45 protein-coding genes, 1 tRNA gene and 1 pseudogene (2 of these 47 running past the window's edge) are annotated in these 57671 nt (G+C 61.2%); 14 read left to right on the forward strand and 33 right to left on the reverse strand.

Annotated features, from left to right (window positions below; translation table 11 throughout):
- From KUIN1_RS00270 to KUIN1_RS00290, 5 genes are all read right to left on the reverse strand, one after another.
- Positions 1–17, reverse strand: partial view of a hypothetical protein gene (locus tag KUIN1_RS00270; protein WP_003401541.1) — the start only. 211 nt of this gene lie to the left of the window's left edge; only the first 17 of its 228 coding nucleotides appear in the window; the start codon lies at positions 15–17; the stop codon falls past the left edge of the window.
- A 214-nt stretch (positions 18–231) separates the two neighbouring features.
- Positions 232–2130: a cytochrome c/FTR1 family iron permease gene (locus KUIN1_RS00275; protein ID WP_103713863.1), complete on the reverse strand. Its 1899-nt coding sequence runs from the start codon at positions 2128–2130 to the stop codon at positions 232–234.
- Between the two features lie 156 nt (positions 2131–2286).
- Positions 2287–2919 carry a LysE family transporter gene (locus KUIN1_RS00280; RefSeq protein ID WP_011266152.1) on the reverse strand — a complete coding sequence of 211 codons (633 nt, stop codon included), beginning with the start codon at positions 2917–2919 and terminating at the stop codon, positions 2287–2289.
- Positions 2920–2986: 67 nt separating this feature from the next.
- A complete protein-coding gene (locus tag KUIN1_RS00285; RefSeq protein WP_002551363.1) occupies positions 2987–3580 on the reverse strand; it encodes a mechanosensitive ion channel family protein in 594 nt (197 codons plus the stop codon).
- Between the two features lie 16 nt (positions 3581–3596).
- Positions 3597–5507: an ATP-binding cassette domain-containing protein gene (locus KUIN1_RS00290; RefSeq protein WP_024640024.1), complete on the reverse strand. Its 1911-nt coding sequence runs from the start codon at positions 5505–5507 to the stop codon at positions 3597–3599.
- A 46-nt stretch (positions 5508–5553) separates the two neighbouring features.
- Here KUIN1_RS00290 and KUIN1_RS00295 point away from each other — a divergent pair, with 46 nt between their 5' ends.
- Positions 5554–6030, forward strand: coding sequence for a TIGR02444 family protein (locus tag KUIN1_RS00295; protein WP_152091761.1), 477 nt, complete (start codon positions 5554–5556; stop codon positions 6028–6030).
- On the opposite strand, the gene KUIN1_RS00300 is transcribed toward KUIN1_RS00295, so the two are convergent.
- Positions 6027–7055 (reverse strand): AlgP family protein, encoded by a 1029-nt coding sequence (locus KUIN1_RS00300; protein WP_024651185.1) that lies wholly within the window; start codon positions 7053–7055, stop codon positions 6027–6029. The two genes, KUIN1_RS00295 and KUIN1_RS00300, sit on opposite strands and share 4 nt — an antisense overlap.
- 216 nt (positions 7056–7271) lie before the next feature.
- On the opposite strand from KUIN1_RS00300, the gene KUIN1_RS00310 reads away from it, so the two are divergent.
- Positions 7272–7949 carry an FKBP-type peptidyl-prolyl cis-trans isomerase gene (locus KUIN1_RS00310; RefSeq protein WP_003401556.1) on the forward strand — a complete coding sequence of 226 codons (678 nt, stop codon included), beginning with the start codon at positions 7272–7274 and terminating at the stop codon, positions 7947–7949.
- Between the two features lie 77 nt (positions 7950–8026).
- On the opposite strand, the gene KUIN1_RS00315 is transcribed toward KUIN1_RS00310, so the two are convergent.
- The 8 genes from KUIN1_RS00315 to KUIN1_RS00355 all read right to left on the reverse strand — a co-directional run bounded on the left by KUIN1_RS00315 (position 8027) and on the right by KUIN1_RS00355 (position 15604).
- On the reverse strand, positions 8027–8500 hold the full coding sequence (locus KUIN1_RS00315; protein WP_003401557.1) for an Rsd/AlgQ family anti-sigma factor: 474 nt from the start codon (positions 8498–8500) through the stop codon (positions 8027–8029).
- A 174-nt stretch (positions 8501–8674) separates the two neighbouring features.
- Positions 8675–9202 carry a disulfide bond formation protein B gene (locus tag KUIN1_RS00325; protein WP_024651184.1) on the reverse strand — a complete coding sequence of 176 codons (528 nt, stop codon included), beginning with the start codon at positions 9200–9202 and terminating at the stop codon, positions 8675–8677.
- Between the two features lie 216 nt (positions 9203–9418).
- Positions 9419–10663: a heme biosynthesis protein HemY gene (locus tag KUIN1_RS00330; protein ID WP_003401559.1), complete on the reverse strand. Its 1245-nt coding sequence runs from the start codon at positions 10661–10663 to the stop codon at positions 9419–9421.
- Positions 10660–11781: a uroporphyrinogen-III C-methyltransferase gene (locus KUIN1_RS00335; RefSeq protein ID WP_024641405.1), complete on the reverse strand. Its 1122-nt coding sequence runs from the start codon at positions 11779–11781 to the stop codon at positions 10660–10662. The genes KUIN1_RS00330 and KUIN1_RS00335 overlap by 4 nt, the downstream gene beginning before the upstream one ends.
- A gap of 53 nt (positions 11782–11834) precedes the next feature.
- On the reverse strand, positions 11835–12608 hold the full coding sequence (locus tag KUIN1_RS00340; protein WP_024651183.1) for a uroporphyrinogen-III synthase: 774 nt from the start codon (positions 12606–12608) through the stop codon (positions 11835–11837).
- Positions 12605–13546: a hydroxymethylbilane synthase gene (hemC, locus tag KUIN1_RS00345; protein WP_003318426.1), complete on the reverse strand. Its 942-nt coding sequence runs from the start codon at positions 13544–13546 to the stop codon at positions 12605–12607. The genes KUIN1_RS00340 and hemC overlap by 4 nt, the downstream gene beginning before the upstream one ends.
- A gap of 232 nt (positions 13547–13778) precedes the next feature.
- Complete coding sequence (locus KUIN1_RS00350) at positions 13779–14525, reverse strand: LytR/AlgR family response regulator transcription factor (RefSeq protein WP_003401565.1); 747 nt, start codon at positions 14523–14525, stop codon at positions 13779–13781.
- Complete coding sequence (locus tag KUIN1_RS00355) at positions 14522–15604, reverse strand: sensor histidine kinase (protein ID WP_003318424.1); 1083 nt, start codon at positions 15602–15604, stop codon at positions 14522–14524. Before KUIN1_RS00355 ends, KUIN1_RS00350 begins: the two co-directional genes overlap by 4 nt.
- Positions 15605–15738: 134 nt before the next feature.
- On the opposite strand from KUIN1_RS00355, the gene argH reads away from it, so the two are divergent.
- Positions 15739–17133 (forward strand): argininosuccinate lyase, encoded by a 1395-nt coding sequence (argH, locus tag KUIN1_RS00360; protein ID WP_024651182.1) that lies wholly within the window; start codon positions 15739–15741, stop codon positions 17131–17133.
- Positions 17134–18116: 983 nt separating this feature from the next.
- A complete protein-coding gene (locus KUIN1_RS00395) occupies positions 18117–19358 on the forward strand; it encodes a nucleoside recognition domain-containing protein (protein WP_011266161.1) in 1242 nt (413 codons plus the stop codon).
- 4 nt (positions 19359–19362) lie between these two features.
- Here the strand turns inward: KUIN1_RS00395 and KUIN1_RS00400 are convergent, their stop codons facing one another.
- The 5 genes from KUIN1_RS00400 to KUIN1_RS00425 all read right to left on the reverse strand — a co-directional run bounded on the left by KUIN1_RS00400 (position 19363) and on the right by KUIN1_RS00425 (position 27340).
- Positions 19363–20556 carry a DUF5924 family protein gene (locus tag KUIN1_RS00400; RefSeq protein WP_152091762.1) on the reverse strand — a complete coding sequence of 398 codons (1194 nt, stop codon included), beginning with the start codon at positions 20554–20556 and terminating at the stop codon, positions 19363–19365.
- Between the two features lie 95 nt (positions 20557–20651).
- Positions 20652–22028 (reverse strand): M16 family metallopeptidase, encoded by a 1377-nt coding sequence (locus tag KUIN1_RS00405; protein ID WP_024650570.1) that lies wholly within the window; start codon positions 22026–22028, stop codon positions 20652–20654.
- Between the two features lie 57 nt (positions 22029–22085).
- Positions 22086–23738 (reverse strand): Na/Pi cotransporter family protein, encoded by a 1653-nt coding sequence (locus tag KUIN1_RS00410; protein WP_024650569.1) that lies wholly within the window; start codon positions 23736–23738, stop codon positions 22086–22088.
- A 518-nt stretch (positions 23739–24256) separates the two neighbouring features.
- Entirely contained in the window at positions 24257–26233 is a 1977-nt protein-coding gene (locus KUIN1_RS00420) for a methyl-accepting chemotaxis protein (RefSeq protein ID WP_024640681.1), read from the reverse strand.
- A 186-nt stretch (positions 26234–26419) separates the two neighbouring features.
- Positions 26420–27340, reverse strand: a complete 921-nt coding sequence (locus KUIN1_RS00425) for a LysR substrate-binding domain-containing protein (protein WP_024641759.1) — start codon at positions 27338–27340, stop codon at positions 26420–26422.
- 158 nt (positions 27341–27498) lie between these two features.
- On the opposite strand from KUIN1_RS00425, the gene KUIN1_RS00430 reads away from it, so the two are divergent.
- Positions 27499–28881, forward strand: a complete 1383-nt coding sequence (locus tag KUIN1_RS00430; protein ID WP_024650567.1) for a NorM family multidrug efflux MATE transporter — start codon at positions 27499–27501, stop codon at positions 28879–28881.
- Between the two features lie 12 nt (positions 28882–28893).
- Here KUIN1_RS00430 and KUIN1_RS00435 read toward each other — a convergent pair whose 3' ends face one another.
- Positions 28894–30558, reverse strand: coding sequence for a putative bifunctional diguanylate cyclase/phosphodiesterase (locus KUIN1_RS00435; protein ID WP_103713866.1), 1665 nt, complete (start codon positions 30556–30558; stop codon positions 28894–28896).
- Positions 30559–30762: 204 nt separating this feature from the next.
- Between KUIN1_RS00435 and rep the strand changes: the two genes are divergently transcribed.
- Together rep and KUIN1_RS00445 are read left to right on the forward strand one after the other, a co-directional pair.
- A complete protein-coding gene (gene rep, locus KUIN1_RS00440; RefSeq protein ID WP_152091763.1) occupies positions 30763–32772 on the forward strand; it encodes a DNA helicase Rep in 2010 nt (669 codons plus the stop codon).
- Between the two features lie 51 nt (positions 32773–32823).
- Positions 32824–33393, forward strand: coding sequence for a xanthine phosphoribosyltransferase (locus KUIN1_RS00445; RefSeq protein ID WP_003401587.1), 570 nt, complete (start codon positions 32824–32826; stop codon positions 33391–33393).
- A gap of 676 nt (positions 33394–34069) precedes the next feature.
- Here KUIN1_RS00445 and KUIN1_RS00460 read toward each other — a convergent pair.
- Positions 34070–35389 carry a sigma-54 interaction domain-containing protein gene (locus KUIN1_RS00460; RefSeq protein WP_032657209.1) on the reverse strand — a complete coding sequence of 440 codons (1320 nt, stop codon included), beginning with the start codon at positions 35387–35389 and terminating at the stop codon, positions 34070–34072.
- Between the two features lie 266 nt (positions 35390–35655).
- On the opposite strand from KUIN1_RS00460, the gene KUIN1_RS00465 reads away from it, so the two are divergent.
- The 4 genes from KUIN1_RS00465 to KUIN1_RS00480 all read left to right on the forward strand — a co-directional run bounded on the left by KUIN1_RS00465 (position 35656) and on the right by KUIN1_RS00480 (position 40073).
- The gene (locus KUIN1_RS00465) at positions 35656–36540 is read left to right on the forward strand and encodes an MBL fold metallo-hydrolase (protein ID WP_011266170.1); all 885 of its coding nucleotides are present in this window, start codon (positions 35656–35658) and stop codon (positions 36538–36540) included.
- Positions 36541–36567: 27 nt separating this feature from the next.
- Positions 36568–37821, forward strand: a complete 1254-nt coding sequence (locus KUIN1_RS00470) for an NAD(P)/FAD-dependent oxidoreductase (RefSeq protein WP_152091764.1) — start codon at positions 36568–36570, stop codon at positions 37819–37821.
- A complete protein-coding gene (locus KUIN1_RS00475; protein ID WP_024650592.1) occupies positions 37814–38626 on the forward strand; it encodes a sulfite exporter TauE/SafE family protein in 813 nt (270 codons plus the stop codon). Before KUIN1_RS00470 ends, KUIN1_RS00475 begins: the two co-directional genes overlap by 8 nt.
- Before the next feature lie 95 nt (positions 38627–38721).
- Positions 38722–40073, forward strand: a protein-coding gene (locus KUIN1_RS00480; RefSeq protein ID WP_152091765.1) for an IS3 family transposase whose coding sequence is annotated in 2 segments (ribosomal slippage) — positions 38722–39181 and positions 39181–40073 — 1353 coding nt in all. Because the reading frame shifts where the segments join, the coding sequence is not laid out codon by codon here.
- 263 nt (positions 40074–40336) lie between these two features.
- Here the strand turns inward: KUIN1_RS00480 and KUIN1_RS00490 are convergent.
- The 6 genes from KUIN1_RS00490 to dibA form a co-directional block, all read right to left on the reverse strand.
- A complete protein-coding gene (locus tag KUIN1_RS00490; protein ID WP_011266173.1) occupies positions 40337–41317 on the reverse strand; it encodes a sulfate/molybdate ABC transporter ATP-binding protein in 981 nt (326 codons plus the stop codon).
- Positions 41318–41319: 2 nt separating this feature from the next.
- Positions 41320–42192 (reverse strand): sulfate ABC transporter permease subunit CysW, encoded by an 873-nt coding sequence (gene cysW / locus KUIN1_RS00495; RefSeq protein WP_002551394.1) that lies wholly within the window; start codon positions 42190–42192, stop codon positions 41320–41322.
- Between the two features lie 13 nt (positions 42193–42205).
- Positions 42206–43027: a sulfate ABC transporter permease subunit CysT gene (cysT, locus tag KUIN1_RS00500; RefSeq protein ID WP_003401602.1), complete on the reverse strand. Its 822-nt coding sequence runs from the start codon at positions 43025–43027 to the stop codon at positions 42206–42208.
- Positions 43028–43121: 94 nt separating this feature from the next.
- Entirely contained in the window at positions 43122–44132 is a 1011-nt protein-coding gene (locus KUIN1_RS00505; RefSeq protein ID WP_011266175.1) for a sulfate ABC transporter substrate-binding protein, read from the reverse strand.
- A gap of 152 nt (positions 44133–44284) precedes the next feature.
- Positions 44285–44464, reverse strand: a complete 180-nt coding sequence (gene oscA / locus KUIN1_RS00510; protein ID WP_003367675.1) for a sulfur starvation response protein OscA — start codon at positions 44462–44464, stop codon at positions 44285–44287.
- Positions 44465–44664: 200 nt separating this feature from the next.
- Complete coding sequence (dibA, locus tag KUIN1_RS00515) at positions 44665–46584, reverse strand: phosphodiesterase DibA (RefSeq protein WP_003401609.1); 1920 nt, start codon at positions 46582–46584, stop codon at positions 44665–44667.
- Positions 46585–46736: 152 nt separating this feature from the next.
- Between dibA and desA the strand changes: the two genes are divergently transcribed.
- Together desA and KUIN1_RS00525 are read left to right on the forward strand one after the other, a co-directional pair.
- Positions 46737–47921 (forward strand): delta-9 fatty acid desaturase DesA, encoded by a 1185-nt coding sequence (gene desA / locus KUIN1_RS00520; RefSeq protein WP_057457259.1) that lies wholly within the window; start codon positions 46737–46739, stop codon positions 47919–47921.
- A gap of 129 nt (positions 47922–48050) precedes the next feature.
- Positions 48051–49049: a GGDEF domain-containing protein gene (locus tag KUIN1_RS00525; protein ID WP_003401614.1), complete on the forward strand. Its 999-nt coding sequence runs from the start codon at positions 48051–48053 to the stop codon at positions 49047–49049.
- Positions 49050–49113: 64 nt separating this feature from the next.
- Here KUIN1_RS00525 and KUIN1_RS28430 read toward each other — a convergent pair.
- The 6 genes and pseudogenes from KUIN1_RS28430 to KUIN1_RS00570 form a co-directional block, all read right to left on the reverse strand.
- Positions 49114–50773, reverse strand: a pseudogene (locus KUIN1_RS28430) (urea ABC transporter substrate-binding protein); the annotation flags it as partial.
- Positions 50774–50797: 24 nt separating this feature from the next.
- Positions 50798–52189 (reverse strand): HDOD domain-containing protein, encoded by a 1392-nt coding sequence (locus tag KUIN1_RS00545; protein ID WP_172980088.1) that lies wholly within the window; start codon positions 52187–52189, stop codon positions 50798–50800.
- 159 nt (positions 52190–52348) lie between these two features.
- On the reverse strand, positions 52349–53629 hold the full coding sequence (gabT, locus tag KUIN1_RS00555) for a 4-aminobutyrate--2-oxoglutarate transaminase (RefSeq protein WP_152091767.1): 1281 nt from the start codon (positions 53627–53629) through the stop codon (positions 52349–52351).
- A gap of 186 nt (positions 53630–53815) precedes the next feature.
- A complete protein-coding gene (gabD, locus tag KUIN1_RS00560) occupies positions 53816–55258 on the reverse strand; it encodes an NADP-dependent succinate-semialdehyde dehydrogenase (protein WP_003367662.1) in 1443 nt (480 codons plus the stop codon).
- A gap of 286 nt (positions 55259–55544) precedes the next feature.
- On the reverse strand, positions 55545–56180 hold the full coding sequence (locus KUIN1_RS00565; RefSeq protein ID WP_152091768.1) for a LysE family translocator: 636 nt from the start codon (positions 56178–56180) through the stop codon (positions 55545–55547).
- Positions 56181–56225: 45 nt separating this feature from the next.
- Complete coding sequence (locus KUIN1_RS00570; protein ID WP_172980027.1) at positions 56226–57491, reverse strand: FAD-dependent monooxygenase; 1266 nt, start codon at positions 57489–57491, stop codon at positions 56226–56228.
- A 143-nt stretch (positions 57492–57634) separates the two neighbouring features.
- Here KUIN1_RS00570 and KUIN1_RS00575 point away from each other — a divergent pair.
- A tRNA-Arg gene (locus KUIN1_RS00575) sits at positions 57635–57671 on the forward strand; it runs 40 nt beyond the window's last position.

The raw sequence follows: 57671 nt of genomic DNA on the forward strand, positions 1-57671 counted from the left end.
ATCTCATACTTGGCCATCACCCACCTCGTTCTCAGGTAAATGCGCCAGTACCCGATAGCCGAGTTGGCGTTTCGCTACACTATGCTTGAAGAAAAAGGGCGTCTACTGGCAGAAGTAACAGGTGGTTTTTTATACAGGGCGGGAACTATCTAAAGGAGGGCTTTAATAGCACTTAAACATACAGTCAGGACAAGCGGCGGGCGCCGCTTGTCCTTGAGCACGCGTGAAGTTTCAGTCTGCCGTCTGCAGCCTGCGCTTCTCGGCCAGACGACTTCTGCCGTACAGCACGGCAATGGCGATCAGGGCGATGGCCTGCGCGCCGAGCGAGTACAGGTCGGCGTGAATGCCCAGCCAGTCGAACTCGAAGAACGGCACCGGCCTTGTGCCGAATATGCCCGCCTCTTGCAGCGCCTTGACGCCGTGACCGGCAAACACCACCGACAGTGCGCAGAGCAGCGCAGCGTTGATGCCGAAGAACAGCGACAGCGGCAGCTTCGCCGAGCCGCGCAGGATGATCCACGCCAGGCCCACCAGCAGCACCAGCGCCGTGGCACCGCCCGCCAGCACGGCATCGTGTCCGGCCGGTCCTGCCTGCAGCCACAGGGTTTCGTAGAACAGGATGACTTCGAACAGCTCGCGGTAGACCGAGAAGAACGCCAGCACCGCGAAGCCGAAACGACCGCCGCCGCCGACCAGGCTGCTTTTGACGTAGTCCTGCCACGCAGCGGCGTGGCGACGGTCATGCATCCACACCCCGAGCCAGAGCACCATCACACTGGCGAACAACGCGGTGGCGCCTTCCAGCAATTCACGTTGCGCACCGCTGACGTCGATGACATACGCCGCGAGCGCCCAGGTGGCCAGCCCGGCCAGCAGCGCCAGGCCCCAGCCGATGTTGACGCTGCGTACGGCAGACTGCTGGCCGGTGTTGCGCAGAAACGCCAGGATCGCCGCCAGTACCAGAATCGCTTCCAGCCCTTCACGCAGCAGGATCAACAGGCCCGAGATGTAGCTCAGTGACAGGCTCAGGCCGTCGCTGCCCAACAGGTCCGCCGACTCCTTGAGCTTCCCTTTGGCTGCTTCCAGCTTCTGCGCAACCTGAGGCAACGGCATGCTGTCCTGCAAGGACTGCCGGTAAGCCATCAGGCTCTTCTCAGTGTCCTTGCGCACATTGGCGTCGACGTTATCCAGCGAGCTTTCGACCAGCTCGAAACCCTCCAGATACGCCGCGACCGACAAATCATAGGCCTGCTCGCGATCACCGGCCTTGTAGGCCGCCAGGCTCTTGTCCAGCGTTACACTGGTGTAATCCAGCAGTTGCGCCGGGCCGCGCTGTACCTGTGGTGGCTGCGCGCGCTGGGCTCGGAAGGTGGCGGTAGCGTCCTGACCTTCGGCTGCCTGGATTTCGGCCGGTGTCTGGCGAGCCAGGTCGGCGAGGTTGAAGGTCTTGGCAGGCTGGGCGACAGGTTGCGCGCTGAAGCTGGCGATATAGGTCGCTATATCCCAGCGCTGGCGATCATCCAGCTGGTCGGCGAACGCAGGCATATCGGTGCCGGCAATACCCAGCCCGGTCGCGTTGTAGAGATCGTAGAGACTCAGGCGATCCAGCCGCGCGGTATCCCGCAGGTTCGAGGGCGGCGGTTCCAGGCCGATACCTGCCGGTCCATCCCCTGCACCGCTGTCGCCATGGCACACCGAGCAATGCTGGGCGTACAAAGGCGCGCCACGGGCGGGGTCCGGCGTAATGGCCGGGGCCTGACTGACCTCGTAGGCAAGCGCGAGCTTCGCACTCAACTGCCGCGCCTGACGCGTGACCTGCGCAGCGTCCTGTCGACCCGCCACAGCGCTTTTCAGCTGGGTGACCGCCTGCTCCAGAGCATCCCGCCCGGCGCGCTGCGGCAAGGCAACGACCAGGCCCTGCAACGCAGCCAGGTTATCGACCTGTTGCTGGTACTTGACGGTGTCCACGACCTTGCCGTCTGCCACGGTCGCCGGGTAATCGGCCCCCAGGTAATCCAGCAGATGCAGCGCCTGGGCTGCACCCTCGACCGGGTCGGCCAGCGCAACGCAGCTGCCCAGCGCCAGGAGCGGCAACAGTAACCAGGCAAGAAAACGAGAATGGACGGGCATTGCAGAATCTCGACGGGAATGCGAAGCGTTGCATTGTTAACGCCGCAACGGCACTACTCAATAGTCGAGGTCTATTTTTGTTACAGAATCTTACGTTCAGCCTTCAGTCGCCCTGAGCAAAACGGATGTCTGCTCAGGGCTCGAGACCGACACGTTTCAGGCCGTACCGCGATGCAACGTCGCGAGGAAACCTGCCGCGCCCACGAACAGGCTGGCGAAGGTGCGATTCATGCGACGTTGCTGGCGAGGCGTCTTGAGCAGGCGCAACACCTTGGATGCCAGCCCGGTGTAGCCCGCCATCACGATCAGATCGACCACCACCATGGTCGCCGCGATGATCGCGTACTGGATGAGCAGCGGAGCGGCCGGGTCGATGAACTGTGGCAGGATCGCCAGAATGAAGATCAGCGCCTTGGGGTTGCTGATATTCACCAGAAAACCACGCAATACCAGCGTCATCGGTTTGCCCACAGGGCGCACGGCAGATTCGTCGGCCAGGTCGGCTGGCAGGGCGCGCCATTGCTTGATGCCGAGATAGACCAGGTATGCGACGCCGAACCACTTGATCAGTGTGAACGCCATATCGGAGGCCGCCAGCACGGCACCCAGACCTGCCGCGACAATCGCGATCTGTGCCACCAACGCAATCTGCAAGCCCAGGGCATTCCAGTAGCCACGCCAGAAACCGTATTGCAGGCCGCAGGACATCGAAGCGATGGCGCCCGCGCCAGGAGACAGACTGATAATCCAGCAGGCCGCAAAAAAGCCCAGCCACGTTTCAAGCGCCATCGTGCACCTCAAGCAAAGTCCAATGCTCAGTAAATTAATGCGGGTTGCTTTGCAAAGCTAACGATTTCTAATCCTGCTCGTCCGGCTGCTTTGCGACCACCATCTGCGGAAACAGATCGCTGCCACGCCAACGGCGCACCGACTTCTGGAAAAACTGGCTGTTGGGCACCTGGACCAGCGCACCACCGGCTTCCGGGGTCTCGATCAGGGTGGTGAACATCAGGTTGATGGCAACCACCCTGCCCTTCACGCCCGGCTTGTCCAGCGTATCGACCAGCTCGACCATGTCACCGATGCGGAACGGGCCGATGGTGAAGATCAGAATGGCGCAGAGCAGGTTCGACAGCACGCTCCACATGGCGAAGAACGCCACCGCCGCGACGGCGACGAAGCCGGACAGTGCAGTCCACAGCACCGTGGCCGACACCCCGAGTCGACCCAGGACGAGGACAAAGGCGCTGCCCATGATCAACCAGCGCAGGCCTCCGCGAACCGGCACCAGCAATTCTGGCGGCAACGGATAGCGCTCGCCCAGCCCGGTCAGAAAACCACCCACGATGCGTTGCAGTACGTAACCGGCCAGCAGGATCAGCAGAATCTGCGCACCCACCAGCAGCGGTTCAAGCCAGTACGCGGATACCGGCAAGCCCAACATGTCCATCACTTCCCTGCCTCACTCACGACAATGCTTCCAGTTCGGCCTGCATTGATTCCAACAGTTCCAGCGCTTGCATCCAGGCGTCTTCCAGCTCGGCTTCGCGCACTTTCAGCTTCGCCTGTTCGGCCAGCAGATCGCGCAGCTTGTCCTTGTTGGCCGCCTCGTAGTTGGTGCTGTCAGCCAGCGCTTCTTCGACCTTGGCGAGTTTCTCATTCACCAGCCCCAGATCACGCTCCAGCTTGTCGGCTTCGCGCTTGTGCGGCGCCAGTTGCTGACGCAAGGCCGCTGCCTGCTGGCGCTGGGCTTTCTTATCGGTCTTGTCGGCGTTGACGGGCGTGTTGCTGACCGGAGCGTTGCGCAGCCGGTAATCGGCCAGCCAGCGCGTGTAGTCATCCAGATCGCCGTCGAACGCCTGCACGCGGCCGTCGGCCACCAGCAGGAAGTCATCGGTCGTGCTCTTGAGCAAGTGCCGATCGTGAGACACCACCAGTACCGCGCCACCGAACTCCTGCAAGGCCATGGTCAGCGCCAGGCGCATCTCCAGGTCAAGGTGGTTGGTCGGTTCATCGAGCAGCAACAGGTTGGGCTTTTCCCAGGCAATCAGCGCCAGCGCCAGACGGGCTTTCTCGCCACCGGAGAAATTCAGCACCGGCTCATCCAGACGCGCGCCACGGAAGTCGAAACCGCCAAGGAAATCGCGCAAGGTCTGTTCACGCTCGGTCGGTGCCAGGCGCTGCAGGTGCAGCAACGGCGTCGCCTTGGCGTCCAGTGAGTCGAGCTGATGCTGGGCGAAGTAGCCCACGGTGAGGTTTTCGCCACGCACCAGCCGACCGCTTTGCGGTTCAAGCTCACCGGCGAGGTTTTTGATCAGCGTCGACTTGCCTGCGCCGTTCGGACCCAGCAGGCCGATGCGTGCACCGGGCGTGAGTTGCAGCTTGACCTTCTCGAGGATGGTCTTGTCGCCGTAACCCAGGCGCGCATCGGACAGGTCCAGCAAGGGGCTGGAGATCTTGTCGGACTCACGGAAGACGAAGTTGAACGGTGAGTCGACGTGCGCAGCCGACAGCTCTTCCATGCGTTCCAGCGCCTTGATCCGGCTTTGTGCCTGACGGGCCTTGGTGGCCTGGGCCTTGAAGCGCGCGATGTACTTTTCCATGTGCGCACGTTGCGCCTGCTGCTTCTCGTAGGCCTGTTGCTGCTGGGCCAGACGTTCGGCACGAGCCCGCTCGAAGGCGCTGTAGCCGCCGCGATAGAGAGTGATCTTGCGTTGCTCGACATGGGCGATGTGATCGACCACGGCATCCAGAAAATCCCGGTCGTGGGAAATCAGCAGCAAGGTGCCGGGGTAACTCTTGAGCCAGTCTTCAAGCCACAGAATGGCGTCGAGGTCCAAGTGGTTGGTCGGTTCGTCGAGCAGCAGCAGGTCCGAGGGGCACATCAATGCCTGCGCCAGGTTCAGGCGCATACGCCAGCCACCGGAGAAACTGCCGACCTGACGCTCCATCTGTTCGTTGGTGAAGCCCAGCCCGGCCAGCAGCTTGCGAGCGCGTGCGTCGGCGGTATAACCGTCGGCGCTGTCGAGCTCCGAATGCAGACGGGCCTGAGCGGCACCGTCCTGCGCGGCTTCGGCCTCGGCCAGCGAGCTCTGTACCTCGCGCAGGCGCTCGTCGCCATCGAGCACGTAATCCACGGCCAGGCGTTCGAGCGTGTCGACCTCCTGGCGCATGTGCGCGATACGCCAGTCGGCGGGCAGCAGGCAGTCGCCGGCATCCGGCGTCAGCTCTCCACGCAGCAGGGCAAACAGGCTGGATTTACCGGCGCCATTGGCACCGATCAGACCGGCTTTATGGCCGGCGTGCAGAGTCAGCTCGGCGTCTTCTAGCAGACGTTGCGGACCACGCTGTAAGGTAAGGCTTTGAAGTCGAATCATAATGGCGGCGGAGTCTACCAGCTTCGTCCTGAACAGGTGGATCACTATGCCTCCAGCGCTCTGGAGTTTCACCCTCGATTTCTACGCCCGACCGGGTGTGGAGCAGGCTTGTCTGACGCTGCAAGCCAACGGGGCCAACGTGTGCATGGTGCTTTGCGGGGTGTGGCTGGGCACGCGCGACGTGGAGTGCGATGCTCAGCGAGTAGCGCAAATAAAGCAGTTGGCGACACCCTGGCATGACGATGTGGTGCGTCCGTTGCGGGATTTGCGTAACCAATGGCGCCATGCGGCGCTTGAAGACGCACAGCTCAGTGCATTGCGAATGAAGGTCAAGGCGCTGGAACTGGAGGCCGAACAGGGTCTGATGATGAAGCTTGAGGCACTGACCGGGGACTGGCCGGCGGGTGAGGCGAGGAATGCAGAGGAGTGGCTGCTCGAACTTGCCGAAGGGGACGCAGAAAAAAACCGCGATGCGCTGCATGTGCTGCGCATCGCGGTTGGACTTGCCGTCGACCAGACTTAGGAAGCGCTGGTTGGCGTTGCGCCGTTGGCAGGTGTTGCCGGTGCGGCGGCGGGCGCGGCAGGTGCAGGCGTTGTCGGCTTGGCTGCAGCAGGCGCTGGCGTGGCCGGTTTGGCGGCGGCTGGCTTCACGGCAGGCTTGGCCGCAGGTTTGGCGACAGGCTTGGCTGCTGCTTTCACAGGTGCCTTGGCAGGTGCTTTGGCCGGAGCCTTGACGGGCGCTTTCACAGGCGCTTTCGCCGCAGGTTTGGCGGCCGCCGCTTTTGCTGCTGCTGGTTTGGCAGCGCTGCTGGCGGTGGTCTTGGCAACCGGCGCCTTGGTGGCAGCAGGCTTGGCCGCGGCCGGTTTAGCAGCAGTTGTCCTGGCTGCAGCAGGCTTGGCGGCCGTTGTCTTGGCTGCGACAGGCTTGGCTGCTGCAGTCGCCCGGGGGGCCGGTTTGGCAGCGGCTTTTACCGGGGCCTTGGCAACAGCAGTTTTTGCGGCTGGCTTGGCAGCTGCGGAAGGCTTGGCGGCGGCCTTGGCGACTGGCTTGGCGGCGGCTGTTTTAACCGGCGCTTTCGCTGCGGTTTTTGCCGGGGCTTTGGCAGCAGGTGTCTTGGCGACCGCTTTCGGTGCGACAGGCTTGGCATCGCGAGTGGTCAGGATCTTGCCGACCGCCTCTTTCACACGACCAATACCCTGAGCCAGTTTCAGGCTTTCCTGGGCATCACGCTTGAGGTGCAGGATGTAAGTGCGGGTTTCGGTCTGACGATCCTTGAGAGCGTCCAGCAACTCTTCCAGCTCGGACACGGCGCCTTTGGCCTTGGCCTGCGCCTTGGATTTTCCGGCGGTGGCAGCATCCTGCAACTTGATGCGGGAGTTGTGCAGTTTTTCCTGCGCCTTGCCGCGCTGTTTCTCAAGCTTGGCGAGCAGTTTCTCGGCATCAGCCAAGGCTTGGGAGCAGGCGTCTTCCAGATGTTCAAGCAAGCTGCCCGATAATTGTTGGAGCAAATGCAACGGAGTATTTACTGGCTTCTTTTTGGCCGACATGACTTACCTCCTGGGTGACGAAATTGCGGCTCATACTAGGCTTCTGCGCGCATCGCCGCTAGGGCATCTTGACAGCATCCATGGGGCGCTGTTGCATACTCAGAGAAATGATTGCTCGGCACGATGCAAAGGCATTGTGAAATTCACATCACAAGACTCGTCACTACTCGCGCTGGCGCTGGCATAATCGCTGCCTTCCCAGGCCGGAGAGCATTAATGTCGCGCTACCTGTTAACGTCGTTGTTCCTCTTGCTACCCCTGGCTCAGGCCGCCGAGGCGCCGCCTGCGTCCAGCGACGGCCACGATCTCGCCTACAGCCTGGGCGCAAGCCTTGGCGAGCGGTTGCATCAGGAAGTCCCTGACCTGGACCTCAAGGCGCTGGTAGAAGGCTTGAAGCAGGCTTATCAGGGCAAGCCGCTGGCGCTCAAGCAGGACCGCATCGACCAGATCCTGCGCGAGCATGACGCCGCTATCGCCCAGGCCGAGACTGCCGGTACGGATGCGCCGACCGAGGCGGCCCTCAAGGCCGAGCGCACGTTCATGGACAGCGAGAAGGCCAAGCCGGGTGTGAAGGTGCTGGCTGACGGGATTCTCATGACCGAGCTGACTCCTGGCACCGGCCCCAAGCCCAGTGCCGATGGCCGGGTTGAAGTGCGTTATGTCGGTCGCTTGCCGGACGGCACCATCTTCGATCAGAGCACCCAGCCCCAGTGGTTCCGGCTCGACAGCGTGATCAGCGGCTGGACCAGCGCCTTGCAGAACATGCCGACCGGCGCGAAGTGGCGGCTGGTGATCCCTTCGGATCAGGCCTATGGTGCCGAGGGCGCTGGCGATCTGATCGATCCGTTTACCCCGCTGGTATTTGAAATCGAACTGGTTGCGGTTTCACAGTAAGCGGACGGAGACCGGCGTTCAGAAATGCGAAAGGGTGCAATAAGCACCCTTGGCGTGTAGCACTTGCATCAACCAGGTCACACCTGAGCGGCGATCTCTTCCTTGTGCGAGTTATGCAGGACTTCAATCAAGCAGTCTTCCAGCTCGAAACGCTCGTGCAGCAATTGCCCCAGCTGGTTGAACTCCCGGGCCACCGCCGTCGCATCCGAGCAGTCGCCCTTGTCGCAGCGATCATTGAACGTCAGCGCAAACTTGGTAATGAAGTCCAGACGCGGATAGATCGTGTCTGCCAGTTCGAGCCCACGTTTATCGTTGAACGCTCGCGCTTCATCACCCAGTTGTTCGTAAACCTCGAAGTGCCCGGCGGAGACGTAATCCACAAGAATGCCGCAAAAGTTCTGCAAGCCTTCGCGGTCGGCTGCCAGCGCTGCGGGCGTGTCGCCCAGTGCATCGTAGGCTTCGACCAGTTTGAGACGGCTTTGAAGCCAGCGATCAATCAGCTTGTTCACCCCGCCCCAGCGTTCCTGAGCATTCTGACAACTTTCCAGCATGGTCTTCTCTCTTCCCTTCAGGGGCATGCAGTCCTGGGCCGGTCCTGGTAGTTGGCCGGGACCTGACCTGATAAATGCGTCAGGACAGCATATTTCCAGTGACGCGTGCGGCCCAGATTATGCCCGCTCGACAAGGCCATCAAGGTACGCAGGAGATAAAGTTCATACAAGCGTTTAATAGCCGCCCCGATCTCTGGTCGCCAGCCAGTGGCTCAATTCGCTGAAAAGAGGATACAGCGGCAGCAGCGCCAGGCCTGTAAATGCCAGCAGACTCCACTCTGGCAGGCTGATACCGAACAGGGTCCAGGTGATTTCGGCGCAAAACAGCGCGTCGCTTCGCAGCCGGTCGATGCACATATCCAGGGAGAGCAGGCTCAATATTTGCTCCAGTCTGGTAATGAACGGTATCAATTGATCGGCCGAAGCGGTTTGCAGCCACACCTGTGTGCCTGCGCCAGCAAGCCCTGCCAGGGCGACCAGCAGAAGCCCCAGGCTGTAGCGGCGCGTGCCGGTCGGGCCTGGCGCGTGGCAGGCAGCACAGAGCGCCAGCACCCCACAGGCGATGAATGCAGCTCGCTGCACCATGCACAGAGTGCAAGGGTCGAGACCTGCGGCTTGCTGCAGGTAAAAGGCGACGCCAATGATTGATGCACAGGCCAGCGATGCCAGGAAGAACAGGAAGCGTGTGCGAGCCAGATACATGGCAAATCCGTAACAAAGGACGAGACGATTACGGTAGAGGAAAGGGTGCGGCGCATTCAAGGTGGCGGCGTACGGATGCGTCGCTGTTTACTGAGGAAAAAGAACACGCCGCTGCGTGGTTCTTTTACACATGGATGTAGGACGATTCTCACGCATTGATCTTGACGGGCTGGTGAGGCAGCACGGAGAGCCCTCACAGAGGACTCTCCGGCGGATTCAGGCCTTGGTCAGCACCGGCAAGGGGCGCGACAGGAGGCGTTCGTCGAGCAGACCCAGACCCTCCTGAAACAGCTGATTGCTGCGATCCGTCTCACCCAGTTGGCCGAGCAGGCGAGCCAGCTCGGCGCAGGTTTCGGGATTGCGTTCCAGGCGCAGACTGCTCTCCAGATAATCCCGCGCCTTGCCCCACAGGCGGCCTTGCAGACAGATACGTCCCAGGCTCAGCAACAGGCTTGGATCAGCAGGATGCTGCTTGAGCCAGCCCTCCGCCGTTTGCAGCTGCTTCAACGGGTCGTTGCCGCGAACCAGTCCATACAGACGCGCCAGATGGCTGTTGTACTCGCGCTTGAGGGCGCTACGAAGCACTTCTTCTGCCTGGGCTTCGGCACCCAGACGGCGCAATTGATCGGCATACGCCAGCACCAGTTGCGGCTCCTGACGTTGCGCAGAACCCAGCCCCTGCCAGGCGCTTTCCAGTGAAGGCAGACCGGTCGGTGCGCCTTCGATGCCTTCGCGGTACGCCGCCAGGCTAAGGTTTTCGCCCCAGGCGCGGCGTTCCAGCTCGGCCAGTTCCTTGGCTGGCAGGACCTTGTCCTTGCGCAGCTCCGGCATCAGACGGACCACATCGGACCAGTCACCACGTTGCTGATACAGGCGTTGCAGTTGACGAAGCACCTGAGGGTTGTGCGGATGACGCTCTTTCATGGCCAGCAGTGTGGTCAGCGCACCTTCGGTGTCGCCACGGTCCTGCTGCAGTTGAGCGTGATTCAGGGCAATCGCCAGCTCGGCTTGTGGCTGACGCTCGAGCGCGCGTTCCAGCAAGGCGTCGCAGTCTTCGTAACGGCCCTGCTCGTTGGCAGCACGTGCAGCGCCGATGTAGTAGAGCAGCGGATGCGTATCGGCTTCGGCGGCGCGTTGCAGATGACGTTGGGCGCTGGACCAGCGTCCCTCGGCAAGGTCCATCTGGCCTTGCTCGATAGCTATTTGCACGCGACGACGGCGGTTGCGGCGCGACCATGGGTTGACCACGCGGCCTGAGGTCGTCAGCAGGGTGATCAGCAGCCTCAGCAGTGCGATCACCAGTAACGCAACGACCAGCAACGCCAGGGTTGCCCACAGACTCGATTCATAGCGGAAGTTCTGATAGGCGATCAGGACATAGCCGGAATGCTCGGCGATGGCGACCCCGATCAGCGCCGCAGCGGCGATCGCGATGAATAACAGCACATAGAAGCGCTTCATCGGCTGGTCCCCTGTTGCGCCTCGGCTGGCTGGCCGGCAGCGTGACGGCGTTCAAGGTAGGCCTGCACGGCGCTCAGGGTTGGTGCCAGATCCGGTGTCTTCACCGATACCGGCTGGCTGGCAACGGCATCAAGCCCTTGGCCGAGCGCCTTGCCCTGTGGGTCGTCCTGATCGAAGTTGGCTTTCAGAACGCTCTGCGCTTCGGTGATGGCCTTGGAATAAACCTCGGGCTCGCCGTTAAGCGCTGCCCACTGCGCCTGCTCCAGCGCCAGGCTCAGGGCCAGACGCACCTGCGAAAGGCTCTGGCCGGCGAGTACCGGGCGGATGTCCTTGTCGGCGTTGAAATCGATACGGAAGTAATGGGAGATCTCGTCCCACCACTGCGACCACCGGCTGGTTTCGGTCTTGTCAGCGGTCAGCCCCATAAGCGACTCGCCCTTGTCTGCGTATTCGGGAGCCAGCTTGTTGAGCTGTACAGCCTGCTCACGCAAGGCAGCCAGTTGCAGAAACAGCCCGGTGCGGTCCGGCTGCTCGACGCTGCGCAGGGCGGCAAGGCTCTTGGCCAGTTGCTCGCGGGCAGCGAAGGAGCCTGGATCATCCTGCTCACGCAGAATTTCGTCGGCACCCTGAACCAGCGCCTGCGCACTGTTGATGTCCTGCAGCGCTGAAAGGCGCAGGCTGGCCAGACGCAGCAGATGTTCGGCCTCGGCCAGACGCCAGTCCTTGCGGCTCGCCCCCAGCACGGTTTCGAGTCGCTGGCTGAGGCGCTGCTGATCGCCTTGCAATTGCGCGACCAGACGGCGGCTGTCTTCCAGCTGATTGGCGGGCGGGAATTGCGCGATACGTGCGCTCAGTTGCTGGTCATTCTGCGCCAGCACCAGGGTCTGTTCGGCGATGTCCTCGACCTGTCCGCGCTGTTGCTGGTGCCCGGCCTGCAACATGCGCAGTTGCCAGACTCCCCAGCCGGCGACGGCGATACCGGCAATTGCCAGCAGCAAGGCCAGGAATACCAGACCACTGTTGCGGCTGCCGGTGCGCTCGGTGCGGACTGGCTCAGGCTTGGATGCAGGCGTTTTCAACACCGATTCTTCGTCTTTAGGCAAGGCTGTTTCGCTCACGTATCCCATCCTTTGCATTTTGGCGTAATAGCGTAAACGACAGGTGTCGATCATTACGCCTTGACGGCAGGCTGAGGTTGTTCCCGCAACGCTGCCAGCAATGCCGCGGCGCTGGCGCCACGACAATCAATAACGGTCCGTGCTCCGGCTGCCCGCGCAATGCTGGCAACCCGGGGGCTCGGTACAAACAGCGGCAGATCGGCCAGGTCCGGCCATGAATCCCCCGCCAACTGAAGCAAATGTTCAAAACCCTGCCCACTGCTGACCACCAGCCCGTTCAAGCGTTCCACCGCGACACGTTGCGCCAGGGCGCCGGGCGCATGCTGCGGCAGGTAGCGACGATACAGCGGCAGGTAATCAACGCCCACCCCCAGCCCGCGCAGTTGCTCGGCCAACAGTTCGCGTCCCTCGTCACCGCGCATGATCAACACACGGCTTCCCGGTACGGCAATCGCCTGTTTGAGGCGCGGCAGTTCAAGCAAGGCTTCGCTGTCGTCGCCCTGCTCCGGCCAGCTCGCATCGAGCCCGTAATCGACCAGTATCTGCCCGGTTGCTGAACCCACACTGAACCAGGGTTGCAGGGGCGGTTGCGGCCATACTTCGTCGATCAGTTCGATGGCCAGTCGCGCGGCCGGCTTGCTGACCACGATCACTGCACAATAATTGAGCAGCTCGAAAATGATCGAACGCTGTGCAGGCGTCAAGGGCAACGGCTCGGTTTCAAGCAGGGGCAGGCTGCTGCTGAAGATACCGGCCTCGGCCAGCACCCTGGCCAGCGCTGCCGACTCTTCGGCCGGGCGGGTCAGCAGCAGACGCCAGCCATTCATTCGTTATTGGCCTCGCCATAGACCGCTTTCAGAATGTCGGCGGCACCCTGCTCCAGCAGCGCTTCGGCCACCTGCACACCCAGTGCCTGGGCGGATGTCTGGGGTGCCCGGGCATCCGCGTGCAGCAACACGCTGCCGGACGGATCACCCACCAGGCCGCGCAACCAGACGTCATCGCCTTCCAGTACGGCGTAGCAGGCGATCGGTACCTGACAGCCCCCGTTGAGGTGCTTGTTCAGCGAACGCTCGGCAATCACGCGCACGGCGGTGTCTTCGTGGTGCAGAGGGGCAAGCAGCGCATGAATTTCGGCGTCGACGCTACGGCATTCGATACCCACCGCGCCCTGGCCACCGGCTGGCAGGCTGTCATCGACGCTGATCGCCGAGGTGATGCGGTCTTCGAAACCCAGGCGGATCAGGCCGGCGGCGGCGAGGATGATGGCGTCGTACTCACCGGCATCGAGCTTGGCCAGACGGGTATTGACGTTGCCGCGCAGGAAACGGATCTGCAGGTCGGGTCGACGCGCCAGCAATTGGGCCTGACGGCGCAGGCTGGAGGTGCCGACAATGCTGCCCGCCGGTAACTGGTCCAGGCTGGCAAAGGTGTTGGAGACGAATGCATCGCGCGGGTCTTCACGCTCGCAGATGCAGAACAGGCCCAGGCCTTGTGGAAAATCCATCGGCACGTCTTTCATCGAATGCACGGCGATGTCGGCGTTGTTTTCCAGAAGCGCGGTTTCCAGCTCCTTGACGAACAGCCCTTTGCCACCGATTTTCGACAGCGGGGAGTCGAGCAGTTTGTCGCCACGGCTGACCATGGGCACCAACGTCACGAGCAGGCCGGGGTGGGCCTGTTCCAGGCGGGCCTTGACGTATTCTGCCTGCCAGAGTGCCAACGCGCTTTTGCGAGTGGCGATGCGGATTTCGCGAGAGGACATTGAACAATCCGTACTGAGTGAATGCGACGGATAATAACAGCTCAATCCCGGTCAGGGCGGCTTCGGCGCCGATTGGGAATTGCTTCAGACACCAAGCCGATCAATCAATCGGCAGTGCCTGAGGGGCGCATGAGGAAGGCTGCCCGCGGGCCAGCCGAAAAACACATGAATCCGGGATTGCCCCCCGTTCCATGAATCGGCCCGCGCGCAGAGGCTCCAGAGCGGCGAAGCGCTAGAGCTGCTGCATCATTTTGCGGACACCGGCGACGTGGCGGCGGCTGACGATCAACGCATCGCCATTGAGGCCTCTGAGGAACAGCTGGAAATGCCCCAGCGGGGTGCGCTGCAACCGTTCTATTCGCTCGCGGGCCACCAGCGCATTGCGGTGAATGCGCACGAAGCGGTCGCCGAACTCGTCTTCCAGCGCCTTGAGCGGTTCGTCCAGCAGCACTTCGCCGCCCTCGTGGCGCAAGGTCACGTACTTGTGATCGGCGATAAAGTAGATCACCTGATCCAGCGGAATCAGCTCGATGCCTTTGCGGGTACGCGCGCTGATATGGCTGCGTGGCCCTGATCCGCTTTCGGCAGCCGGGCGGGTCAACGCCGCCAGTTGCACACGGTTCGGCCGCTCGGCTTTGCGCAACGCTTCGACAAGGTGCTCGGAACGCACGGGCTTGACCAGATAGCCCACCGCACTGACCTGGAAAGCTTCCAGGGCGAACTCATCATGGGCGGTGCAAAAGACCACTGCAGGCGGTGCTTCCCGCTCGCACAGCCGCGCTGCGACCTGGAGGCCATCGAGACCCGGCATGCGGATATCGAGCAGCACTACGTCCGGTTTGTGGGCCTCGATCAGCGCCAAGGCTTCTTCGCCATTGGACGCGCTGGGTTCCAGTACTCGATAACCCTCGATTTCATTGACCATGCGGCTCAATCGCTCGCGGGCCAGGGGTTCGTCATCAACGATCAGGACATTCATATAGCTCTGGCTTCCTGCGTGAGTCTCGCACAAGGATAGCGTAGACAGGTGTAGTGACGACCGTCACGGCGCTCCACGCTCAGACTGGCGTGCGGGCCAAAAAGTGCCGCAATTCGTGCGCCTATATTCGTCAGAGCTTGCTGAGTACCGTTGGAAGTCTGCCGATTGGCAACTTCTTCATAGGGATTGCTGACGCTCAATATGAACTCTCCCCCTTCATAGTTCGCTTCGACTGTTACAACGCCCCCTTCGACCCGCGGAGCAATGCCATAAATCAAAGCGTTTTCAAGTAATGGCTGCAAGGTTAGCTGGGGGATCGGCAAGTCATCGGGAATTGCGCTCACCCTCCAGTCCAACTGTAGACGCTCGCCAAGACGATATTGCTCAATCGATAAATATCGTTTTGCCAATGCCAGCTCTTCACCCCATGTCACCAGGCTGCCCGGCTTGGCCAGACTGGCGCGAAACAGGTCCGAAAGATCCAGCACCGCCTGCTCGGCCTTGACCGGGTTGCTGGCCACCAGACTGGCGATACTGTTGAGTGTGTTGAAGAGGAAATGCGGGCGGATGCGCGCTTGCAGCGATTCGATCCTGGCGCGCAGTTCGCCCTGTTGCTGCTTGCGCCACTGACTCTGCAGATAGAAATAGCGCAGCATCAGGGCCGACATGATCAGGGCAATCGTCGAGTAGCGCAGATAACGCTCGACCATGCCGCTGACCGAAATCCGCCCGGTAAGCTGACAGACATCGGTAACGGCTGTGCACAACAGCGTCAGGCCGACCACCAAAAGGCAACTGAGCATGCCTGCCAGCCCCGGCGTCAATCGCGCCAGCCAGGGCCGCAAGCCGCACAGCAGCGCCGCGGACAGTAGCACGATCCATTGCACGAACAGCGACATCAACGCCAGGCGTACCCAGTCGAAGCCGCTGCGCATCGGTTCCACCAGCACCAGAACCAGCACCAGCAGCTCCGCCAGCACGACGAGCACCAGCAATGCCTGCGGCAGGCACAGTTCAGGGAGGAAAAAGTCTTTGCCGGGCGCGGGCCGGGCGTCGTGTTTCACAGGTTCGATTCGCATGACTCCAGTCTCTGCCCTGGCCTCGTCAGCGGCAAGCTGTCCGGGGATAAATATGCATCAACCCTGTTATCATCGCGTTCGTTCTTGTGCCAGGTATCGGGCACGTCACTTTCCAGTCAGCAACGAGCGAATCCATGAGCACCGACAAGACCAACCAGTCCTGGGGCGGCCGCTTCAGTGAACCCGTCGACGCGTTTGTCGCGCGTTTCACCGCCTCCGTCACCTTCGATCAACGCCTGTATCGCCACGACATCATGGGCTCCATCGCCCACGCCACAATGCTGGCCAAGGTGGGCGTACTGACCGACGCCGAGCGCGATACCATCGTTGACGGCCTGAACACCATCCAGGCCGAGATCGAGGCTGGCCAGTTCGACTGGCGCGTTGATCTGGAAGACGTGCACATGAACATTGAAGCACGCCTGACCGACCGCATCGGTATCACCGGCAAGAAACTGCACACCGGTCGCAGCCGCAACGATCAGGTCGCCACCGATATCCGTCTGTGGCTGCGCGACGAAATCGACCTGATCCTCAGCGAAATCACCCGTCTGCAGCAAGGCCTGCTGGGCCAGGCCGAGCGTGAAGCTGAAACCATCATGCCCGGTTTCACCCACTTGCAGACGGCCCAGCCGGTAACATTCGGTCACCATATGCTGGCCTGGTTCGAAATGCTCAGCCGCGACTACGAACGTCTGGTCGACTGCCGCAAGCGTCTCAACCGCATGCCGCTGGGCAGCGCGGCACTGGCGGGCACCACCTACCCGATCGACCGCGAGCTGACCTGCACACTGCTGGGCTTCGAGGTGGTGGGCGGCAATTCGCTGGACGGTGTATCGGATCGCGACTTCGCCATCGAATTCTGCTCGGCTGCATCCATCGCAATGATGCACCTGTCGCGCTTTTCGGAAGAGCTGGTGCTCTGGACCAGTGCGCAGTTCCAGTTCATCGACCTGCCGGACCGCTTCTGCACCGGCAGCTCGATCATGCCGCAAAAGAAAAACCCCGATGTCCCTGAACTGGTTCGCGGCAAGAGCGGCCGTGTGTTCGGTGCCTTGATGGGCCTGCTGACCCTGATGAAAGGCCAGCCGCTGGCTTACAACAAGGACAACCAGGAAGACAAGGAACCGCTGTTCGACGCCGCCGACACACTGCGTGATTCGTTGCGTGCGTTCGCCGACATGATTCCTGCGATCAAGCCCAGGCACGCGATGATGCGTGAAGCGGCGCTGCGCGGCTTCTCGACCGCCACCGATCTGGCCGACTATCTGGTCCGCCGTGGTCTGCCGTTCCGTGACTGCCACGAAATCGTCGGTCACGCGGTGAAATACGGTGTGGAAACCGGCAAGGACCTGGCAGAGATGAGCCTGGAAGAGCTGCGTCAGTTCAGCAACCAGATCGAACAGGACGTCTTCGCCGTGCTGACCCTGGAAGGCTCGGTGAATGCCCGCAACCACATCGGCGGCACCGCCCCCGAACAGGTCCGCGCCGCCGTCGTTCGCGGCCAGGAACTGCTGGCCGGGCGCTGAACAGACCCCGCCTAGCCCCTGATGACGCGGAGCATTGGCACGATAGAAATCTCAAGGTTTTCATCGTTCCCATGCTCCGCGTGGGAATGCGCTTCTTGACGCTCTGCGTCCTGTCCTGAGCGTGCGTAGCGCCACGGATATGTGACGCAGAGCGTCACGACCTGCATGCCAACGCGGAGCATTGGCACGATAGTTATCTCAAGGTTTCATCGTTCCCATGCTCCGCGTGGGAATGCCGTTCTGGACGCTCTGCGTCCTACTCTGAATGTGCGCCGCGGCCAGGATGTTTGACGCAGAGGGTCACGACCTGCATGCCAACGCAGAGCATTGGCACGATAGTGATCTCAAGTTTTCATCGTTCCCATGCTCCGCGTGGGAATGCCGTTCTGGACGCTCTGCGTCCTATTCTGAATGTTCGCCGCGGCCAGGATGTTTGACGCAGCGCGTCACGACCTGCATGCCAGCGCGGAGCATTGGCACGATAGTGATCTCAAGGTTTCATCGTTCCCATGCTCCCGTGGGAATGCGCTTCTTGACGCTCTGCGTCCTATCCTAAATGTGCGCCGCGGCCAGGATGTTTGACGCAGAGCGTCACGACCTGCATGCCAACGCGGAGCATTGGCATGATAGTGATCTCAAGGTTTCATCGTTCCCATGCTCCGCGTGGGAATGCGCTTCTGGACGCTCTGCGTCCTGTCCTGAATGTGCGCCGCGGCCAGGATGTTTGACGCAGAGCGTCACGAGCTGCATGCCAACGCAGAGCATTGGCACGATAGTGATCTCAAGTTTTCATCGTTCCCATGCTCCGCGTGGGAATGCCGTTCTGGACGCTCTGCGTCCTGTCCTGAAGGTGCGCCGCAGAGCGTCACGAAACGACCGTGTTCTCGTGCACCTATCATTCCTACAACTCTTTCAGCACCTGCCGATTTCCCTCCAGCGCACCCCGCCGCTATCATCCCCGCTTCTTGTGGGGGACTTATCCGATGCTCAATGGCCTGTGGCTTGGTTTTTTTGTCGTGGCGACGATTTCCGCGCTGGTGCAGTGGCTGGTGGGCGGCAACGCCGGCATTTTTGCCGCGATGGTCGAAAGTATCTTTGCCATGGCCAAGCTGTCGGTCGAGGTCATGGTGCTGCTGTTCGGCACGCTGACTCTATGGCTGGGCTTTTTGCGCATCGCCGAGAAGGCCGGCATCGTCGACTGGCTGGCCAAGGTTCTCGGGCCGCTGTTTCTGCGCCTGATGCCGGAGGTGCCGCCCGGCCACCCTGCGCTCGGGCTGATCACCCTCAACTTCGCCGCTAATGCCCTGGGGCTCGACAACGCCGCCACGCCGATCGGCCTGAAGGCCATGCGCTCGCTACAGGAACTCAACCCCAGCAAGACCGCCGCCAGTAACGCGCAGATCCTGTTTCTGGTGCTCAACGCCTCATCCCTGACCCTGCTGCCGGTAACGATTTTCATGTACCGCGCCCAGCAGGGTGCGCCTGACCCGACCCTGGTATTCCTGCCGATCCTGCTGGCCACCAGTGTCTCGACCATCGTCGGCCTGCTGTCGGTCGCGTTCATGCAGCGTCTGCGTCTGTGGGACCCGGTGGTGCTCGCCTACCTCATCCCCGGCGCCCTGCTGCTGGGCACCTTCATGGCCTTTCTCGGCACACTGTCGGCGGCTGCGCTGGCGGGTCTGTCGTCGATTCTGGGCAACCTCACGCTGTTCGGCCTGATCATGATGTTTCTGATCATCGGCACGCTACGCAAGGTGCTGGTCTACGAGGCCTTCGTCGAAGGTGCGAAGGAAGGCTTCGACGTCGCCAAGAGCCTGCTGCCTTATCTGGTCGCCATGCTCTGTGCCGTGGGCGTGCTGCGCGCATCCGGCGCGCTGGACTTCGGTCTGGAAGGCATTCGGCATCTGGTGCAGTGGCTGGGGCTGGACACGCGCTTCGTCGATGCGCTGCCGACCGCCATGGTCAAACCCTTCTCGGGCAGCGCCGCCCGTGCCCTGTTGATCGAAACCATGCAGACCCAGGGCGTGGACAGCTTCGCTGCATTGGCCGCTGCCACGATTCAGGGCAGTACCGAAACCACGTTCTACGTGCTTGCCGTGTACTTCGGCGCCGTAGGCATTCAGCGCGCCCGCCATGCTGTGGGCTGCGCGCTGCTGGCCGAGTTTTCCGGCGTCGTGGCCGCGATCTTCGTCTGCTACTGGTTCTTCGGCGCGACCGCCTCCTGAAACATTACTGCGCCGGAGCCTGAGGCGCAGATTCAGCGGGGGCTGGCTCGGCAGGCGCAGCCTCCTGCTTCTCCTGTTTCGGCTTAGTTGCAGGGGCTGATTCAGGTGTGGCCTCGTCGGCCGAGTCGCCGCCTGGCTTGAGCTTGATTATCCGCCCGGTAGGCCGCTTCACTGCCGGTTGATCATCGTCAGTGACCACAAAACGCAGCACGCCTATCATCTGGCCGTCTTCGGTCAGCACCCTCACCTGCCAGCGTCCTGTCACGTCCTCCGGGAAGTTCTGCTTGCGCGTCCAGGCGCGATAGCCTTCCTTGCGGCCGCCGTGGATATCCAGCGCGATGCGGTCCATCTCTTCGCCTTCATGCCACCACACATGGTAGATACGCTCGTCCAGGCCACGCGGCGCATTGATGGCGGTGTACGCATACAGGCCGCCGTTGCGCAGCTGCCTGGCGCTGATCAGCGAAATACTGTCGCCCGGCGTACGGTTTTTGTTATCGAAGTCCGGGCTCACCGCCACTTCGGTCAACCACAGCGTCGCAGGCGGCACCCAGGAGCGCAGCAACCAGCCCGCCGCGCCGATGGTCAGGATGATGCTGATCACGGCCAGTGCGCTGCGCCAGGTGTTGAGCGGGAAATTCGACATCAGGCTGGGCGCCGACAGCAGCATCGCCACGCCCAGGGCCAGTTTGTAACTCTCGGCGGTGGTCAGGTGCAGGATGATCGGCAGCGCCGTCAGCAGTGCGGCGAACAGCGTCAGGGTGTGCAGCGTCATGAACAGCCAGCGCCTGGGCGCCAGCCACTTGTAGTAAAGGGGATCGATGATCGAGATCAGCCCGGCGGCGCCGAGCACCGCAGTGAACACTGCCTGACCACTGTTCCAGGTGGTGGTGATGAAAAAGAACGGCAGCACGAAGAACAGGCTCTCCTGGTGGATCATCTGCGTGCCGTAGCGCAGCAAACCCTGCGGGATCTCGCGGCCCAGTGCTTTGTTGAGCAACCCGACCATGGTGTTTTCGACCATCAGCCACAGCCAGCTGATCAGCATCACCACCGCGATCCAGGTTGCCAGCCCTGCCTGGCGATCGACCAGAATGAAACTGGCGATACCGGAAACGAAACCAAACGCTGCAATGAGCCCCGGATAGCGCTGCATCAAGTTGAGCACGGGCGTCACATAGCGATTCACGTCAAGCATCGGAGGGGGCACTCGGTTCTGTTCATACAAAAAACGCGCTGCGTAACAAACGCAGCGCGGAGCCTGCACCACGGGTGCAGTTCGGCGTCAGGATTCTATGTGCTGCGTACACGCCAGCGCCACAAGGCCAGCAGTGCGATGAAACCCAGTACCCCGCCAATCAGCCAATACAGGCCGTCATAACTGAACAGCGGCTTTTCAATGCGCATGTAACCCGGCTGGGCTAGCAATTGGCGCAGCGCCTGATTGGCCGTCTCCAGCTTCACCGCCTTGATTCGCTTGGCGGGATCCTCGAAACGCCCGTTTTCATAATCGTTGAGCGCGCTCCAATAGTAGTCCGCCAGCGCGCTATTGCCTTGTGTGGCCCATGACTGCCGATCAATGGCGAGCTGTTGCAGACGCGCAAACGTAGCGGGCTGCATGCCTTCTTTTTGCAGGCGCTCGACCAGGCCGCGTATGTCGCGCTCGGCCTCATCGACATCGTCACGCTCGACATCGGCGTTCAGGCTCAGAAACCCGACATCGCCAAACACTTCGCGCTCTGCAGAAGGCCCGTAGGACAGACTGTGTTTCAGGCGCAGCTCAGTGTAGAGCGTCCAGTCCAGATAGGCTTTGACCAGATCCCAGGTTTCGTCGTGCTGGTCGTCGAGCTGCGGCTCGGGGTAGATCAGGTGCAGCTTGGCACTCTCGCCCAGCCCGCCGCGCTCGAGCTCGCGGCGCGGTTCGGCCGAGCCGTTGCCTTGCGCCAGTGGTGGGTGGTCGATCGGGTCAGTGGGGGCGAGCTTGCCGTAGGTGCGCTCCAGATAGGCTGGCAGCAGCTTGTCCAGATCACCCACCACAATCAGCGTCATGTTGTTGGGGGCGTACCAGTTGGCGAAGACGTCTTCGATGTGCTCCAGCTTGATGCCGTCCACCTCGGGGCGTTCGGCGCATTTGAGGCCCAGCTCCACCGCCAACTGGCTGCTGGCGCTGCGCCCGGAATCTCGTCGGTCAAGCAGGCGCTGCAAGTGGGAAAAGTGCCCGCCATCTTCGCGCTCGACCACGCGTTTGACGCCATCCAGCCGCGCCTGGCTCAGCTCGGTTTTGGTCATGATCTCCAGCAGCAGGTCGAGCACCTTGCGCTGGTTGCGCGCAGGCGCTTCGATCACGAAGGTGGTGTCGGCGTTGCTGGTGAAGGCGTTCCACTCGCCGCCCAGCGCCTGCATACGCTCTTCCAGCCCCCCTTCACCGCTGTCATCCACGCCGCTGAACAGCAAGTGTTCCAGCAGATGCGGCAGTTCCTTGTCCTGGCACGGGAAATCATCGAAGCCGATACCCACCACCAGGCGGATGGCGACATGACCCTTGTCGTCACCGGGTTTGAGAATGACTTGCAAACCATTGGGCAGCAGGTAGCCCTCGACCTGAAGACGGTCAAGGGCGAATGAGGGGAGTGAACCGAGGAGCAGACAAGCGAACAGCAGGCAACGCATAAAACAGCTTTCCTGGCGGGCCGGTATGTTTAACAGACTTCACCTGCGCCCTTACGTTCAGAGTGATCTGTCGGCCTCGACCTCGCTCGACAAGGCGCCTGTGTCAGCGGTTTCCAGCACCACGTAGGCGCTGCTGCAGAACAGCGAGTTCAGACGCTTCATGTCGGCAATCAGTTCCAGGTGCAGCGAACTGGTTTCGATACTCTGGACCACCTTGTTGCGCAGGCGGCTGACGTGGGCGTGTGCCAGGCGTCGCTCCTCGGCCCTGAACTGACGCTTTTCGCGCAATAACTGACGGGCGCTCTCGTGATCGCCGCTGAGGAACACCGAGAGGCCCAGACGCAGGTTCGACTGTAATTGAATCTGCAGATCGGCAAGTTCTTCAAGACCGACTTCAGAGAACGACCGGCGATGCGCCGTCTTCTGCTGCTGGATCTTGCGCAGCATGCGTTCGATCAGGCCGCTGGCCAGTTCCAGGTTGATGGTCAGCTCGATGATCTCGGCCCAGCGCCGGTTATCGTGCTCGCCGAGGTCTTCACGCGGCATCTGCGCCAGGTACAGCTTGATCGCGCTGTACAGCGCTTCGACGTCGTCGTTGAGGCGGCGCACTTCCTGGGTCACTGCGGTTTGCGTGCCGCGCAGCACCGCCAGCATCGAGGCGAGCATGCTTTCGATCAGATCGCCCATACGCAGGGTTTCACGCACTGCGTTGGCCAGCGCAAGGCTGGGCGTCGACAGCGCGGTCAGGTCCAGATGACGCGGCTTGGCCAGGCCGCCGACTTCGTTCTGCTGCGGCAGCAGATACGAGCACAACCGCGCCATCGGGGCCACGGTTGGCAGCATGATCAGGCAGCGCACCGTGTTGTAGAGCAGGTGAAAGCCGATCACCATTTCCTGCGGACTAAAGCCCAGCGTGTCGATCCAGGCAACCAGCGGGTCGAGCACCGGAAAGATCAGCAGCAGGCCGAACAGCTTGTACAGCAGACTGCCCAGCGCCACCTGCCGACCGGCAACGTTCTGCATGCTGGTACTGAGAAACGCCAGCAGACCGCTGCCGATATTAGCCCCGATCACCAGGCCGATGGCCACCGGCAAGCCAATGACTTCGGTGCCTGCCAATGTCGCCGTCAGCAGCACTGCCGCCAGGCTGGAATAGGAGATCAGCGCGAACATGGCGCCCACCAGCGCATCCAGAAGCAGGTCGCCGGTCAGCGAGGCGAACAGCACCTTGACCCCCGCGGCCTGGGTGATCGGTGCGGCGGCCTCGACGATCAGCTGCAAGGCCAGCACGATCAGGCCCAGGCCGATACCGACCCGCCCCAGTTGACCGGCACGGGTCTGCTTACGCGACAGGAAGAACACCACGCCAAGGAAAATCAGCAGCGGTGACAGCCATGACAGATCGAAGGTCAGCACGCGAGACATCAAGGCGGTGCCGACATCGGCGCCAAGCATGATCACCAGCGCAGGCGTCAGCGTCATCAGCCCCTGGCCGACGAACGACGTCACCAGCATGGCGGTGGCGTTACTGCTCTGCACCAGCGCCGTCACCAGAATGCCGGCGATGAACGCGAGCGGTCGTTTGGACATGTTCTGGCTGAGCACACGACGAAGTTGTGTACCGTAAACACGAAGGATGCCAGTGCGCACGATATGCGTGCCCCAGATCAGCAGGGCGACGGCGGATAGCAAATCGAGCAGGGTCAGCATGCGAAAAGCCCCCTGAGGTTTGCCCATACAGGCGATGAATTGAAAGATGCAGCGTGTAGCGAGCGGGGATGGGTGTAACGCTCTACTAAGCTTTTAGTCGGCCATTGGCCTTGGCGCCAGCATCGCACAGCGCGGATTTCATTGAAATAAAAGTGTCATAAATCAGTGCCCATTCGCGTCTCGTTCTTCACACTCCCAAATGGGGATGCCCTTTGTAGCGCTTCGCGCCACGTTACACGCTCAAAATCGGACGCAGAGCGTCCAGAACGGCATACCCACGCGGAGCATGGGTACGATGATGTCCTTGAGCACCTATCGTTCCTCACGCTCCAGCGTGGGACTGCTCTTCGTGACGCTGCGCGTCATAACTCTGCGTCACGCCACACATTCAGGACCGGACGCAGAGCGTCCAGAGCGGCATACCCACGCGGAGCATGGGTACGATGGTGTTCTTGAGAGCCGCTATCGCTCTCCGACGCAGAGCGTCGGCGCGATAATCGTGCGCCCTTCAGCAGCCATCAACGGAACCGGTCAACCTCGTGACGCAGTTCTGTCGCCAGGCCATTCAGCTCCTGGGCGGTGATGGCCAGGTTGGACATGACCTGGCGCTGTTCACTGTTGGCCATGGCGATGCTTTGCAGGTTGCTGCTGAGCATGGTCGCAGTGCTGCTTTGTTCCTGGGTGGCGGTGGTGATGGCGGCGAACTGGTGACCGGCCGAGCGACTTTGCTCGTCGATCTGGGCCAGCGCGGAGGCCACTTTGGCGTTGAGCGACAGGCCTTCCTGCATCAGTGTATTGCCCTGCTGCATGGTGCTGATGGCGTTGCCGGTTTCCTGCTGGATGCTGGCGATCATGCCGGAAATCTCATCGGTGGCTTCACGGGTGCGCGAGGCCAGGCTGCGGACTTCGTCAGCCACCACGGCAAAGCCGCGACCTTGTTCGCCGGCGCGCGCGGCCTCGATGGCCGCGTTGAGCGCGAGCAGGTTGGTCTGGTCGGCAATCGAGGTGATTACCCCGACGATGCTGCCGATTTCCTGCGAGCGCTGGCCCAGCGTGTCGATGACTTTGGCGGTGCTGCTCAGCGAAGTGGCGATCTGTTGCAGCGACGAAGACGCCTCTTCCATCGAAGTACGACCGATGCGTGTCTGCTGGGCATTTTCCTGGGCCAGGCGTTCGGTATTGCCCATGTTGTCGGCGATGTTCATCGACGTGGCGCTGAACTCTTCGACGGCACCGGCCATGCTGGTGATCTCGCCGGATTGCTGCTCCATGCCCTCGAACGCACCGCCCGACAGGCCGGACAACGCATTGGCACGCGTACTGACTTCCTGCGCCGCGGTACGGATATGCGACACCATCGATGACAGCGCTTCGCTCATCTTGTTGAAGCTGCCGGACAGCTGCCCGATCTCGTCGTTGCTGGTCACATTCAGGCGTACGCTCAGGTCGCCGGCACCCAGTGCGTCGGCCTGGCGTACCAGTTCGGACAGTGGGCGCAGCTTGCTGCGCAGCAACCAGATGGCGCTGATCACGGCGATGAGCATGGCCAGCAGACTGCCGATCGCCAGTTGCGTGCCGACGTGCCAGGTCACTTCGCTGATTTCCTTGCGCGGCATGCTGGCGATGACGGTCCAGGGGCCGCCGGCGAACGGCTGGCCGACGCTGTAATAGTTGTCATCCCCGTCATCCCAGAACTGCGCCTTGCCTGGTTTGCTGGCAAGCTCGGCAACGGACTTGGCGGCACCTTCCAGGGATTTGACGCCCGCCGGTGGAACCAGCCAGGTGCCCTTTTCGTCGAGCAGCGCCAGCGAGCCGGTAGAGCCGATGCGGAAGCTCTTGAGGTTATCGAACTGGGTCTTCTGCGCATCGGTGTAATCGAACCCTACGAACAGCGCCGCAATGATCTTGCCGCTGCTGTCGCGGACCGGGCTGTACTGGGTCATGTAATAGCGATCGAACAATACCGCTTTGCCGACATAGCTCTGCCCGGCGATCAAACGCTCGTAGGCTGCGCCCTTGCGGTCCAGCACGGTGCCGATGGCGCGGGTGCCATCCTGCTTGCTCAGGGAGGTGCTGATCCGGATGAAGTCGTCGCCGCTGCGCACGAAAATGGTCGCGACGCCGGCGGTCATCGAGCGGAATTCATCGACTTCGGTGAAGTCGTTGTTCAGCGCGGCATCACGCAGGAACAGGCCTGGCGTGGATGTGCCCGCCACCGTGACCGGCTTGTCGGCTTGCAGGCTAAGGCCAGCGGCGAAGCGTTTTTCGAACAGGCCACTCAGGCGCTGAGTGCTGTCGCGCAGCGTGCTGTGGAAAGTGTTGAGCTGGTCAGCGAGGAGCCTGGCTTCACTCGACATGTGCTCTTCACGAATGACCAGGTTGGACGCGTCCAGAGACCTCAACGCGAACAGGGTACTACCACTGATAACCACCGCCAGGATCACGGCCAGAGCAATACCAAGTTGCGAAGCAATTCGGGTACGAGGCTTGGACATAGAGACTCCGTGCCGAATGATTGGAGTCGCCGGGTCCGTGGCTTACCATTCAGCTGATAGATTTAGTTGGTGTTTTTACGCTATTTGAACGAGCAATCTTCAAGCAATGCTTCGGCCATCAAGGTCGTTACTTGAGAGCGGAGCGAGACATTTACAGATGATGGCAGTTCAATATTAAACTAAATTTTAATAGAGTACTTCAACTAACGGCAACTTCATGGCACCCACCTCCGCCTGAAGAAAATCGCTGAGGCGTCGCAACCGCTCTGCGCCGGGCCTCGTACGCGGCCAGACCAGATAATAGTTTTCGCCACTGAACACCGCCGTGCGCCACGGCAGGCTCAGACGCGCCTGCGCCACGTCCTCGGCGACCATCAGCAGGTCGCCCATCGACACACCGTAGCCGCGTGCTGCGGCAATCATTCCCAGCTCCAGGGTGTCGAACACCTGCCCGCCTTTGAGCGACACCTGATCGGCCAGACCCATGCGGTTCAGCCAGGTGCGCCAGTCACGGCGATCAGGGGTGGGATGCAGCAATTCAGCCTTTGCCAGCCGTTCCACGTCCCATGGCGGGTCCTGCAACAAGGTGGGCGCACCGACCGGAATCAGCAATTCGGGAAACAGCAGTGTGGCTTCCCAGTCCGACGGGAAATGCCCCTGGCTGAGTAGAATCGCGCAATCGAAAGGCTCCTGGGTAAAGTCCACCGCATCGATTTCCATCCACGCGCTGGTCAGTTGCACCTCGTTGCCCACCTGCAGATGACGAAAACGGCTGAGCCGCGCGAGCAGCCAGCGCATGGTCAGGGTCGACGGGGCTTTCATGCGCAGAATGCCCTCGTCGGTCTGCAAGGTGCTGCAGGCGCGTTCCAATGCCAGGAACCCGTCGCGCACACCGGGCAGCAGCGCGCGTGCCGATTCGGTGAGCTGCAAGTTACGCCCGTTGCGCTGAAACAAACGGCAGGCAAAGTGCTCTTCCAGGGTACGAATATGCCGGCTTACTGCACTTTGGGTGATCGAAAGTTCCTCGGCCGCTCGGGTAAACGAGGTATGCCGCGCAGCTGCTTCAAAAGCCCTTAGTGCGTAAAGAGGAGGGAGACTGCGAGGCATGAGGGCGCTTCCTGCGGACGGTGAGCAGCCACTTTACTGCAAATTGCTTCAGATGAGTTTTAGTCATGCTGAGCATCGGATTTATCGTTTTGTGTTTAGCCGGGCAACTGCCCAGAATACATCGCTCAATCGTCCCTTTGCCGTAGAGCACCGTCACCATGCAGCATTCCGCCCTCAAAGAACTCTGGATCATCCTGCGCCTGGCGGGGCCGCTGATTGCGTCACAGATGGCGCACATGCTGATGGTCTTCACCGACACCGTGATGATGGGCAAGATCGGCCCGGAAGCCTTGGCCGGCGGTGGTCTGGGCGCTGCCACGTACAGCTTCGTGTCGTTCTTTTGCGTCGGCGTGATGGCCGCGGTCGGCACGCTGGTTTCGATCCGTCATGGTGCCGGCGACACCGAAGGCGCGACCCGTCTGACCCAGGCCGGTCTGTGGCTGGCCTGGGGCATGGCGCTGGTTGCCGCGCTGTTGCTGTGGAACCTCGAACCCATCCTGCTGCAGTTCGGTCAGGCCGAAGCCAACGTGCACATGGCGGCTCAATTTCTGATCACCCTGCCCTTCGCCCTGCCCGGCCTGCTCAGCTTCATGGCATTGCGCGGCTTCACCAGCGCACTGGGTCGCGCGGGGCCGGTGATGACCATCAGCCTGGCCGGTGCGGCAGCCAACTTCGTGCTCAATTACGCGTTTATCCATCAATGGCTGGGGCTGCCCAGCCTGGGGCTGATGGGCATCGGGCTGGTCACCGCGATCGTCACCAACTGCATGGCCCTGGCGCTGGCGCTGCATATCAGGCTGCATCCGGCCTACGCCGCGTACCCGATCAGAAAGGGGCTTTCGAAACTGTCACGCAGCCACCTGGGCGAGCTGTGGCGCCTCGGTTTGCCGATTGGCGGCACCTATGCAGTGGAAGTCGGGCTGTTCACTTTTGCGGCGTTCTGCATGGGCGCGATGGGCAGCACGCAGATGGCGGCGCACCAGATCGCCCTGCAGACTGTGTCCATGGCGTTCATGGTTCCGGTGGGGATGTCCTACGCGGTCACCATGCGTATCGGCCAGCATTATGGCGCGGGCAACCTGTTGATGGTGCGCATGGCCGGGCGTCTGGGTATCGGTTTCGGCGGCTGTGTGATGCTCATGTTCGGGCTGCTGTTCTGGCTGGCACCGCATCTGGTCATCGGCCTGTTTCTGGACATCAATGACCCGGCGTTCGCCGAGATCGTGGTACTGGCCACAAAACTGCTGGCGATTGCCGCCTTGTTCGAGTTTTTCGACGGCACGCAGACCATTGCCATGGGCGCCATTCGTGGGCTCAAGGATGCACGCACCACCTTCCTGATCGGCCTGGGCTGCTACTGGCTGATCGCTGCGCCTGCCGCGTGGTTGCTCGGCTTCTCTACCGATGCTGGCGCTTCAGGCGTGTGGTGGGGGCTGGCGCTGGGCCTGTTCTGCTCGGCCGTGGCGCTGACCTACGCATTTGAATGGAAGACGGCGCGGCTGTTGCGTCAGGACGCAGCCGGGTTGCCGGTGCCGGGCTGATCCGGTGCACCGTCACCCGGATCTGGAGGTATCGGCGTGTGCCACTTCCGAACGCAGATAGGTCACCAGTTCTTCCACCGGCAGCGGCCGGCTGATCAGATAGCCTTGCACCTGATTGCAGCCGTAACTGCGCAGCAACTCCAGTTGCCCGGCGGTTTCCACGCCCTCGGCGACCACTTCCAGGTTCAGGTTGTGCGCCAGATTGATCATGGCGTTGACCAGCTTGCGGTTCTCTTCGCGTAACTCCATCTGCCCGACAAAAGTCATGTCGATCTTGAGCAGCGCGATGGGCAGGCTGTTGAGGTGCATGAACGACGAATAGCCGGTGCCGAAATCGTCCAGCGAAAAGCGCACGCCCAGTTGGCGCAATGCGTCCATGGTCTGCCTGACCTGATCGCTGCGCCGCATGACCGCGGTTTCGGTCAGTTCGAACTCCAGCCAGCGCGCGTCGACATCGTGCTCCGCGATCAGGCGAGTCAAGGTCGGCAGCAACTGGCTGTCCTGAAACTGCCGGAACGACAGGTTGATCGCCATGTGCAGCGGGGCAAAGCCCTGTTCGCGCAGGGCCTGCATGTCACGCAGGGCGCGGAAGATGACCCAGTAGCCGAGCGGCACGATCAGGCCGCTTTGCTCGGCCAGTGGCACGAATTTGCTGGGCGGCAGCAGCCCGCGTTCCTGATGGCGCCAGCGCACCAGTGCCTCCAGGCCGACGACACGCCCGCTGTCCAGGCACAGGCGCGGCTGGTAATGCAGTTCCAGCTCATCGCGGCGCAAGGCACGGCGCAGTTCACCTTCCAGATCGGCGAGGCTGCGGGCGTTGCGATTGATGCGCTCGTCGAACAGGTGATAGGTGCAGCCCTGCATGCTCTTGGCCTGACGCATGGCGATATGTGCATGCCACATCAGCGGGTCGGCTTCGGGCTGGGCCTGGGAGTGAGCGATGCCCAGGCTGCAACCCAGCAACAGGCTTTCGCCATCGACCCAATAGGGTTCGGCCAGCACGTCGGTGATACGTTCGGCCATTTGCAGGGCGCGTTCGGGGGCTGTTCGGGTGTCGATCAACAAGGCGAATTCGTCGCCCCCCAGGCGGGCGATCTGATCACCGGCATCGAGCTGGTTTTTCAAGCGCGCCACCACTTGCAGGATCAGTCGATCACCGGCCTGATGCCCCAGTGAATCGTTGGCGCGGCGAAAATTGTCCAGGTCCAGATGCCCCAGCGCCACGCTGCCGCCTTCGCTCAGGCGAGCCGAGAGCAGCGCCTGAAACCCCTGGCGGTTGGCGATGCCGGTCAACGGGTCCTGGCCGACCAGACGTCGCAGGCTGTCTTCCAGGCGACTGCGCTCGTGGACATAGCGCAGGCAGCGCCGAAGCGTGTCGCCGGTCAAGGCGTCGCGCACCAGCCAGTCACTGACGCCGGTCGGTCCGACCAGCGGTTCGGCCTCAAGCAGCACCACGGTAGGCAACAGACAGGCTCCGGTCCTGGGCTGCAGGTCAGGCGTGGTCAGCAGCACGGTGTTGCGCTCGTTAGCGTAGCGGGCGCTGAAAACGTCCCAGTTCGCGCCATGCAGAAGTGTCACGTTGCTTCCCGGCGCAGTGAGGCAGCCGCTCAGCAGCGCCTGCCAGAAGGGCTCGTGCGCCAAAAGCAGCAATCGCAAGGGTTCGACAGGTGTAGGCAATCTAACTTCCTAAGTGCAAAGGAAAAACCGGTGGCCGCTCTCTCGCAGGAGCGCGACAAATACACGTATCGCGCGTCGCGGCGCAAATGTAACAAAAACAGAAGAATTAGATAGCAGTCACTGTCTGACGACGATGAGCACTGCACAAAACCGTGGGCCTGTTAAAATGCCCGACCTTTTTTACAGACGACTCTTCATACCGCCATGTCCCGACTCAATCCCCGGCAGCAGGAAGCCGTGAACTACGTCGGCGGCCCTCTTTTGGTGCTCGCCGGTGCCGGTTCCGGCAAGACCAGCGTGATCACCCGCAAGATCGCGCATCTGATCCAGAACTGTCGTATTCGCGCCCAGTACATCGTCGCCATGACCTTCACCAACAAGGCCGCGCGCGAGATGAAAGAGCGGGTCGGTACGCTGCTCAGAGGCGGTGAAGGACGCGGCCTGACGGTTTCGACCTTCCACAACCTGGGCCTGAACATCATCCGCAAGGAGCACACACGGCTGGGCTACAAACCGGGCTTCTCGATCTTTGACGAGACTGACGTCAAAGCGCTGATGACCGACATCATGCAGAAAGAGTATTCCGGCGACGACGGCGTCGACGAGATCAAGAACATGATCGGCTCGTGGAAAAACGACCTGATCCTGCCCGCCGAGGCGCTGGAAAACGCCCGCAACCCCAAGGAACAGACCGCCGCCATCGTCTACACCCACTATCAGCGCACGCTCAAGGCGTACAACGCGGTGGACTTCGACGATCTGATTCTGCTGCCGGTCAAACTGTTCCAGGAACACGCCGACATCCTGGAAAAGTGGCAGAACAAGGTGCGTTATCTGCTGGTGGACGAATATCAGGACACCAACGCCAGCCAGTACCTGCTGGTGAAGCTGCTGATCGGTACGCGCCATCAGTTCACCGTAGTGGGCGACGACGACCAGTCGATCTACGCCTGGCGTGGTGCGCGGCCGGAAAACCTCATGCTGCTCAAGGACGACTACCCGTCGTTGAAAGTGGTGATGCTGGAGCAGAACTACCGCTCGACCAGCCGCATTCTGCGCTGCGCCAACGTGCTGATCTCCAACAACCCGCACGCCTTCGAAAAACAACTGTGGTCCGAGATGGGCCATGGCGACGAGATCCGCGTGATCCGCTGCCGCAACGAAGACGCCGAGGCCGAGCGGGTGGCCATGGAGATCCTCACCCTGCACCTGCGCACCGACCGCCCGTACAGCGATTTCGCCATCCTCTATCGCGGCAACTACCAGGCCAAGCTGATCGAGCTGAAATTGCAGCACCATCAGGTGCCGTATCGACTGTCGGGCGGCAACAGCTTTTTCGGCCGCCAGGAAGTGAAGGACCTGATGGCTTATTTCCGTCTGCTGGTGAACCCGGACGACGACAACGCCTTCCTGCGGGTGATCAACGTTCCGCGTCGCGAGATCGGCTCGACCACGCTGGAAAAGCTCGGCAACTACGCCACCGAGCGCAAGGTGTCGATGTACGCCGCCACCGACGAGATCGGTCTGGGCGAGCATCTGGACAGCCGATTCACCGACCGTTTACAGCGCTTCAAGCGCTGGATGGACGGCGTGCGCCAGCAGTGCGCACAGAACGATCCCATCGCCGCGCTGCGCAGCATGGTCATGGACATCGACTACGAGAACTGGCTGCGGCAGAACAGCTCCAGCGAAAAGGCTGCCGATTACCGGATGAGCAACGTCTGGTTCCTGATCGAGGCGTTGAAAAACACGCTGGAGAAGGACGAAGAAGGCGGCATGACCATCGAGGAAGCCATCGGCAAGCTGGTCCTGCGCGACATGCTCGAACGTCAGCAGGAAGAGGAAGACGGTGCCGAGGGTGTGCAGATGATGACCTTGCACGCCTCCAAGGGCCTGGAATTCCCTTATGTGTTCATCATGGGCATGGAAGAAGAAATCCTGCCGCACCGCTCCAGCATCGAAGCCGACACCATCGAAGAAGAGCGCCGCCTGGCCTACGTGGGCATCACCCGCGCGCGGCAGACCCTGGCGTTCACCTTTGCCGCCAAGCGCAAGCAGTACGGTGAAATCATCGACTGCGCGCCAAGCCGCTTTCTCGATGAGCTGCCCCCGGACGACCTGGCCTGGGAAGGCAATGACGACACCCCGACGGAAGTCAAAGCGGTTCGCGGCAACACTGCGCTTGCCGATATTCGCGCCATGCTGAAACGCTAGCCGACACCCTATTGATCATTTATTGCGCAATGGCGCAGCCAAGGAATTGAAGTGGAAGCACTGCACAAGAAAATTCGCGAAGAAGGCATCGTATTGTCCGATCAGGTGCTGAAGGTCGATGCGTTTCTCAACCATCAGATCGATCCGGCGCTGATGAAGGAAATCGGCGATGAATTTGCCCGACTGTTTGCCGACGCTGGCGTGACCAAGATCGTGACCATTGAGGCTTCCGGCATCGCGCCGGCAGTCATGGCGGGTTTGAACATGGGCGTGCCGGTGATCTTCGCCCGCAAGCACCAGTCCCTGACCCTGACCGAAAACCTGCTGACGGCGAGTGTGTACTCATTCACCAAGCAGGTGGAAAGCACCGTGGCAATCTCGCCGCGCCACCTGAGCAGCGACGACAACGTGCTGATCATCGATGACTTCCTGGCCAACGGCAAAGCCTCACAGGCGCTGATCTCGATCATCAAACAGGCCGGCGCCACGGTGGCCGGGCTGGGCATCGTGATCGAGAAATCCTTCCAGGGCGGCCGCGCCGAACTGGACGCCCAGGGCTATCGCGTCGAATCCCTGGCGCGGGTCGAATCCCTGGCCGGTGGCGTTGTGACGTTCAAGTAAGGCTCCCGAGGGCGTTCTCCCGGACACCTATCGTTCCGCATGCTCCAGCGTGGGAATGCAGTTCGTGACGCTCTGCGTCGCAAAAGAGGACGCGGAGCGTCCAGAAAGGCATGCGACGCGGAGCGCCGCACGATAGTTGTGATGATCGTCCCGCGCGCTCCAGCGTGGGAATGCAGGTCGTGACGCTCTGCGTCGCAAAAGAGGACGCAGAGCGTCCAGAAAGGCATGCGACGCGGAGCGCCGCACGATAGTTGTGATGATCGTCCCGCGCGCTCCAGCGTGGGAATGCAGGTCTCGACGCTCTGCGTCGTCAAGAGGACGCGGAGCGTCCAGAAAGGCATGCGACGCGGAGCGCCGCACGATAGTTGTGATGATCGTTCCTCACGCTCCCGCGTGGGAATGCAGTTCTCGACGCTCTGCGTCGTCAAGAGGACGCGGAGCGTCCAGAAAGGCATGCGACGCGGAGCGCCGCACGATAGTTGTGATGATCGTTCCTCACGCTCCAGCTTGGGAATGCAGTTCTCGACGCTCTGCGTCGCAAGAGGACGCGGAGCGTCCAGAAAGGCATGCGACGCGGAGCGCCGCACGATAGTTGTGATGATCGTCCCGCGCGCTCCAGCGTGGGAATGCCGTTCGTGACGCTCTGCGTCATAGCGTCCGTGCAGGACTGAGTGCTTTAGCGCGGAATCCCCAAGGCACGCAAACGTCGATACAGGGTGCGTTCGCTCAGCCCCAGTTCTCTGGCCAGTTCGCTGCGCGAGCCGTTGAACACTCGCAGCGCATGGGCGAGTTTTTCCAGGCCGTCGTCCTGCTGGCGGTACGTCACGCCAACCGCTTCGCCCTGCCCGCGTACTTCGGCGGGCAAATCCTGCACGCGAATCACGCCGTCGTCGGTAAATAAACGGGCGCGTTCGAGTATGTTGCGCAGCTCGCGAATGTTGCCGGGGTAACTGTACAAACTCAGCAGCTTCATGGCCTCGGCGTCGACACGCGGAGCGGCGCCGGGCGCGATGCGTTGCAGCAGACTGTCGATCAGCAGCGGCAGGTCGTCGCTGCGTTCGCGCAGGGCCGGCAGGCGAATCGGAAAGGCGCTGATGCGGTAGAACAAATCCTGACGAAAGCTGCCGTCGGCGACCATCTCCCTGAGCGGTTTATGGGTGGCCACCACCAGCCGAAAATCCGAGTGCACCGTGCGCAGGCTGCCCACCGGACGAAAACTGCCCGATTCGATCAGCCGCAACAGCTTGACCTGCATGGCCAGCGGCACTTCACCGATCTCATCAAGGAACAACGTCCCGCCATGAGCGGCTTCGGCCAGACCGGTCTTGCGCTGCAATGCGCCAGTGAACGCGCCCTTCTCATAGCCGAACAGCTCGCTTTCCAGCAGGGTTTCGGTAAGCCCGGTGCAATCGACCACCACCAGCGGTCCGGCGGACCTGGCGCTGCTGGCGTGCAGTGCGCGCGCGAACAATTCCTTGCCGGTACCCGACTCGCCCTGCAGCAACACCGGAATCTGCGCGGGCGCAGCGCGTTGCAGAGCGCCCAGCACTTCTTTGAACGCCGCCGAGCGCCCTACCAGCCCATGTTGCTGCGGCTGAACGGAGGCTACCGCCACCGAGCTCAGTCGCTCGACATAAGCGATCACCTCACCCTGATCGTCGAGAATCGGCCGCAGCTCCACATCCACATGCTCGGGGCCGCGCGGCGTGTGATGAATGTGCAGCAGACGCTCCGGGAGCCGTGTTTCATGGGCCTTGCGCATCGGGCAATGCTCACCGGCCTGATCGCACGGCACTGCAAACTGATGCGACACCCGATAACACTTCTCGCCCACATGCGGCGTGCCTTCGACGCCGAACTGGCGCTGGTAGGCGGTGTTGGCGGCAATGATGTTGTAGTCGGTATCGAGCACGATGGTCGGGCGCAGATCGTGTTCGAGGTATGACACCAGCGACTGCATGCGACTGCCGGGAAAATCGGTGGCTATGAGGTTCATGGGTGCTCCTGTGGGCTGGGCGCAGCTTAACCCATTCGCCTGCCAGCTTGTGCCACGGACTGCCAAATGACTGCCAGAATGTGGCAGTCAGCGACCTGCGGCAGGCCATCAGGGTGTTTTGCAAAACCGCAAAACGCCTTGTATTTATTAGCCTGAAGGGGCTTTGCCGTGATTGGCATGGTTATTGAGACATCATGGCAACGACTGCCAACCGTCCGGCCTGGCCAAACGGGCCTTGAGGCGATTTACAGCCACGGGAATTGCACATGATCATCGGTGAAAAACTTCATGTCGAAGCGCTCTTCGACACGCATACCTGGACCATCAGCTATCTGGTGATGGACCTGCACAGCAAGCAATGTGCGCTGATCGACAGCGTGCTCGATTACGACCCCAAGTCCGGCCGCACCAGAACCGAGTCGGCCGACCGCATGATCGAACGGGCGCAGGCGCTGGGCGCCTCGGTGCAGTGGATTTTCGAAACCCATGTGCACGCCGATCACCTCTCGGCAGCGCCGTATCTGAAACAGCGGCTCGGTGGGCAAATTGTCATCGGCAGCCATATCACTGCGGTGCAGGAAACCTTCGGCACGCTGTTCAACGCGCCGCCTGACTTTGCCCGCAATGGCAGTCAGTTCGATGTGCTGCTGGAAGACAACGCCTCGTTCGCCCTCGGCGCGCTTGAGGTCAAGGCCATGCACACGCCCGGGCACACGCCAGCGTGCATGAGTTACCTGGTGCAAGTCGGTGACGCCACGGTCGCGTTTGTCGGCGATACGCTGTTCATGCCCGATTACGGCACCGCTCGGTGCGACTTCCCGGGTGCCGATGCGCGCACGCTGTATCGCTCGATCAAGAAGCTGCTGGCGCTGCCGCCGGAAACCCTGCTGTTCATGTGCCACGACTACCTGCCCAATGGCCGTGAGCTGAAATACATGACCACGGTTGCCGAACAGCGCGCCAGCAATATCCATGTGCACGACGGGGTGGATGAAGACGCGTTCGTCGGCATGCGCGAAGCCCGTGACGCGACGCTGGACATGCCGGTGCTGATGCTGCCTGCGGTGCAGGTCAACATGCGCTGCGGCCACTTTCCCGAGCCGGAAGACAACGGCGTCGTCTACCTGAAGATCCCGCTCAATGCCCTTTGACCGCTGCCCGCCTTGGGAAACCCTGTGATGAATGCTTCGACAACTACCTGTCAGATCCTGATCGTCGGTGCCGGTGCTGCCGGTATCGCCACTGCCGCAAGCCTGCTCGCCCGCGACGCCACCCTTCAGATCACCCTGGTCGACCCCGCCGATACCCATTATTACCAGCCCGGCTGGACCATGGTCGGTGCGGGGATCTTCACGCCGCAGTCGACGGCGCGCAGCATGGCCTCGCTGATTCCCGAAGGCGTGCAGTGGATCAAGGCTGCGGTGTCGACCTTCGAGCCGCAGCACAATACGCTGACGCTGGCCGACGGCCGCGTGCTCGGCTATCAGCAACTGGTGGTCTGCCCCGGCCTGAAGCTGGACTGGTCGGCTATCGACGGGCTGGTGGAAACGCTCGGGGCCAATGGCGTGACCTCCAACTATCGCTATGACCTGGCGCCCTATACCTGGAAGCTGGTGCAGAACCTGCAACAGGGCCGCGCGCTGTTCACCCAGCCGCCCATGCCGATCAAGTGCGCCGGTGCGCCGCAGAAGGCCATGTACCTGTCCTGCGATCATTGGTTGAAAAGCGGCCGTCTCGCGCAGATCAATACGCAGTTCTATAACGCCGGTGGCGTGCTGTTCGGTGTCGCCGACTATGTGCCGGCGCTGATGAAGTACGTCGAGCGCTACGCCATTGACCTCAAGTTCAGCCATCGGCTGGTCGCCGTCGACGGGCCTGGCAAACGCGCGACCTTCATCCGCACGCAAGCCGATGGCAGCAGCGAGACCGTCGAGCAAAGCTTCGAAATGTTGCACGTAGTGCCGCCGCAGATTGCCCCGGACTTCATCCGCAGCAGCCCGCTGGCCGATGCTGCGGGCTGGGTGGACGTCGACCCCGCCACGCTGAAGCACCGCCAGTTCGCCAATGTGCATGGCCTGGGCGATGCCACCAATACCAGCAACGCCAAGACCGCCGCAGCGGCACGCAAGCAGGCACCGGTGGTGGCCAACAACGTATTGGTCGCGCTGGGTCGTCGGAGTGAGTCCGCGGTGTATGACGGTTACGGCTCGTGCCCGCTGACGGTCGAGAAAGGCCGCATCGTGCTGGCCGAATTCACCTATGGCGGCAAGGTCGCGCCGAGCTTTCCGCGCTGGCTGCTGGACGGTCGCCAGCCAACCCGACTGGCCTGGTGGCTGAAAGCGCGAGTGCTGCCCGCGCTGTACTGGCATGGCATGCTCAAAGGCCGTGAGTGGCTGGCCAAACCGCAAAAGGCTGACACCCGGCATGGATGAGCATCAGTTGCTGGGCGTTGGCCTGGGGACCGTCATCGGCATGGTACTGGCGCTGACCGGCGCAGGCGGCGGCATTCTCGCTGTGCCGCTGCTGGTCTTCGGCCTTGGCCTGTCGATTGTCGAAGCCGCGCCGGTCGGTCTGTTGGCCGTCGGGCTGGCGGCGGGGATCGGTGCGGTACTGGGGCTGCGTCAGGGCATCGTTCGCTATCGCGCGGCCGGGTACATCGCGTCCATTGGTGTGCTGATTGCGCCTCTGGGCCTGTGGCTCGCTCATCGACTGCCCAATACGCCGCTGGCTTTGGTCTTTTCGGTCGTGCTGCTGTACGCCTGTGGACGCATGTTCATCAGGGCCAGCCGCGAATTGCGCCACGGAAAGCCGGCGCCGCGTGCGGAAATACTGCCCTGCGTGCTCAACCCGCTGCAGGGCCGCCTGCGCTGGACCATGCCCTGCCTGCGCGCACTGACGCTGACCGGCGTGGGCTCCGGGTTGCTGTCCGGGTTGTTGGGAGTGGGCGGCGGGTTCGTGATCATTCCGGCGCTGACCCGCTACAGCGATCTGGACATGAAAAGTGTCGTGGCGACGTCACTGGCGGTGATCGCCCTGGTCTCGACCGGCAGCGTCATTACCGCTTCGTTGAGTGGTGTTATGCATTGGGCAGTTGGCGCGCCGTTCGCGTTGGGTGCAGTCATCGGTCTGATCATCGGCAGACAAGTCGCCCGCTACCTCGCCGGCCCACGCCTGCAGCAACTGTTCGCTGTATGCGGCATCGTCGCCGCGTTCATGCTGGCGTTGTCCGTGCGATAACAGCCCGAGGACGCAGAGCGTCCGGAAAGGCATTCCCACGCGGTGGACTGCCCCCAAGAAGTTGGACACCAATCCGACCTAATGGGGGTGTTCAAATGGCCAAGTATTCAGAGCAATTCAAGCTCACCGTCGTCAAAGCGTACCTTGAAGGCAACATCGGCTTTCGTAAGGTGGCCAGTCAGTTCTCGATCGATTTCAGCCTGCTTCGACGCTGGGTCGCCAATTACAAGAGCCATGGGCACACAGGCCATCGCAAGCCTGGTCTTCGGTACAGTAAAGTCTTCAAACGCTCAGTGCTTGAGCACAAGCGCGAGCACGGGCTGTCGCTTCGCCAGACCGCAGCGCATTTTGGTATTGGTGATCCTGGCCAAATAGTCATTTGGGAACAGCAGCATTACAGTAACGGTCTAGCCCCGCGTGTTCCCACAAGAAGAAAGCCTGCTGCCATGCCCAAGAAGCCTTATCCCACCGAACCCGTAACCGCTGACGATACGCACAAGACACGCGACCAGTTAATGGCCGAGCTTGAATACCTGCGCATGGAGAACGCTTACCTAAAAAAGTTGGAAGAGTTGAAGGAGCAGCAACGACGGCAAAAGAAAAAGCCCTGATCGTCAAACAACTGAGGAACCGGTTTCCGATGTGCGCCCTTCTGACGCTGGCGGGCCTGGCGCGCAGCACGTTTTACTATCAGGCTCAGGTGCAATCCAGACCCGATCCAGATGCAGCTCTGAAGCAGGAGATAGAGCGTGTTTATCACGAGGAGAGAGGTCTTTATGGGGCTCGGCGTATCACGGCGGTCATTCGCAACTCAGGCACGTTGGTCAACAAGAAGGTTGTGGAGCGATTGATGGCTGAACTGGGCCTGAGATCAGTTGTGCGACCCAAGAAGTACCGCTCCTATAAGGGCACCGTCGGGAAAATTGCGCCGAATTTGCTGGAGCGCAAGTTCACGGCGCAACGCCCGAACCAGAAATGGGTGACCGATGTGACCGAGTTTAAAGTGGCCAATCGAAAGCTGTATCTCTCGCCCGTGATGGACCTGTACAACGGTGAGATCGTGGCGTACGAAGTGTCTACCAGGCCGTGCTTTGAGCTGGTCACCAATATGCTGGACAAGGCTCTCCAGCAGTTGCAGGACGAGCCGAAGCTTGTGATGCACTCGGATCAGGGCTGGCAGTATCAACACGCGCAGTACCGTCAGAAACTGGCGGTAAAGGGTGTAAAGCAAAGCATGTCTCGTAAGGGAAATTGCCTGGACAATGCCGCAATGGAAAGCTTCTTTGGTACGCTGAAGTCCGAGTTTTTCTATTTGAAACGATTTGAAAGCATAGAAGAGCTGAAGGCAGGTCTGGATGAGTACATCCGCTACTACAACCATGACCGCATCAAGCTGAAGCTAAACGGCTTGAGCCCCGTAAAATACAGGGCTCAGGCGGCGAGCTAAAATTGTCCAACTTTCGGGGGGCAGTCCACGGAGCATGGGAACGATAAGGCTTCTGCCCGGAGGGCGTGACTATCGTGCCAATGCTCCGCGTTGGCATGCAGTTCGTGACGCTCTGCGTCACATGCCCGTGCTGACACCGCGCACTCAAGATCGGACGCAGAGCGTCCGGAAAGGCGTTCCCACGCGGAGCATGGGAACGATAAAAACCGTGAGACGACTACCGTGCCCACGCGGAGCATGGGAACGATAGCCGGGGGCTGGGCTTAAAGCTTCTGCCAGACCTTCGGTTTGAAGAACAGCGTCTCGCCCTTCGCCAGGCCCACCAGGCTGTCGTGGTCTTTCACCACTTCGGCCTCGATCAGCTCATCCTGCCCTTCCACTTTCAACGTGACCCGCGTCGTCGCGCCCAGTGGGCGGATGTCGCGGACTTCGGCGGCGTGGTGGTCTTCGATTTCCTGGCGGGACAGCGACACCTCATGCGGACGGAACAGCAGGTGACCTTCCGCGCCCAGGCTCAGGCGATTGGAGTCGCCGAGGAAGTGGTAGACGAAGTCGTTGGACGGGTTCTCGTAGACCTCGCCCGGCGAGCCGATCTGTTCGATCACGCCCTTGTTCATCACCACGATGCGGTCAGCCACTTCCATGGCCTCTTCCTGATCGTGAGTCACGAACACCGAGGTCAGGTTGATGTCTTCGTGCAGGCGCGCCAGCCAGCGACGCAGCTCCTTGCGGACCTTGGCGTCCAGCGCGCCGAACGGCTCGTCCAGCAGCAGCACCTTGGGCTCGACCGCCAGGGCGCGGGCCAGGGCGATTCGCTGGCGCTGTCCACCCGACAGTTGCTCCGGATAACGGTCGGCCAGCCAGTCCAGCTGCACCATGTTCAGCAGCTCATGGACCTTCTCGGCGATGCGCGTTTCGTTCGGGCGCTCGCGCTTGGGCTTCATGCGCAGGCCGAACGCGACGTTGTCGAACACCGTCATGTGGCGGAACAGCGCGTAATGCTGGAACACGAACCCGACGTTGCGATCACGCACGTCGTGGCCGGACACATCTTCGCCATGGAACACGATGCTGCCGTCATCCGGGGTTTCCAGGCCGGCAATGATGCGCAGCAGGGTGGTCTTGCCACAGCCTGACGGGCCCAGCAAAGCCACCAGCTCGCCACTCTGGATGTCCAGACTGATGTTGTTCAGGGCCTTGAAGGCATTGAAGTTCTTGCTGACGTTACGGACTTCGATCGACATGATTATTCCTCCGCCGCGTTATGGCGCAGACGGTTAATGCGCGATTCGCTCCACTGCTTGAGCAGCAGGATGAACAGCGCCAGGATCAGCAACAGGCTCGCCACGGCAAAGGCGGCAACGTGGTTGTATTCGTTGTAGAGGATTTCGACGTGCAGCGGCAGGGTGTTGGTGACGCCGCGAATGTGCCCGGACACCACCGACACCGCGCCAAACTCACCCATCGCCCGCGCCGTACACAGCACCACGCCGTAGATCAGGCCCCATTTGATGTTCGGCACCGTGACGTGCCAGAACATCTGCCAGCCATTGGCGCCCAGCAGCCGTGCGGCTTCTTCTTCCTGAGTGCCCTGCTCCTGCATCAGCGGGATCAGCTCACGGGCAACGAAGGGCACGGTGACGAAGATGGTCGCCAGCACGATGCCCGGCAGGGCAAAGACGATCTGGATGTCGTGATCCTGCAGCCACGGCCCGAACAGCCCCTGTGCACCGAACATCAGCACGTAGACCAGACCGGCGATGACCGGCGACACCGAGAACGGCAGGTCGATCAGCGTGACCAGAATGCTCTTGCCGCGGAACGAGTATTTGCTCACGCACCATGCGGCGCTGACGCCGAATACCAGGTTTAGCGGCACCGAGATCAATACCGCTATGACCGTCAGCTTCAGCGCCGACAGCGCGTCCGGCTCGAGGATCGCGGTAAAGAACGCGCCCAGACCGTTTTTCAGGCCCTGGGACACCACGATGAACAGCGGCAGGCCCAGAAACAGGACGAACACCAGCCAGCACAGGCCGATCAGGATGCGTCGCGACACCGCGCTGCCACGACGGGCGGCGTTGGCAGAGGCGGCGGCTGAAACAGATGAATAAGACATGTTCTGCGCCTCCTCAGGATGGGGTTTCAATGCGCCGCTGCAGCAGGTTGATCAGCAGCAGCAGAATGAAGGACACCACCAGCATCATCACGCCGATAGCGGTTGCGCCGGTGTAGTCGTACTGGTCGAGCTTGACCATGATCAGCAGCGGCAGGATCTCGGTTTTCATCGGCATGTTGCCGGCGATGAAAATCACCGAACCGTACTCGCCCACGCCACGGGCAAACGCCAGGGCGAAGCCGGTCAGCCAGGCAGGCAGCAACGCCGGGACGAGGATGTGGCGAAACACCTGCAGCGGACGCGCGCCCAGGCAGGCGGCGGCCTCTTCGACTTCGCGGGGGATGTCGGCCAGCACAGGCTGCACGGTGCGCACCACGAACGGCAGGGTGACGAAGGTCAGCGCCAGGGTGATGCCCAACGGGGTGTAGGCGATCTTGAAACCCAGATCAGCCGCGAACTGGCCGACCCAGCCGTTGGGCGCGTACAGCGCGGTCAGGGCGATACCGGCCACGGCGGTCGGCAGGGCGAATGGCAGATCGATCATCGCATCGATGACCTTGCGCCCGGGGAAGGTGTAGCGCACCAGCACCCAGGCCAGCAGTGTGCCGATCACCCCGTTGATGAGGGCTGCGTAAAAGGCGGTGCCGAAACTCAGCTTGAGTGCCGCGATCACGCGAGGGGCCGTGATGATGGTCCAGAACTGATCCCAGGTGAGCTGCGCGGCATGTACGAACATGGCGGCCAGCGGTATTAGCACAATCAGACTGAGGTACACCAAGGTGTAGCCCAGCGTCAGCCCGAAGCCGGGTATGACGGGGGAGATACGACGCGACATAAAAGTCCCTGGTTTCACTTGCACGAAGCCCGGAGGTTAATCCGGGCTGTTTGGCCAAACCTGTGATGCCGCTGGTGCGGCATCCTCATTCGGCTTATTGCGCCTGATAAATCTGATCGAACACGCCGCCGTCATTGAAAAACTTCGGCTGCGCAGTTTTCCAGCCACCAAAGTCTTTGTCGATAGTCACCAGATCGAGTTTCGGGAATTGCTTCTCGTACTTGGCGGCCACTTCGGCATCACGTGGACGATAGAAGTTTTTCGCGGCGATTTCCTGACCTTCCTTGCTGTACAGGTGCTTGAGGTATTCAGTCGCGATTTCGCTGTTGCCTTTCCGCTCGGCGTTCTTGTCGACCACGGCGACCGGAGGTTCGGCAAGGATCGACAGCGACGGTACGACGATATCGAACTTGTCCTTGCCGCCGTCTTCTTTCAACGCCAGAAACGCTTCGTTTTCCCACGCCAGCAGCACGTCACCCTGACCGTTGTTGACGAAGGTGATAGTCGAACCGCGTGCGCCGGTGTCCAGGATCGGCACGTGCTTGAACAGCGTCTGTACGTATTCCTTGGCCTTGGCTTCGTCACCGCCGCCCGCCTTCAGGCCGTAGGCCCAGGCGGCCAGGAAGTTCCAGCGTGCACCGCCCGAGGTTTTCGGGTTGGGGGTGATCACCGAGACGCCTTCCTTGGTCAGGTCGCCCCAGTCCTTGATGCCTTTCGGGTTGCCCTTGCGCACCAGAAACACGATGGTCGAGGTGTACGGCGTGCTCGCGTCCGGCAGGCGGGTCTGCCAGTTTTCAGGCAGGGTCTTGCCGAGCCTGGCGATTTCGTCGATGTCACCGGCCAGTGCCAGGGTCACCACGTCGGCACGCAGGCCGTCGATCACGCCACGCGCCTGCTTGCCCGAGCCGCCGTGAGATTGCTTGATCTCGACCTTGTCGTCCGGGTGGGATTTTTTCCAGAAATTGACGAATTCTGCGTTGTAGTCCTGATACAGCTCGCGGGTCGGATCGTAGGACACGTTGAGCAGTTCGTAATCCTTGGCAACAGCCGAACCTGCGAAAACAGCACTGGCGAGAGCCGCCAGCGCAAAACGGCGAATGGACATAGATTGAAGCTCCTGGAAATACGGTGTGTTGGCTTTTTTGATTTCTTCTTGGCGCGTCAGAACGGCATCCGCACGGGCGCGCTGCTTTTTTTCAGGGGGGTATCAGGAGTCAGGATGAAACCCTCCGGTTGACCAGTCGGGTGATTGCCGCTTCAGTTCTGCTTGGCAGGGTTCTGCAAACGAAACTTTTCCTTGCGCTCGATCTGCACCACCTGTGCGTTGTGCACGGTGATTTCGACGGCACCAAAACGCAGGTCACGCAATGCACTCTGAATTTCACGCAGAATGGCTGCTTCGTCCTGACCGTCAACACTACGTAGAGATGCACTCATTGTCTTATTCCTTGAGAAGTGAGAGGCCAGCCTTCGCGACTGGGGGCGATGGCGTATGGCGGTGAGGCAATAATAGTGAGGTGCGGATATTCTTAAAAAGACTATTTAAGAATGCAGATATAACCAAAAAGACTTTAGGGCGGCGTGAGTCTGTCAGGGTGCATTGCACACCCGGACGAGCGTTGTCAGAGAGGGCTGAACTAGTTGAACGCGGGCGCGTGCGTCCAATCAATCGATTGTGCCGCCATGGGCCGGGCAAACCAGTAGCCCTGGCCCAGCTCGCAACCGTTGCTTAACAGAAATGAAGCCTGATTGGCGTGCTCGATCCCCTCGGCCAGTACACGCATGCCCAGGCTCGAAGCCAGCGCGATGACCGCCCGGACGATCGCGATGTCATCCACATCGCCCGGCAGTCCGGCCACGAAACCCTGGTCGATCTTGAGCTTCTGCACCGGCATGCTCTTGAGCCGCAGCAGCGATGAGTAGCCTGTGCCGAAATCATCGATAGCCAGGCTCAGGCCCAGTTCACGCAGACGATGCAGTTGCTCGATGGCCTGTTCAGGGTCCTCCATGACGGCACTTTCGGTGACTTCCAGCTCAAGAAATGCCGGATCAAGGCCGGTCTCGTTCAAGACCTCAGCCACTTGCCGATCGACATCACCACGACTGAACAGACGGCTGGACACATTGACCGCGACGGACGCAATCGAGACGCCTTCTGCCAGCCAGGCCTGCATCTGCCGACAGGCGGTGTTCAATACCCAGGCATCGATATCGGCGATGAGCCCGTTCTGCTCGGCAATCGGGATGAAGTCGCCAGGCGACACCATGCCACGGGTCGGGTGCTGCCAGCGCACCAGCGCTTCGACCGCGCAGATACGCCCGGTCACCAGGTCGTAAACCGGTTGGTAGAACACCCGCAATTCGTCCTGCTCGATCGCCTGACGCAACTCGCTGGCCAGTTGCACCCGTTGCTGGGCTTGGGCGGTCAGCTCTTCGGTGTACAGCGCAAACCCTTCGCGGCCATCGGTCTTGGCCTTGAACAGCGCCGAATCGGCATTGCGCAACAACTGCTCGGCGGTCAGCGCATCACCGGGAAACAGGCTGATACCGATACTGGCAGTGACGAACAACTGGTGCCCGGCAATCGGGTATGGCGCTTTGAAGGCATTGATCACCTGCTGCGCGAGCGCTGCGGCATGCACCATGTGTGTACAGTTTTTGACCAGCAGCGCGAATTCGTCACCGCCCAGCCGCGAGACCGTCATGCCGCTGTCGGCCAGCGCATTGAGACGTTCGGCAGCCGCCTTGAGCACTTCGTCGCCGATGTTATGGCCAAGGCTGTCGTTGATGTTTCTGAAGTTGTCCAGGTCGACCACCAGCAGCGCACAGCCGCGCCTGCTGGAGCGCGCCGAGGTCAGCGCCTGGCTGATCCGGTCGGTCAGCAGCAGACGATTGGGCAACTCGGTCAGCGCATCGTAATGGGCCAGTTGCGCCAACTCCTGCTCGGAGCGCTTGATGGCCGTGATGTCGGAAAACACCGCGACAAAATGCCTGGGCTGCCCGTCCTCACCCTTGATGCTGCGGATGGTTTGCCACTGCGGATAGATCTCGCCGCTTTTGCGTCGGTTCCAGATCTCGCCGCTCCACTGCCCGGCACTCTGCAGCGAGTGGTACATCTGCCGATAAAACTCGGGGCCATGACGACCGGACTTGAACTTGCTGGGGTTGAAGCCCAGCACCTCGTCGGCCTGATAGCCGGTGATGTCCACAAACGCACGATTTACATGGACAATGCGCCCTTCGGCATCACTGACCAGTACGCCCTCACGCGTGCTGTCGAACACCACCGCCGCCAGCAGCAGCCGGTCATAGTCCTGCTGTTGACGCTCGAACTGCGCTTCGCCGCCGACGATGGCCTTCAATCTGTCACGTGCAATAAAGATCATGACGGTACTGAGCAACGCCCAGCCGTAACCGATCATCTGTTGTCCGACGGCCAGTCGAGCCGGATCCTTGACGAAAAAAGACAGCAGGGCGCTGCCTGTCGCGAACCACAGAATCGACAGTAGCCCATACAGAACGGCGGTTCGCAGCGCGTTACGGGAATAATCGGACATAAAAAAGCGGGCCTTGAGAAAGGTCTGGATTATAAAGCAAGAAACATCCTGCGACGCTTATGTGCAAGGGTGACTGGTTTTCTGAGCAATGTCAGTGATAATGCTGTTGCGACTTTTTTCTTCACAGGTTTTCTACGAGGGCCAAACAGCCTATGTTGTACAACGGTTTGCTCGACCTTTCCGTCTGGCAGTTAATAGCGGTCACGCTGGTCATGACCCATGTAACGATCATTGGCGTCACGGTCTATCTGCACCGCTATTCAGCCCACCGCTCACTTGAGCTCAACGCGGGTCTGAAACACTTCTTCCGCTTCTGGCTGTGGCTGACCACTGCCCAGAATACTCGCGAGTGGACAGCCATCCACCGCAAACACCACGCAAAATGCGAAACTGTCGATGACCCGCACAGCCCGGTCGTCAAGGGTCTGTCCACCGTGCTGCGCAAGGGCGCCGAGCTGTACCGCGAGGAAGCGCAGAACCAGGACACCCTGCGTATCTACGGCAAGAACTGCCCGGAAGACTGGATCGAGCGCAATCTGTATTCGCGCTACAAGCTGCTGGGCATTGCCCTGATGGCGGTGATCGATGTGGCGCTGTTCGGTGTCCTCGGTATCACGGTCTGGGCCGTGCAGATGATGTGGATTCCCTTCTGGGCTGCCGGCGTGGTCAACGGTCTGGGTCATGCGGTCGGCTATCGCAACTTCGAATGCCGTGATGCGGCCACCAATCTGGTGCCGTGGGGCATCGTGATCGGCGGCGAAGAGCTGCACAACAATCACCACACCTATCCCAACTCGGCCAAGCTGTCGGTCAAACCCTGGGAATTCGACATGGGCTGGGCGTGGATCAAGGTCTTCAGCTTCCTGCGTCTGGCCAAGGTCCAGCGGGTCGCGCCTATTGCCCATCGGGTCGAAGGCAAGGGCCACATGGACATGGACACCGCGATGGCGATTCTCAACAACCGTTTCCAGATCATGGCGCAGTACCGCAAGCTGGTGATCGCGCCGCTGGTTGCCCAGGAACTGGCCAAGGCCGACGAATCGGTGCGTCATCAGTTCCGCCGCGCCAAGCGCCTGCTGTCGCGTGAGACCAGCCTGCTCGATGACAAGCATCACCTGCGTATCCAGACCATGCTGGAACACAGCCATGCGCTGAAGGTGATCTACGAAAAACGCCTGGCCTTGCAGCAGATCTGGGTCAAGACCAGCAGCAACGGTCACGACATGCTCTCGGCCATGAAAGAGTGGATTCACGAGGCCGAAGCCAGTGGTATTCACTCGTTGCGCGAGTTTGCCGACCAGCTGAAAACCTACTCGCTACGCCCCGCCCACGCTTGAACCGTTGATCGGCGCGCCTTCCCCTGGCGCGCCGGTCCCGGAACTTATCCCCTCCCCCTCTATCTCATCAACTTTCCCGCCAATCGGGACAGGGCGCCTCACTGGCCGTAAACGCTTGAGATGGTTCTTATGGAAAAGCAGCCTCCCACCTCCCTACCCGGCACACCGATCACTGATATGCCCGCAGCCGCAGAAACCCTGTTAGCCCTGATGCACGCTCAGGCAGAAGTCGCACGCCTGAGCGAGCGTGAACAATTGTTCAGCTCGTTGCTGGTGAGTGTGAACGCTGTTTTGTGGGCGTTCGACTGGGAAACCCAGCACATGATCTATGTCAGCCCGGCCTACGAGCGCATCTTCGGTCGTTCGGCGGGCCTGCTGCTGGCTGACTACAGTGAGTGGCGCGACAGCATCTACCCCGATGACCTGAACTACGCCGAGCGCAGCCTCAACGAGGTCATCGAGAAAGGCTCGATCGAGGATCGCGAGTACCGGATCATTCGTGCGGACGGCGAAGTGCGCTGGCTCAGCGACAAATGCTTCGTCAGCCATCGCGCCGACGCCAGCCAGCGTCTGATCGTGGTGGGCATCGCCGAAGACATCACCGAGAAGAAGCAGCTCGAGAATGAGCTGCAACGCCTGGCGACCACCGATGTGCTGACCCAGAGCAGCAACCGCCGGCACTTTTTCGAATGCGCCCAGCGCGAGTTCGAACTGGCTCGCCTCAATGGCACGCCGCTGGCGTTTCTGCTGCTGGATATCGATGACTTCAAGCTGGTGAACGACACCTACGGCCATCAGGAAGGCGATACCGTGCTGCAACGCATCGCCGAAAGCGGTCGTTCGGCATTGAGGCGGGGTGACTTGTTCGGGCGTATCGGTGGCGAAGAGTTCGCTGCGGTATTCCCCGGCTGTGCGCCGGACATGGCGATGCAGATCGCCGAGCGCCTGCAACGCGAGATCCAGCGTCAGAACTTCCAGTCCGCTGGCACCACCTTCAGCATCACTGCCAGTCAGGGCCTGACCAATCTGGGCCCGGACGACCCAAGCCTCGAAACCCTCTACGGCCGCGCCGACGCCGCGATGTATCAGGCCAAACGCCAGGGCAAGAATCAGATCGTACTGGTCTGAAATGCTTTCCCGAATGTAGAAAGCACGATTGGCCCCTTCGCGAACAAGGCGTACTGCTGCCCCTTCAGTTGGAGTACATACACCTGTGGGAGTCTGCGGTGCCCTGTAGGAGCGGACTTGTCCGCGAAGAGGCCGGTACAGTCGATGGATTTTCTGCGTCAGGAATGTAGCCTTCGCGAACAAGTTCGCTCCTACGGGAGTACGCGGTGCCCTGTAGGAGCGGACTTGTCCGCGAAGAGGCCGGTAAAGTCGATGGATTTTCTGCGTCAGGAATACCGCCTTCGCGAACAAGTTCGCTCCTACGGGAGTCTGCGGTGCCCTGTAGGAGCGGACTTGTCCGCGAAGAGGCCGGTAAAGTCGATGGATTTTCTGCGTCAGGAATACCGCCTTCGCGAACAAGTTCGCTCCTACGGGAGTACGCGGTGCCCTGTAGGAGCGGACTTGTCCGCGAAGAGGGCGGTGCAGTCGATGGATTTTCTGCGTCAGGAATACCGCCTTCGCGAACAAGTTCGCTCCTACGGGAGTACGCGGTGCCTTGTAGGAGCGGACTTGTCCGCGAAGAGGCCGGTAAAGTCGATGGATTTTCTGCGTCAGGAATACCGCCTTCGCGAACAAGTTCGCTCCTACGGGAGTACGCGGTGCCCTGTAGGAGCGGACTTGTCCGCGAAGAGGGCGGTGCAGTCGATGGATTTTCTGCGTCAGGAATACCGCCTTCGCGAACAAGTTCGCTCCTACGGGAGTACGCGGTGCCTTGTAGGAGCGGACTTGTCCGCGAAGAGGCCGGTAAAGTCGATGGATTTTCTGCGTCAGGAATACCGCCTTCGCGAACAAGTTCACCTACGGGAGTGCGCGGTGCCCTGTAGGAGCGGACTTGTCCGCGAAGAGGGCGGTACATTCAATGCATTGGCTGCGTTTGGGATATAGCCTTCGCGAACAAGTTCGCTCCTACGGGAGTACGCGGCGCCTTGTAGGAGCGGACTTGTCCGCGAAGAGTCCGGTACATTCAATGCATTGGCTGCGTTTGGAATATAGCCTTCGCGAACAAGTTCGCTCCTACAGGAGTACGCGGGGCCTTGTAGGAGCGGACTTGTCCGCGAAGAGGCCGGTACAGTCGATGGATTTTCTGCGTCAGGAATATAGCCTTCGCGAACAAGTTCGCTCCTACAGGAGTACGCGGGGCCTTGTAGGAGCGGACTTGTCCGCGAAGAGTCCGGTGCAGTCGATGGATTTTCTGCGTCAGGAATGTAGCCTTCGCGAACAAGTTCGCTCCTACGGGAGTACGCGGTGCCCTGTAGGAGCGGACTTGTCCGCGAAAAGTCCGGTGCAGTCGATGGATTTTCTGCGTCAGGAATACCGCCTTCGCGAATAAGTTCGCTCCTACGGGAGTGCGCGGTGCCTTGTAGGAGCGGACTTGTCCGCGAAGAGTCCGGTGCAGTCGATGGATTTTCTGCGTCAGGAATGTAGCCTTCGCGAACAAGTTCGCTCCTACGGGAGTACGCGGTGCCCTGTAGGAGCGGACTTGTCCGCGAAAAGTCCGGTGCAGTCGATGGATTTTCTGCGTCAGGAATACCGCCTTCGCGAATAAGTTCGCTCCTACGGGAGTGCGCGGTGCCTTGTAGGAGCGGACTTGTCCGCGAAGAGTCCGGTGCAGTCGATGGATTTTCTGCGTCAGGAATACCACCTTCGCGAACAAGTTCGCTCCTACGGGAGTGCGCGGTACCTTGCTCGCGAAGGCGTCAGTGGGGTTTTTACTTTTCGGGTGAACCCTGAACAGCGTCTGCCGTATCCTCGATCGCAGCAGGCTCTTCAGCAGATGCCTCAGGTGCCAGGTCCAGTAAGTCGGGCTCGTCTTCCTCTTCTGCCGCTTGAACAGCAGCATCAGGCTCGCTAGACAGCGGCCTCAGCAAACTCGGATCCGTCACCCCTGTCAGCTTCTTGCGCAGGCGCTGCAAGTCACCGACGCTGAGCTTCAACAGCTTGGCCGACTTGGTTTTGATCAGCGTGGTGACACTTTCTTCCTCGCCCAGGCGCGCCATCTGCCCCGCCAGGTTCATTGCCAGCACTTCGCGTGTGTAGATGCCGGTATTGTACTGATACACCGCAGCGATCAGCTCACGCAGTTCCAGCGGCAAACGCCAGCGGGTGCGCAGAGCAGAACCGAAGGCCGCGGAGTATTGCTCCAGAGACTGCCCGATCACCTGCTCATCCAGTTGGCCGCCAGCCAGTAGCCACTCCTGCAGACAACCCAATACCGCCAGATCGCCCAGCGACTGCAGCAGTCCGGCGCTAAAACAGCGCTCCGTATCCAGCTCCAGCATGCCGCCCAGGATGCGCGCGTAATCAGCCGTGCGCTGCGACAGGGTCCACAGCTCATGGGCCTTGGCCAGCAACGCGTCGTTGGTCAGCACCGCCATACGCTTTTTGCCCAGACCGGACGCGATATTGGCGCCCTGCACTGGCCCGAGAATGGCCAGCGCCCCGCCTATGGTCTGAATCGGCTTGCCCAGATGCTGCGCCGCCGTATTGGCGGCGGCGATCAGTACGGCGGTGATGTGCGGATCATTGCGCAGTTCCTGCTCCAGCAGGGCGGCGTCGATGCCGCTGGCGGTCTGGCTGAGCGTCACCGCCGTGGCGACATCGACGAACAGCGGCGCGCCATCGGCTATGTCGCGGCGTTTGTCGAGAAACTTGGTCAGGGTCAGACCCGGCGTCAGCGCGGGCACCGCACCCGCAACCGGGGCGCTGCGTTCCAGCAGCAGGCCTTCAAGACGCTGGCGCAGCCCTTCGGTGTTCAGCGGTTTGGTCAGGTAGGCAGTCGGTGCCAGCGGCACGACTTCACGCACGCTGGCGCTGTCATTGCGATTACTGATCAGAATGAACGGGATGGCGGGCTGACGACGCAGATTGCGCACGCCCCGCAGCAGGCTCAGGCCATCGATCCCCGGCAGTTCGCGGGCGGCGATGATCAGATCCGGCAGGTGTTTTTTCATCCACTCGACGGCCTGTTTGCCATCGGTGCACATCTCCAGCTCGATATCCGCACGCACGCCCAGCACCAGGTCGCTGAGCGTCTCACGAACCCACGGATCAGACTCGGCTATCAGTACGCGAGGAACGGCGGGCAAAACTACAGCGGTCATCATGACTCTCCGATGTCAATGCGACCACCTTAGCCAATGCAAACGTCCGGATATACCCAAAACAGCGAAATACCCCGCTCCAAAGCAAAAAAAACCCGTCGAAACGGGCTTTTTTTGTCTGTTTGGTCATAAATTAATCAATTCATGACTTCACACTTTTTACGCGATTTCAGCAAAGCATTCGTCAAGAATGGCCAGGCCGCGTTTGAGCAATTCGTCTTCGGCGGTCAACGGCACCAGCACGCGCAACACGTTGCCGTAAGTACCGCAGGACAACAGAATCAGACCCTTGTCACGCGCCTTGGCAACCACCTGAGCCACTGCAGCGGCGTTAGGCTTGTGCGAGTCGCCGTCTTCGAACAGCTCGACAGCGATCATCGCACCGAGCGCACGCACTTCACCGATAACCGGGTACTTGGCCTGCATCGCCTTGAGCGAGGTCACCAACTGCTCGCCAACCGCCTTGCAGCGCTCCAGCAAGTGCTCTTCTTCGAAGATGTCCAGCACCGCCAGTGCCGCAGCGCAGGCCACCGGGCTACCGGCATACGTGCCGCCCAGACCGCCAGGTGCGATGGCGTCCATGTATTCAGCCTTGCCGCACACGCCCGCCAGCGGGAAGCCGCCTGCGATGGACTTGGCGAAAGTAGTCAGGTCAGCCGCAACGCCCATCTGCTCCATCGCGAAGAACGTGCCGGTACGGCCAGCGCCGGTCTGCACTTCGTCAGCGATCAGCAGAATGCCGTGCTTGTCGCACAGCTCGCGCAGACGCAGCATGAAGGCCTTCGGCGCCACATAGAAACCACCCTCGCCCTGTACCGGTTCGATGATGATCGCAGCGATGTCTTTGGGCTCGGCGTCGTTCTTGAAGATGCGCTCGATGCTGGCGATGGAATCATCCACGCTCACGCCATGCAGTTCGCACGGGTACAGCGCGCGGAAGATACCGCCGGGCATCAGGCCCATGCCGGCCGAGTACGGCACGACCTTGCCGGTCAGGCCCAGGGTCATCATGGTGCGGCCGTGGTAAGCGCCGGTGAAGGCGATAACGCCCGCACGACCGGTCGCAGCACGGGCGATCTTCACGGCGTTTTCCACCGCTTCGGAACCGGTGGTCACCAGCAGGGTTTTCTTATCGAAATCGCCTAGCACCTTGGCGTTGATTTTTTCGCTCAGCTCGACGTAAGGCTCGTAGGCCAGTACCTGGAAGCAGGTGTGGCTCAGCTTGGTCAGCTGCTCTTGCACGGCGGCGATGATCTTCGGGTGCAGGTGGCCGGTGTTCAGCACTGCAATACCGCCAGCGAAGTCGATGAACTCACGACCTTCCACGTCGGTAACGGTCGCGTTCTTCGCCGAAGCAGCGAAGATCGGGTGGATCTGACCAACGCCACGCGGGACGGCTGCATGGCGGCGTTGCATCAGGGATTCGTTAGTCTTGCTCATGTATTCCTCATTCGCCGCTCATCGGTCGGCGTGGGTCAAGGATCAAGGATCAAGCGGACCGGATCAACTGCGGCAGCATACGATGATCGACTGCTGCAGCCTTCAGGCCACCAGGAAACTGCGGTGCAACAAAAGCCGATGACACGTCGCTCTCGCGCGCCATCGGCTGCAATACCCAAGTGTCGGTCAGACCGACAGGCAGAGGTATTTGATTTCCAGATAATCTTCGATGCCGTACTTGGAGCCTTCACGGCCCAGGCCGGACGACTTGATACCGCCGAACGGTGCCAGTTCGTTGGAGATCAGGCCGGTGTTGATACCCACCATGCCATATTCCAGCGCCTCGGCGACACGGAACACGCGGCTCATGTTCTGCGCGTAGAAGTACGACGCCAGACCGAACTCGGTGTCGTTGGCCATCGCAATCACTTCGGCCTCGTCCTTGAAGCGGAACAGCGGGGCCAGCGGACCAAAGGTTTCTTCCCGCGCCACGGCGGCATCTTTAGACACGTTGACCAGAATGGTCGGCTCGAAGAACGAGCCTTCCAGGCTGTTGCCACCGGTCAGCACGGTTGCGCCCTTGCTGACGGCGTCGGCGATGTGCTCCTTGACCTTGGCCACCGCCTTGTCGTCGATCAACGGGCCGGTGGTGACGCCTTCTTCCAGGCCGTTACCGATCTTCAGCTTGCCGACCGCCGCCTTGAGCTTCTCGGCGAACGCGTCATACACCGCGTCCTGCACGTAGATGCGGTTGGCGCACACGCAGGTCTGGCCGTTGTTGCGGTACTTGGAGATCATCGCGCCTTCGACCGCCTTGTCGAGGTCGGCATCGTCGAACACGATGAAAGGCGCGTTACCGCCCAGCTCCAGGGACACCTTCTTGATGTCCTTGGCGCACTCGGCCATCAGCTGGCGACCAATGTCGGTCGAGCCGGTGAAGGACAGTTTGCGCACGATCGGGTTACCGGTCAGCTCGGCACCGATATCGCCTGCGCTGCCGGTCACCACGCTGAACACGCCAGCCGGGATACCCGCACGCTCGGCCAGTTCAGCCAGTGCCAGTGCCGAGAACGGCGTTTGCGACGCAGGCTTGAGCACCATGGTGCAACCCGCCGCCAGTGCCGGACCGGCCTTGCGGGTGATCATCGCCGCCGGGAAGTTCCACGGGGTGATCGCCGCCGTCACACCAATCGGCTGCTTGAGCACGATCAGGCGCTTGTCCGGCTGGTGACCAGGAATCACGTCGCCATAGACACGCTTGGCTTCTTCGGCGAACCACTCGATGAACGACGCCGCATAGGTGATCTCGCCCTTGGCTTCGGCCAGCGGCTTGCCCTGCTCCAGCGTCATCAGCAGACCCAGATCGTCCTGGTTCTCGATCATCAGCTCGAACCAGCGGCGCAGCTTGTTGCCACGCTCCTTGGCAGTCAGCGCACGCCAGGCCGGCAGCGCCTTGTCAGCCGCCTCAATCGCCCGACGCGTCTCGGCTGCGCCCATTTTTGGCACAGTGCCGAGGATTTCATTGTTGGCCGGGTTGTTGACCTTGATCGACTGACCACCGTCCGCGTCCAGCCATTGGCCGTTGATGTAGGCTTGCTGGCGGAACAGTGTGGAATCTTTGAGCTGCATGTCGGCCTCCTAAACAGCATCGCCCGAGAGGCGACGCGAACAATTGATATCGATGCACCCCATTTGGAAGCCATCGTCAGGAAAACATTCCATCGGGTTCCAGCGCTGCGCAACGCATGAAGGCAGGAAGACCGAACAAGAGCGTTTGAAATCTCAAACGAATCCTAGGCATTGCGGGGGGAAAGGACAATAGCCCGTTCGAAAAAAAGAACGGGCGCAGGGCGGTGTGTGGTTTTCTGATCAGCGTCGAGCCGCGACGCAGAGGCATCTTGCAACCGCAACGTGATCAGACTGCCCTGCCCTTCAATGTGAACAGGCTCAACCCCAGACCAATGAACGACGCGCCAAACACCCGATTGACGTTCTGGCGCCTGCGGGCCGAATTGAGGTGACGCTTGAGCGTCTGTGCCAGCAGCACATAAAAGATGTGAGCAACCACAGAGCAGCCGGCGAAGGTCACGATCAACACGCCCGTCTGCTCCACCTGTAAGGTGCCGGGCTGGATGAATTGCGGCAGAAACGCGATGAAAAACAGAATCGCCTTGGGGTTGGTCAGCGCTACCGAGATGCCTTTGATAAACAGGCTGCCTGTGGACACCGCCTTGGGCACGTTGGCCAACGCATCAAATGCACTGCGCGCGCTACGCCACTGCTTGATCCCCAGATAAACCAGATACCCCGCGCCCGCGATTTTCAGCACCAGAAAGGCACTGGCGGACGCTACCAGGACTGCGCCCAGCCCGGCCGTTACCGCCGTGGCAACCACGATCAACCCCAAGGCGTTGCCGAGCGAACCAACCATCGCCCTCGCCGGCCCGTGGGTGATTGAATTCGACAGCGCCATGATCACCGCCGGCCCCGGCGTGAGCGTAACGAACAAGGCGATCATCGCGAAGCTGAGCCACTGTTGTAGCGATTCCATTTTTTATTCTCCCTGTGGCGCAGGCATTAACCCACGCCTGTAGCGCTATCGATAATCCGGAAGCGTGAAAGACTGCACCGCCGGGGTCAGCGCCCTGGCAGCACGCTTGCTGATAAAGGGCGTTGCCACCAGCCGCTGCACGGCGCGCAGGATCTTCACCCCGGTCTGAGTGCGAGGATGGACCAGACGCGGCACGAGTTTCGGCACGCTCTGCGACTTTTTCACCACAGGGCGCAGGACATATTCGTACGAGGCAAGCGCCTCGGCAATGGTATCGGTCTTGGTGAGTTCGCCCGCCAGCACATACGCGCCAATCAGCGACAACGAAGCGCCGACTCCACCCAGCGGCGTGACACACCACGCCGCATCGCCCAGCAGTACCACCGGGCCATTCGACCAGCGATCGATCTTCACCTGACGCAAGTCATCGAACCAGAAATCCTCCGCAGCCTCCATCCCCTCCAGCAGACGAGGCACCTCCCAGCCCGCGCCCGCAAACGACGCGCGAAGAAACGCCTTCTGCTCGGCAACGCTATTGCCGACCGTCAGGTGGCTTCGGCCCTGCACATTAAAGAACGCACGCGTTGTACCGCGATTGTCCGGACGAACACCCGCACTGCGACCGCCCACCGCGCTATACCAGCGCGCGGTCTGGCTATCGGTCGGCGCACGAGGCACGGTAAAGAACGCGCACGCCAAATCCATCCGGCGCGGCTGATTCTCTCCGGGGAACACCAGCTCCCGCGTACGCGAGCCGACACCCTCGGCAATGATCAACAGATCAAAACGCTCCTCGCCACAGCCCTCGAACGTAACCGACACGCCCTCCGCATCGTGCTCGACCGAGACGATGCGATCACCAAAGCGATAGAACGCATCAGCAGACGACGCCTCATACAGCAGACGCGCAAGATCACCGCGCAACACCTCAAGCTCAGCCGTCGGGCCGTCCCCGTCCAGACCGGCCAGATCGATGCGCGCCGCCGTGCGGTTATCCTCATCGACCCACGCAAGCCCCGTCTCGCCGGTATTGAGATCCTTCACCGCCTGCTCAAGCCCCATCAGGCGCAAGACCTCCCGAGCCGCACCCCGCACATCCACATTCTGCCCGCCATCGCGAAAGGCAGGCGCCTGCTCGACAACCGTGACATCGCAATCGCGCTGCGTCAGCCACCAGGCCGCGGCACACCCCGCGATACTGGCCCCGGTAATAAGAACGCGGCACGGGCTGCGCTCGATGCTTTTGAACTGATTGATAAGAGGCCCTCGGTGGGAACGAACTGACGGAGTGGTATGGGGAGCATCATGCACCAGCTGGTGGTTGTGCCGGTAGCGGTGGGCTGTTCCTTTGTGGGTGGAGCTGGGTGTGGGGGGATCGAAGGCGGATGATTTGTGTCGCACACCGCCCGCAACTGGACGCCCCGTACCCATGTGAGTATCATGGCGCCCGCGTCGCACCAGTAGCTCAGCTGGATAGAGTACTGCCCTCCG

Source organism: Pseudomonas sp. KUIN-1 (assembly GCF_009176725.1).
GTDB lineage: Bacteria > Pseudomonadota > Gammaproteobacteria > Pseudomonadales > Pseudomonadaceae > Aquipseudomonas > Aquipseudomonas fragariae.

Coding starts and splice junctions, on each gene's coding strand:
- KUIN1_RS00275 (WP_103713863.1), bottom strand. CDS start 2,130: ATGCCCGTCCATTCTCGTTTTCTTGCCTGGTTACTGTTGCCGCTCCTG.
- KUIN1_RS00280 (WP_011266152.1), bottom strand. CDS start 2,919: ATGGCGCTTGAAACGTGGCTGGGCTTTTTTGCGGCCTGCTGGATTATC.
- KUIN1_RS00285 (WP_002551363.1), bottom strand. CDS start 3,580: ATGGACATGTTGGGCTTGCCGGTATCCGCGTACTGGCTTGAACCGCTG.
- KUIN1_RS00290 (WP_024640024.1), bottom strand. CDS start 5,507: ATGATTCGACTTCAAAGCCTTACCTTACAGCGTGGTCCGCAACGTCTG.
- KUIN1_RS00295 (WP_152091761.1), top strand. CDS start 5,554: ATGCCTCCAGCGCTCTGGAGTTTCACCCTCGATTTCTACGCCCGACCG.
- KUIN1_RS00300 (WP_024651185.1), bottom strand. CDS start 7,055: ATGTCGGCCAAAAAGAAGCCAGTAAATACTCCGTTGCATTTGCTCCAA.
- KUIN1_RS00310 (WP_003401556.1), top strand. CDS start 7,272: ATGTCGCGCTACCTGTTAACGTCGTTGTTCCTCTTGCTACCCCTGGCT.
- KUIN1_RS00315 (WP_003401557.1), bottom strand. CDS start 8,500: ATGCTGGAAAGTTGTCAGAATGCTCAGGAACGCTGGGGCGGGGTGAAC.
- KUIN1_RS00325 (WP_024651184.1), bottom strand. CDS start 9,202: ATGTATCTGGCTCGCACACGCTTCCTGTTCTTCCTGGCATCGCTGGCC.
- KUIN1_RS00330 (WP_003401559.1), bottom strand. CDS start 10,663: ATGAAGCGCTTCTATGTGCTGTTATTCATCGCGATCGCCGCTGCGGCG.
- KUIN1_RS00340 (WP_024651183.1), bottom strand. CDS start 12,608: ATGAATGGCTGGCGTCTGCTGCTGACCCGCCCGGCCGAAGAGTCGGCA.
- hemC (WP_003318426.1), bottom strand. CDS start 13,546: ATGTCCTCTCGCGAAATCCGCATCGCCACTCGCAAAAGCGCGTTGGCA.
- KUIN1_RS00350 (WP_003401565.1), bottom strand. CDS start 14,525: ATGAATGTCCTGATCGTTGATGACGAACCCCTGGCCCGCGAGCGATTG.
- KUIN1_RS00355 (WP_003318424.1), bottom strand. CDS start 15,604: ATGCGAATCGAACCTGTGAAACACGACGCCCGGCCCGCGCCCGGCAAA.
- argH (WP_024651182.1), top strand. CDS start 15,739: ATGAGCACCGACAAGACCAACCAGTCCTGGGGCGGCCGCTTCAGTGAA.
- KUIN1_RS00395 (WP_011266161.1), top strand. CDS start 18,117: ATGCTCAATGGCCTGTGGCTTGGTTTTTTTGTCGTGGCGACGATTTCC.
- KUIN1_RS00400 (WP_152091762.1), bottom strand. CDS start 20,556: ATGCTTGACGTGAATCGCTATGTGACGCCCGTGCTCAACTTGATGCAG.
- KUIN1_RS00405 (WP_024650570.1), bottom strand. CDS start 22,028: ATGCGTTGCCTGCTGTTCGCTTGTCTGCTCCTCGGTTCACTCCCCTCA.
- KUIN1_RS00410 (WP_024650569.1), bottom strand. CDS start 23,738: ATGCTGACCCTGCTCGATTTGCTATCCGCCGTCGCCCTGCTGATCTGG.
- KUIN1_RS00420 (WP_024640681.1), bottom strand. CDS start 26,233: ATGTCCAAGCCTCGTACCCGAATTGCTTCGCAACTTGGTATTGCTCTG.
- KUIN1_RS00425 (WP_024641759.1), bottom strand. CDS start 27,340: ATGCCTCGCAGTCTCCCTCCTCTTTACGCACTAAGGGCTTTTGAAGCA.
- KUIN1_RS00430 (WP_024650567.1), top strand. CDS start 27,499: ATGCAGCATTCCGCCCTCAAAGAACTCTGGATCATCCTGCGCCTGGCG.
- rep (WP_152091763.1), top strand. CDS start 30,763: ATGTCCCGACTCAATCCCCGGCAGCAGGAAGCCGTGAACTACGTCGGC.
- KUIN1_RS00460 (WP_032657209.1), bottom strand. CDS start 35,389: ATGAACCTCATAGCCACCGATTTTCCCGGCAGTCGCATGCAGTCGCTG.
- KUIN1_RS00465 (WP_011266170.1), top strand. CDS start 35,656: ATGATCATCGGTGAAAAACTTCATGTCGAAGCGCTCTTCGACACGCAT.
- KUIN1_RS00470 (WP_152091764.1), top strand. CDS start 36,568: ATGAATGCTTCGACAACTACCTGTCAGATCCTGATCGTCGGTGCCGGT.
- KUIN1_RS00475 (WP_024650592.1), top strand. CDS start 37,814: ATGGATGAGCATCAGTTGCTGGGCGTTGGCCTGGGGACCGTCATCGGC.
- KUIN1_RS00490 (WP_011266173.1), bottom strand. CDS start 41,317: ATGTCGATCGAAGTCCGTAACGTCAGCAAGAACTTCAATGCCTTCAAG.
- cysW (WP_002551394.1), bottom strand. CDS start 42,192: ATGTCTTATTCATCTGTTTCAGCCGCCGCCTCTGCCAACGCCGCCCGT.
- cysT (WP_003401602.1), bottom strand. CDS start 43,027: ATGTCGCGTCGTATCTCCCCCGTCATACCCGGCTTCGGGCTGACGCTG.
- KUIN1_RS00505 (WP_011266175.1), bottom strand. CDS start 44,132: ATGTCCATTCGCCGTTTTGCGCTGGCGGCTCTCGCCAGTGCTGTTTTC.
- oscA (WP_003367675.1), bottom strand. CDS start 44,464: ATGAGTGCATCTCTACGTAGTGTTGACGGTCAGGACGAAGCAGCCATT.
- dibA (WP_003401609.1), bottom strand. CDS start 46,584: ATGTCCGATTATTCCCGTAACGCGCTGCGAACCGCCGTTCTGTATGGG.
- desA (WP_057457259.1), top strand. CDS start 46,737: ATGTTGTACAACGGTTTGCTCGACCTTTCCGTCTGGCAGTTAATAGCG.
- KUIN1_RS00525 (WP_003401614.1), top strand. CDS start 48,051: ATGGAAAAGCAGCCTCCCACCTCCCTACCCGGCACACCGATCACTGAT.
- KUIN1_RS00545 (WP_172980088.1), bottom strand. CDS start 52,189: ATGACCGCTGTAGTTTTGCCCGCCGTTCCTCGCGTACTGATAGCCGAG.
- gabT (WP_152091767.1), bottom strand. CDS start 53,629: ATGAGCAAGACTAACGAATCCCTGATGCAACGCCGCCATGCAGCCGTC.
- gabD (WP_003367662.1), bottom strand. CDS start 55,258: ATGCAGCTCAAAGATTCCACACTGTTCCGCCAGCAAGCCTACATCAAC.
- KUIN1_RS00565 (WP_152091768.1), bottom strand. CDS start 56,180: ATGGAATCGCTACAACAGTGGCTCAGCTTCGCGATGATCGCCTTGTTC.